Below are 52,628 nucleotides of genomic sequence, written 5' to 3'. Positions count from 1 at the left end.
ACCATGCGGATGGCTTCTTCCTTGAACTCCGGCGAGAACTGCCTGCGACGCCTTGCCACGTACCTACCTCTTCCAGACTTCTGTCAGCTTATGTAGCCGACTGTCCGGAATCTGCTGGGCACCTCAGGTAGAAGTCCTGATCGAGGAGGTCTTCGATGTCGGCGTCGCTGGTGCCGGTGAATTCGCTGATCTCGATCAGGGCCTTGTCGCGGAGCTGCCCGTTCACCCGGAGGCGTTTGATGGCGCCTACTCCGGTGGTGCTGGAGTCGATCACGACGGCGACGTTGAGCCTGTTGGCCCCCGAGCAGGGTGGCGAAGGTGGAGGGCTTACCGGCGCCGCCGATGGGAATCCTTGACCCAGGCGAGGTCGAGGCCAGGCTTGCCCTTAGCCTCGACGGCGTCGGTGAAGATGTCCAGATAGATCAGGTCGCTGGGGCCCTCGAGCAGAAGGTTGTGCTCGCCGACGAATAGGGTCTGGGTCAGCTCGATGCCCATGGCCGCCAGGAGGGGGAAGACGGTGTCGTCGTCGGCCTTGAAGCTTTCGGCAAACACTTTGGTGCCGTGCCTGTCGTGATCGATCACGGTGCGGACCCTGTCCAGGTGCGCGGGGTCGACCATGAAGGGTGAGCGGGTGGTGAAGATGACCTGGTGCTCGGGGGCGAGCCGCTCGTCGATGAGCCGCAGAAGGTCTTCCTGGGCGCGGCCGTGCAGGGAGAGGCCGGGCTCGTCGAGCAGCAGGATCAGGTTCCCGTCATTGGTGTTCTCCAGGTCGGTGAAGTAGGCCAGGAAGGAGAAGAACCAGACGAACCCGCGTGACCGCTCGTCGAAGGGGACCGTCACACGGTGGCGGCTGTTGCGGACCCGGACTTGGAGGATCGGGCCCTGGTCGAGCGGCGCCGTTCCCAGGCCACCACGACATCCCCCACAGCGCCCCCCAACGCCAATGCCTCTGCCACCACCGCGACGCCGGTCGACGACGCGCCCCAGGCCGCCGCACCCGAACTGCCGCGCCGGCGCTCGGTGCTGCTCAGCCGTTGCTATTCCTCGCGGCTTTTCTCGGTGCAGGCCTGGCGGCGAGCGTGATCGACGACCCCGCCGAAGATGTCGACCTGTCGGCCGTCGCCGGCTGGAGCGTCGCGGTGTGCGTCACCCTGGCCTGGATCTACTTCGCGATCAAGGCTGGCAGAAGCGATCGCTCACGCCACTATGTGCTGGGGTTCTCTGTCAGCGCCCCCAGCGGCCAGACCGCAGCGTCGTAGCGGCCGTTGAGGTGAGCGTGCTCGCCGGTCACCAGGTGCGGCAAGACGATCGGGGTGTCCGGAGTAGGCAGCGGCAGCCGGTAAGGGTCGGAATCAGCGTGGAGGGTGAGGGTCACGTGTCGAGTTCTCCGGTTAGCAGGTCGGCGATGAGAGTGCGGTCGGCGTCGGTGACGCGAGCCAGGGCCTGACGCCAGATGCCCTCGCCGAGCTTGGCCTTGAGGTCCTCCAGACGCGCGTGGGCCTCCCCCCGGTCCCGCGACCACGTTGCGCGCACCAGGACTGAGCACAGGTTGGCCAAGGACTGGTGCAGGTGAGCGAGCCGACTGTGGTGGCCGGGGTGAACGCGGGCGTTCTCGCAGCCCAGGCACCCTGCACCACCGTCGAGGTCACGCTCTCCGATCGACCGGTCGGCGGCCGGACGCTGCCGCAGGCGCCGGGGAGACGCCCGACCGCACGATCTCCCGATACCGCCCGGGCGTGGTGCCGAACTCCCGCTCGAAGGCGTGCGAGAGTGCGTACGGGCTGCTGTAGCCGACGCGCTCGGCGATGGCCGCCAGCGTGTCCTTGGTCTCGCGCAGCAGCGAGGCGGCCCGAATCACCCGCCACCAGGTGAGGTACGCCATCGGCGGCCGCCCGACCAGGGCGGCGAACCGGCGCGCCAGCGTGGGACGGGAGACGCCCGCCTCGGCGGCCAGCCGGTCGATGGTCCACGGCGCGGCCGGCTGCGAGTGCATCGCCCGCAGCGCGGCGGCCGTCACCGGGTCGCCCAGGGCGCTGGGCCAGGCGCCGCTGGTGGTCTGCGTCATCCACGCGCGGATCATGTAGACGAGGAGCAGGTCGAGCAGGTTCGGCAGCGCGATGTAGAAGCCGGGCCGCACCTCGTCCAGTTCGCCGGCCAGCAGGTCGATCGCGGCGCGCAGCTCCAGGTGGGTGCCCACGCGGCTGGGCAGGTGGACGACCTCGGGCAACTCGGTCATCAGCGGGTGCATGCGGCTGCAGTCGAGCCGGTATTTGCCGCAGAGCAGCTCCGTCGTGCCGTGGTGGCGAGGCTCCGCCGTGGCGAGCCACCGCTCGAACGACACCGCCTTCTCCGGGTCGCTGGGGGAGTCGGCGATCACGTGGCCGGTGCCGTGGGGCAGCAGCACCGCGTCGCCCACATTGAGGCATACGTCGGTGCCGCCGTCGGTGCGGAGCCAGCAGCTGCCTTTGAGGACGACGTGGAAGCCCGCGCCGTCGTACGGGTCCAGCCGCGCGCACCAGCTCCCGTCCATGCCCACCCGGTTGAACCGCGGGTGCCCGAGATGAACGGCGGAGATCGCGTCACTGACCACGTCCATCCGTCCACCATATCCCTCGTGATACGGATTCGTATTTGGTTGAGTCGAACGGGCATTGAGCGGATCACCAGCCGCTTCCTAAGGTCGTTGACCATGACGAACGAGAACACACAGCGCATCGTCCTGGGCGACGTCGAGGTCATCCGGGTCCTTGAGTGGCACGTGCCCTTCCTGCACACCTCCGAGTTCTTCGCGGGCACCGACGACGAGGTGTGGAAGGAGCACGCGGACTGGCTGGCGCCCGACCACTGGGAGCCCGGCACCGGCCGGATGGTGAGCGCCCTGCAGAGCTGGGTGCTGCGCAGCGGCGGGCGTACCGTGCTGGTCGACACCGGCGTCGGCCACGGCCGCGAGCGGCCCGGCATGGGACCGTTCCACAGGGCTCGGAGCGAGTTCCTCGCCCTCCTGGAGCGGGCCGGCGTCCGGCCGCAGGACGTGGACGTCGTGGTCAACACCCACCTGCACGTCGATCACGTCGGCTGGAACACCGTGGACGCGGACGGGGACTGGGCGCCGGCCTTTCCCAACGCCCAGTACCTCATCCCGGCCGCCGACGACTTCCACTACGGGCCGGCCAACGGGTACGGCGGGGGCGTGCAGGAAGTGGACCGCCTGCTCTACGAGGACAGCATCGCGCCCATCCACCGGGCAGGACAGGCCGTGCTGTGGGACGGGCACCACCGCATCGATGACCACCTCACCCTGGAGTCCGCGCCCGGCCACACCCCCGGCTCGTCGGTGCTGCGGCTGGCCTCCGGCGGTGACCGTGCGGTGTTCGCCGGCGACCTGCTGCACAGCCCGGTCCAGATCCTCGACCCCTGCCTCAACAGCAACGCCTGCCTGAAGCCGGCCCAGGCGGAGGCCAGCCGCCGCCGGATCCTCGCGCGGGCCGCCGACGAACGCGAACTACTCATCCCCGCCCACTTCGGCGGCGCGGGCGCCCTGGAGGTCCGCCGAACCGGCGACGCCTTCGCTCTCGGCCCCTGGGCGACCGCCTGACGGCCTGCCCTGAGGCATCGGCCTGAGGTGTCGGCCGGGGGCGGCGGCCCGTCCGCCGCCTGCCCCTGGCCCGTCGGCCCGTGAACCGGCACGGGCCGACGCCTCCCGCACACAGCACCTCTCGTTCTGGAGAACGTCCTTCATGACTCGCGCCTCGAGCGCCCTCGTCCCGGTGCTCGCCTTCGTGGGCATCGTGGTCTCGGTGATGCAGACCCTGCTCATCCCGGTGCTCCAAGACCTGCCGCGACTGCTCGGCACCGGCCCGGACGACGCCACCTGGGTCATCACCTCTACCCTGCTCGCCGGCGCCGTCGCCACCCCGATCATGGGCCGCCTCGGCGACCTGCACGGCAAGCGCCGCATGCTGATCGTCAGCCTCGCGGCGATGGTCGCCGGCTCCCTGATCAGCGCCCTCACGAGTGACCTGTACGTGATGATCGCCGGCCGCACCCTCCAGGGCGTCGTGATGAGCGCGGTGCCCCTCGCCCTCGGCCTGCTGCGCGACCTGCTGCCCCGCGAGCGGCGCGACCCGGCGATGGCGCTGCTGAGCTCGTCCATGGGCATCGGCAGCAGCCTCGCGCTGCCCGCCGCCGCCCTGGTCGCGCAGGTCGCCGACTGGCACGTGCTGTTCTACGGCTCCGCCGGGCCCGGCGCCCTCTGCATCGTCCTCGCCCTCCTCGCCATCCCCGAGTCACGGGTGCGCGCGCAGGGCACCTTCGACGTACGCGGTGCCGTGGGGCTGTCCGCCGGCCTCGTGCTCCTCCTGCTGCCGATCAGCAAGGGCCGCGACTGGGGCTGGACCTCCGGCGTCACGCTCGGGCTGTTCGCCGCGGCGGCGGCCGTCCTCGTCCTGTGGGCCGTGATGGAGCTGCGGCTCCCCGCGCCGCTGGTGAACCTGCGCACCTCGGCCCGCCCGGCGGCGCTCTTCACCAACCTGGCCTCGATCATGGTCGGCATGGCCTTCCTGGTCGTCTCGCTGGTCCTGCCCCAGCTCCTGCAGTTGCCGGCGAGCACCGGCCACGGGCTCGGGCAGTCCATGGTGGTGACCGGACTGTGCATGGCCCCGCTCGGTCTGGCCATGATGCTCACGGCCCCCGTCTACGCCCGGCTGTCCCGGACGCCCAAGACCGCACTGATTCTCGGCATGCTGATCATCGCGTCCGGCTACGTCGTAGGGCTCGGGTTGATGAGCGCCGCCTGGCAGAGCCTCGTCGTCACCGCGATCCTGGGCGTGGGCACCGGCCTCGCCTACTCCTCGCTCCCCGCGCTGATCGCCTCGGCCACCCCCGCCACGGAGACGGGTGCGGCGAACGCGCTCAACACGCTGATGCGGATGATCGGCTCGTCGATCGGCAGCGCGGTCATCGGGACGGTGCTCGCCGGCAGCGCGTACCAGCTGGGCGGCGTCACCGTCTCCAGCCTGGCCGGTTTCCGCGCCTCCTTCCTGATCGCGGCGGGCGCGATGGCGATCGGCGTGCTCACCGCGCTCTTCCTGCCGCGCCCACGTCTGAGGAGGCCGCCATGACCGCCACCGAGTTCCGCACCGCCCCCGCCACGCCTCCTTGCGCCGGTCTCGACCAGGTGAGGGCGGCGGCCAGGCAGGCGACGGGGATGACGGGCAGCACGTACCGGTGGTCGAAGTCCAGAACCGCGACCGGGCCGATCAGCAGCCCGACGGACACGGCCCACGGCAGCAGGATCGCGGCCAGGAACGGGCCGCGCAGGTCGGCAACGTACTGGTAGGCGATGAGGACGTCCGCGTACGGCGAGACCGCCGTCAGGCCCCGGATGTCCGGGTCGTACTCCCGTTTGACCTTGTCGACCAGCGGCTGGGCGGGCAGCTCACATCGGCCCTTGCCGAAGCCGAAGGCGGGCGTCGTCCGGTCCGGGCGGGGGATCGGCGTCCAGGAGAAGGCGATGGCGGTGTCGCGGGCGACGTTCCCCAGGTAGTCCAGCGGCTGGGCCAGGATCGCCCGCACGGCGAACGCGCGGGCCAGGTCGTTGTACGCGAACCGGTCGCCGGGCAGCGGGTTGAGCGAGGCCCCTGGCGCCCAGACGTACTCGGAGGCCGCGTCCACCTTCGTGCCGTTCGGGCACAGGCGGGCGAGGCTGGGCGGCGGCTGGATACGGGCGCAGTCGGCGAACGTCATGGTGCGGGCCCACAGGGCGACACCGTCCGCGCCGCTGATCGCGAATCGGCCGTGGTGCTGGGCGTACCAGCCGGCGTAGACGGCCAGGGGCAGCACACCCGCCAGCGCCAGCGCGCCCACCGGCCGCCACCCCACCCGCCGCACCGCCAGCACCAGCACGACGAGCAGCAGCAGCGGCAGCGCGATCGTCCTGGTCAGCGCCGCCGCGGCGAACAGCAGGCCCGCGCCGGTCACCGCCCGTACCGACAGCTGCGGCGACCACATGAGCACGGCCAGACCGGCTGCGACCAGCAGGATGAACTGCGTGTCGGACAGGATGCCCGTCTCCAGCCGCAGGAACGAGGCGTCGAACAGCAGCGGCACCGTCGCGATCGCCGCCACCCTGCCGGGCACCGACCTGCGCCGCAAGGACATGCACCTGCTGCCGGGCTCCCGGGTGCTGGGCTGCCGGCACGAGGGGCCGCACGTCCACGTCCATCGGCGGCTGAACGCCAACGGCGCGTTCGCCAAGGCGCGGCAGCGATCTGGATCCACCGCGAGAAGTCGCGGGCCTCGTTCCGGGTGGCCTGATTCCAGGGCACGTCGATCGCCCACAGAAACCGGAACCAGCGCAGCAGGTCCATCCCGTACGAGCGCTGCGTCGTCGCCGGCCGACCGATCGCCTGCAGGATCGCTCAGATACACCGCGACTGCCCGACGACCTCCCCGGCCGGATCAACCAGTCGATAGGGCTCCCACACATCGCCCGTCTCGACGAACGCACCTGCGCGCGGTACGAGCAGCGCTGCGAGATCCCGTTCGGAATCGTCCCTTTCGATCATGAGCCGGGACCATAGACGTCCCCCGCAGCGCCTGTCTTCTGAACTGGACAAACATCCTCGTTAGTTCAGTCAACAGGTAAACACCCTGATGCTGCAGAACGTGCTCGCCGACCCAGAATGGGCTCAGCTGCTCAAACCCGCCGACCGGCGCGGGCTGACCCCGCTGTTCTGGCAGCACGTCCAGCCCTACGGCGAGGTGCGCCTGGACGTGGCCAAGCGCCTTTCACTCGGCGGCGCCGTGCCAGCTCCGGAGGCGGGCAGCCCGAACTAGCTTCGTGATCGTCGTTAGGGCCGGTGCGCGCCCGCCTGGCAGGACGGCGCGCATCAGGTCCGGGCCAAGGCCCTTCGTCGGGTGCCACACTGGCAGATTCGGGCCGCCGACGCTTTGACCTGCGGCTTTGCAAGGCCAGTCGTTCGTTGTCCAGAAACGTGGACAGCAAGCCCACCTGCACCAACGCCGTCCGAGAACCTCCCTCTGTCCGAGAAGTTCCTGTCGCTCGGCAGCCCATGCCAGCCGGATTCAGATGGCATCCCCAGAAGGACGGCGCGGCTTGCCCACACCCCCTCAGGAACCGCCCTGCCCGCGCAGTCGCCGGCTCGCGAACACCAGCAGCGTCACCGCGCCGATGGTGAGCAGGGCGTTGCTGAGCAGGTCCTCTGCCAGGCCGATCGGTGGGGTGGGCGGCACCTGGGTGACGATGGATCGCCACGGGAACGAGTGCCAGGCGTAGGTCAGCATGGCCCCGCCGGCGAGCGCCAGCCGGTGCGCCTGTGACCAGCCGTCCCGGCGTGACCAGCGCAGCAACACGACGGAGACTGTGACGAACAGGGCCAGGTAGAGGACCACGCTGAGCCACGCCGGGACGGGGATCGCCAGCCAGGGCGACAGTCCGGTGGGGTCCACTGCGTACAGCAGCACGAAGACCGACCCCGCCGCCAGGGCGAACGCGCCGGCCGCCCACGGACTCGGGGCGCGGCCGGGCAGGAGGAGGGCATCCGGGGTGTTCCGGGGCAGGCGCAGGCCGATGACGATGATCGCGGCGATGACGATCGCGGCGCCGATGCGCTGGGCCGCGGAGACGTAGTCCGTGTTGAGGCTCTGGGCGACGACGGAGCCGAGGATGACGAGGGCGTACAGCACGCTCACGACCGTGAGCCCGACCCTGCCCAGCCAGGGCGTGGCGCGCCGCGAGCCGGCCAGGGTCTCCATGACGGCGATCGGCACGCTGATGCTAAACACTGTGTGCACGCCGGCCATGAACATCGTCCATGGCCCGGCCAGGCCGAGCGCGGGGATGAAGCCGTAGTCGAGGATGCGCGCGCCGGCGGCCCAGCCTGGGTTCCACAGCGTCTGGGTGACGAAGGCCTCCTCGATCATGCCGTACGCCAGCGCGAAGGTCATGATGGCCGGCCAGCCGCGCCCGGTGCGGCGGGCAAACTCGCGGATAACCAGCGCCCCGCAGCCGTAGAGGAGGGCCAGGGCCGGCAGGTTCTGCAGGTGGGTGATAGGCGCGTTGCCCATCAGGTATTCGGCCGTCAGGGGCGCCAGGAGGATCAGGCTGAAGGCGGGCGCCAGGCGAGCGAGGAAGTTCATGGCCCCGGTTTACCGCATCGGATGCAAAAGTACAACAGTGTAAAAATGCTCTGGTGTAAGATTGCTGCTCATGGAGGAGACGCGGCGGGAGCGCAAGAAACGGCAGACCAGGCACCTGCTCATCCAGGCGGCGGTCCGGTTGTTCACCGAGCAGGGATACGAGCAGACGACCGGCGCGCAGATCGCCGCCGCGGCGGACGTGTCCACCAAGACGTTCTTCAACTACTTCCCGAGCAAGGAGGACGTGCTGTTCGCCGGCACCGAGCGCTACTACGGCCTGGCGCTGGAGGTGATCGCCGATCGCGCGCCGGACGACACGGCGCCCCAGGTGCTGCGCCGGTGTTTCGACCGGGCCATCGGCCGCTATCTCGCCCAGGGGATGTGGGCAGAGGAGCCGGAGATGGCGGAGATCCACCAGCGGCTGCTCGCGACCGTTCCGTCTGTACGGGCCAAGGCGCTGCACGTGATGTTCGACGCGCAGCGCCGGATCGCGGACGCGTTGCTGAAGGCGTTCCCCGACCGGCTCGACCCCATCAGCGCCGCGGCGGCCACCGGCGCGTTCATGGGCGCGGTGCAGGCGGCCGGACTGGCCGGCGTGGAGATGTACGGCGAGTCGGAGCAGGACTACCTCGCGGCGATGGGCCGGGCCGCGGACATCGCCATCCGCGGCTTGGACTCACTGACCGGCTGACGGCCGCCGCCGTCACGAGCGCGTCGGGGCCGTTCGTGACGATCTCTTGGTGCCAGGGGTCAGTACGATAGAGCGGGATCCGGCGTTAACGACCTCCGGCAGCCCGCAACGTCACGGAAGGGCTGTTTCCTGAAGAGAAGTGGGGCGGCCCGCCACCACAACAAATGGCCGGCGCCTCGCGTCGGGCCATCGTCAGCTCTGGAGTTTCTTCCGTACGTGGTCCGCCCCCTTCGGAGCCCCGCGGTTACGTATCGCTCCCGACGACCGGTCGGAGTCATGCCGCTGCGTCGTCGTCGATGCCGAGGGCGACCGCCAGGTCGCGCAAGCACTCTTCGAAGACGGGCTCCAGGTCGGCGTAGGCGAAGTCCAGCTGGTGCAGGACTTCCATGCACAGCAGGCCGTACAGCCTGATCCAGCATGACAGGAAGACGTGGGCGGCCTGGGGTGGCAGCTGTCCGTCGATGGCCGCGAAGTAGGTGGTGAGCTGCTCGCGCAGGGACGCGGGCAGCTCGGCCAGGTCGGGCACCGGGAACGGGTGGGTCTGCCACAGCTCGGCGGTCAGGTCGAGCAGGACCTGCTCGAAGCGGAGGGCGGCCTGGTGCCGCGCCGCATCAGGCTGCCGGTTCGGCGCCGCGATGGGGCTGGCGAAGATCCAGCCGAACTCGGCGGGGTGGGCGATGGCCCAGGCGCGCATGGCGCGGCAGACGGCCAGGATGCGTTCGCCGACCGGCGCACCGGCGCGGGCGTCGCGGGCCTGTTCCATGGCGGCGGCCAGTTCGCGGAAGAAGTCGGCCGTCACCGCGCCGACCAGCTCGTCGTGGTCCGCGTAGTAGTGGTAGAGGGCCGGGCCGCTCATGCCGACCTGGCGGGCGACCGCGTTGATGGTCACCGCTGCCGACCCCTGCTCGACCAGCAGCTTGCGTGCGGCCGCGTGGATCTCCTCCAGCGTGGCCTGGCGCAGCCTCTGCCGTCTGCTGGTTGACGCGGACATCATCACCTCCCTTGGCGTTCCTTGACATCCTAGGGCATCTATGCTTCCTTATTGCCTCTAAATAATCTAGAGGCAATAAGGAGCGGACGTGGGGCCCGTGTGGTGGATCGTTCTCGCGGTGATGGCGCTGGTGACGGCCGTGTGGTGGCGGGCGTCCAGATCCGCCCGCCTGCGGCGGCGCACGGAGTCCTGACATGGCCCGTACGATGCGTGACCGCTTGTTCGGCAAGTACGCCATGGAGGGGACCGTCACCGTGGCCGAGCAGGTCACTTCCGCGATGCGCCGGATCCGGCTGGAAACCAGCCAGCCCGTCGCCTTCCCCTACACCCCCGGCCAGCCCGTCAGGATCCAGCTGAAGGATCCGCTGTCGGTGTTGGGCCTCCTGCGCCCGGCCGACACGCTGCGCACCTACACGATCTGGGACCTCGACCCCGCCAGGACGGCGATCGAACTGCGCATCCACCTGTACGACGGGGACGGCATCGGCCTGACGTGGGCGCGCGCGGCACGGCCCAGGAACCGGGTGACCTTCTGGTGACCGCAAGGCGACTTCTTCACCCGCGAGGCGGACTATCACGTGTTCATCGGAGAGGAGACGGCCAGCGTGGCCTTCGGCCCGATGATCAGAGCGCTGGACGCCTCGGCCGAGGTGTACGGCGTCCTGGAGAGCGAGACTCCCGAGCACGACCTGCCCGCCCTTGCCCGGGACGCCACCGCTGCGCCGCGTCCACCGCCACGGCGCCCCCGCGATCGCCTCCCCGGTGCTGCTCGCGGCCGTGGCCGAACTCGACCTGCCGGGCAACGCCGGCGCCGCCTACGTGGCAGGCGAGGCCAGGACTTGCCGGCTGGTGCGCGACTTCCTCATGCGCGAACGCAACTGGCCAAGGACCTCGATCAAGACCAAGCCGTATCTGGGCCCCGGGCAAGCGGGGCCTGCACTGACCGTCAAGGAGACCTGAACATGAAAGTGATCATTGTGGGAGGCGGCATCGGCGGGCTCGCCACGGCCGTCGCCTTCCATCAGCGAGGCTGGCAGGTGGAAGTCCTCGAACGCGCCGCCGCGTTCACCGAGGTGGGCGCCGGGCTGACCATCCAGCCCAACGGCCTGCGCGCGCTGGACGCCATCGGCTTGGGCGAGCGCCTGCGCGCCGGTGGGCTGGCCGGTCCGCTCGCGGGCATTCGCAGCAGCCGCGGGGACTGGCTGGTCCGCAACGACGTCGAGGAACTGAAGCGCCGTTTCGGCCCGTGGGTGACCGTGCACCGGGCCGATCTGGTCGACCTGCTGCGAGCGGCCGTGCCGCCCGAGGCGCTACGGCCCGGCATCGACGTGGAGCACGTCCAGCCCGACGGCACGATCAGCCACAGCGGCGGCACCTGCACCGCCGATCTCGTGGTGGGCGCCGACGGCGTGCACAGCGTGACCCGGCGCTCCCTCTGGCCTGGCCTCCCCGGGCCGCGCTACATCGGCTACACCACCTGGCGTCTCATCGCCCCACCTCAGCCCGTCGAGGCAAGTGTGGAAACGTGGGGCAGGGGCGAACGGTTCGGGCATGTGCCGATGCCCGACGGCCGCGTCTACTGCTACGTGATGGCCAACGCTCCGGCCGGCTCCCACGCCGGCCTGGAGGAGCTGTGCGAACGCTTCGCCCGATGGCACCAGCCCATTCCCGCGCTGCTCGGCTCCGCGCATGAGCAGGCGGTGCTGCAACACGACACCCACGAGCTGCCGCTGCTGCCCACCTACGTCGCCGGGAACGTGGCCGTGCTCGGCGACGCGGCCCACGCCATGACCCCCAACCTGGGACAGGGCGCCTGCCAGGCGCTCGAGGACGCGGTGACGCTCGCGCACGCGGTGGACACCCTCGGCGTACGCGAAGGGCTGCAGGCCTACGACCGCACCCGCAGGCCGCGCACCCAGCTGATCGTCCGCCGTTCCCGCCAGGCCGGCGCTGCGGCGCACTGGACCTCCACGCCCCTGACCACGCTGCGGGACGCGGTTCTTCCCCTCCTGCCCAACAGGCTCTTCGCCCGCTCCCTCACCCCCGCCTACACCTGGACGATCTGATGCCCCTCCCCCGAATTCTGATCATTGCTGTCACAGCGATCACGACGGTCAGCGCCGTGCTCGCCGACCTGGTCATCCCCGATCTGGCGGCACAGCACGCCTTCAACCCGGCCTGGCCACCCCACGCCAAATTCCACGACGCCCAATACATGGTGATGACAGTGCTCCTCGGCCTCACCGGCCTGACCCTCGCGCTACGGCCAGGCCGCACCACGCTGCTACACGCCGCCGCCATCCTGGCCACCCCGTGGCTCGGCATGATCGGCGCGCTCCTGTTCCCCGCCACCGCCACCTACGACCCGGAGTTCGCCGACCGCACCGTCTTCGTCCTCGGCCTGCACGGGCAGGTCTTCATGGCGATCATCCTGCTCCTGGCCCTGCTCGTCGCGACAGCGGCGACACTGCGCATGCCCGCAGTCTCCGCCACCCGGTCATGACCGCCGCTCAAGCCGGTGCTCATCGAGGGCGAGGCCGGCCAGGACACCCGCACACGGGCCACCTCGGCGTCGAATGAGAGGGCTTGGGACTGCCATCAAATGCAGGCCCAGGTGATTGTTGCTCTCGCAGCAACGCCCGTTTGGGGCTCATGACACGTTTCTTACCGGCACCCCTAGACGTGTTCGGCCTGGTCATTGCGGTGGTGGTGCTGGCTGCCTCCGCGCACGAGAACGCCGCCGGGACCGCTCTGCTGGACCGGGTCGCAGCCCAGAGCTCCGGCACGGTGACCAAAGCCTTGGTCGATCAGGGGTTCAAGAACACGGTCGTCGACCATGGGGCCGGGCTCGGGATCGATGTGGAGATCGTCGAACGCAACCCCGCCGACACCGGGTTCGTCCCCCAGCCGAAACGATAGATCGTCGAGCAGACGTATGGCACCTTGATGCTGCACCGGCGCCTGGTCCGCGACTATGAACACCTGCCGGCCAGCTCTGAAGCACGGGTGCACTGGGCGATGACCGACGTGATGTCCCGCTGGCTGACTCGCACCCCCCCGCACCGTCGTGGCGGTCGACATGACCAGGCCAGATGAATAGGAAGCGGACCTCGGCACGTGGCTGTTGAACAAGGTCGACGCCCGCGAGCGGGCCCTGACCGGCCAGATCGAGCAGACCCAGGCGGAGATCGACGCCATGGTCGCGCACCTCGGCGAACTGCACGAAGTGATCGAGCACTTGCGGATCACCCGCAAGACCCTGCTGTCCCTCGCCGACGAACCAGGACCCGAGCCGGTCCCACCGCCTCCCGTGGTCCCCGACCACCCCGCCTACCGGCAGATCCTGAACGTCTTCGCCGACCTCGGCCGCCCACTACGAGCTCGTGACCTCTGCCAGGCGCTGGACCTGCCCATCGCGAAGAAGAACACCGAGAACATCCGCGCCAAGCTCAAGCGCCTGGTCAACCAGGCATTCTCGTCGAGACCGAGCCAGGAATGTTCGCTCAGCCACATCCCCAGCCCAACCGCTAACGCCCTGACCAGCCCGCCTTCCCCAAGGCAAAGGACGAGAGGGACATCAACTCGCGTAACGCCCTCTCATGAGGCGAGCTCTTGGAGAAGACGGGTCAGGGCGCGTTCCCTGTCAAGGTCGCGCTGCGTCTGGACCGGATCGGGGGTGCGGGGCGGTGTCCGGATACAGGCCACCCGGATGCGGTTGCCGGTGTCGGGCTTGAGCTTCCAGTTGGCGACGTAAGGACTGTCCAAGATCACCTCCCATCCGTCGAACGGATGGAAAAGGGAGGCGGTGATGGACTTTTCCACGATGTCGGAGGTCATCGCATCGGTCAGTTCGTCGAAGTGTTCAACGAGGGCCTGGACGACCCGGCGAGCGTAGGCGGCATGGGCGGTGGTGGGCCCGGGACCGTCGGTCATGGCCTCTCCTTGGGGGTGTCGTGTTCGGTCTCATTGTGGCGGTTGCGCCGCCGCGGTGGGTGGTCGATCGGCGGCGACGGCGATCAGCGCGGCGGCCAGCTGCGTGCGCGTGTGCTGCAGGTCCTCGCGCATGAGCTGCAGCCGGGCCTGCTCGGCCGCCACTGCGGCGGCCGCCGCGGTCTCGGCCGCGGCCTGGGCACGCAGGGCCTGGTCGGCCTGCTCCCGGAGCCGGTCGCGGTCGCCGGCGAAGCGTTGCTGCTCGGTGGTGAGCTCCTGGCGGGCCGTGGTGAGCTCGGTGCGGAGCCCTTCGGCGGCGATCTTGGCCTCCTGGAGCTGCTACTGCGTGCTGGTCAGGCGCTGGCCGATCTGCTCCACCCGGTCGGTGAGGCGGCGGTTCTCGCTCTGGGCGTAGGCGAGGTCCTGCGTGCGGGTTCCCAGGAGGGTGGTGAGCTCGTCGATTCGGTCCGCGGTCTGCTCCCGTTCCTGACGTAGGACGCGGATCTGGTCGGCCTGGCTGGTGCGTACCCGTTCGGACTCCTCGAGCTGGCTTTGCGCGCCCTGGCCTGGCCTCGCTCGGCGGCCACGATGCGCTGTTCGCTTTCGCGCGCCACGCGCTCGAGGTCGGCGCGGGCGCGGTCCTCGCGCTCTTCGGCCTGGCGCTGCGCCGCGCGGGCCTCGCGTTCGCCGCGTTCGGCGGTGCGCCGGGCCCGGTCGGCGGCATCGGCCCGCTCGCGGGCGTCCAGTTCGGCGGCCTCGGCGTCGGCCGCCTTCTGCTCGGCGGTGGCGATGCGCTGGTGGGCGCTCCGTTCGATCTGCTGCGTGGCCTGCTCATACCGCTCGACCAGTGCGGCGAAGGCGTCGGCGAGCGGTCTGGCGTCGGTGAGCACGCCCGCGGTGGTGGCCACCGCGGCGGTCAGCGCCTCGCGCTGGGCGCGCTCCCGGTCCCGGTAGTAGGCGTTCTTGTAGATGTGGTCGCAGAACTTGCACGGCTTGTTGCCGCGCGAGGGCGGGAGCGGCTTGCGGTCCTTCAGGCAGAGGCCGTGCGGGGCGGGGTCGGTGGCGGGCCGGGGCAGCGCGTGCGGCCCGGCGCCGCCCGGGGTTCCCGGCAGGTCCGGCTCGGCCGACGGATCCGCTGGGGCGGCTTCGGGCGGAAGGGCGCTGCTCGCTGTCGCCGCTGCGGGTGAGACGCGTCACGACCCGGATCGCCGCCGCCGGACAGGCCCGCGCCCAGGCCGAGACCGCCTGCGACCGTGCCGAGGAAGGCGAGCAAGACGCCTGGCGACAGGTCGGTGAGCACCAGAACGCACGCTCCCAAGCCGACGCCGTGGCCCAGGCGCTGCTGCGCGAGAAGGACAGCACTGCCCGGCCCGATACGTCCCTGCCAGATGCTCCATCGTTTGAACAGTCACACCAGGCCAGCTGAACGTGCATCCCGGAAGGTTGCTCCAGGGCTGCACCGGGGCGGCGCCAGCACCATGAAGATCAACCCGTGGTGAAGAACCTGGAGCCTGTATACGAGGAAGAGCCCTGGCGTGGCCTCAGGGATCACGATGCTATGGCGATCGTCGGGGAAGGACTTGGCACGACCACTCACGACTTGGACGGCATGCGCGAAATCACATAGATAGGCTCCTGGCCGTCGAGCGCGCAATTCCACAGATCCCGCGCCAGCTCCTTATGGGGAGCAATAGTCAATACCTGTGGATCGGTTTGGGGGTTGCTGAGTCAGTGAAGTTGTCCGGTCCGGTGTAGGTGATCGAAGATGATCTGGTCGACTGGGGACACGCGGTCACGGTCGGCGTAGCTCAGCCAGGTGATTTCTTCGATCTCGCTGCTGGGCGTCGGAATTCCGTGATGGTCGGCGGTGTAGCAGGTCATCTGCACGGTGACGCCCTCGGCGTGGCCGTGTGCTTGGGCCTGGTAGGTCCCCACGTGGGTGGCGGTGGCGGGGATGATGGTAATGGAGAGTTCCTCGTCGATCTCGCGGACGAGGGTGTCGATGTCGGTTTCGCCGGGTTCGCGTTTGCCGCCGGGGATGTAGTAGGCGTTCTTGCCTCGTGACCGGGTGCTGAGAATCTTGCAGTTGGCCAGGTGGATCCAGGCGATCTTGTCGATCGTGCTGTTCACCGTGTGCTCCTGTTGTCGGGAAAAGGGTGGGTCAGGCGGCCAGGTCGTCGGGGCGTTCGAGGCGTTTCCCATTGGTGAAGACCGCTCCGGCGCGGACAAGGGCGACCAGGTGGGGTGCGTTGACCGCGCGCCAGCGGGCTTGGGCGGATCGGATCAGCTTGAAGGCCATGGCCAGCCCGGCAGCGCGAGAACCCGGTCCTTTGGTGACCTTGGTCCGATGACGGACCGTGGCGAAGGTCGATTCGATGGGGTTGGTCGTGCGCAGGTGCACCCAGTGCTCGGCCGGGAAGTCGTAGAAGGCGAGCAGTTCGTCGAGGTCGTCGACCACCTTGGCAACGGCCTTGGGATACTTGGCGCCATAGGCGGCATGGAAGTCCTTGGCCGCAGCCTGGGCGTGGGTCTTGTCTTCGGCGTTCATGGTTGGTTGCTCGGTGGTTGCTCTTGTGCACGGACCATGTACGCCGGTAGATCATTTAGACCGCCATCGTCAGTTCAGACCTCGGCGACGACCGACAGAAGACCAAGCCAGAAGACCCGAACGGCGCCGCGAGTCAACGATGACCCCGTGCCAGGTCAAGTCTCGCCCAAGCCGTCCCGTCGAGCTCACTGGGCGTGTCCAACCAGCAGATAAAAGATCCGCTGCTTCTTCCGGCGATCCTCTCGGCCCTGTTCGCAGGACGGGCCAGGGATCGATCGGCTGCACCACCTGCACGACAGCGCTGAGGACAAGACGCAGGCCCGCCGAAGAAGCGACGGGCCTGCTGGGTTTGGTGGTTCAGGTCGTGGCGTCGCCGGCGTGGTTCGGCAGAGTGATCAGCCGGGCGGTCTGGGCGCCTGCGGCTGCGGTGTTTTCGGCGGTGGCCAGGTCGTCGGAGTCGCAGGCGGGGTGCGATCCACGCCCACCAGCGGTTCGACGCCATCCACGCCTCACCCACCGTCGAACACCTTCACGCACCGGCTGAGTGAGGCGTCCCCCCCGACGTCCACGCGTCAGCACACCCATCAGGTAGTCAAGCGGCCGGCACGGGGTTGCGGCAGGCGGTCAACGGAGTAAGCTCCATGTGCCGCACTTGCGGCAATGGTTTTCATTTCGCTTTTTGTGATGGCAGCCCTCAAGGCGGAGGCCATCGCACGGCCTGCTGCCCGAGGCCGAGACCTGTGGAGGATGTCCGATGAAGCCGGATGAGATCGGGGCGATCTTCGACGCGACCGCGGAGGAGTTCGTCTCCCTGGCTCCGCACCTGTGGGATCCGATCGGCGCCGCCACCGTCCGCACAGCGGACGTGCGGCCGGGCGAACGAGTGCTCGACGTGTGCTGCGGCGCGGGGGCCTCGGCCCTGCCCGCCGCGGTGGCGGCCGGGCCAGAGGGCGCCGTCGACGCCATCGACCTGGCCGAGTCGCTGCTCGCTCACGGCCGGCGCCGGGCCGACGCCCAGGGGCTGGCCAATCTGCGATTCATCCGCGCCGACGCCACCACCTGGCAGCCGGGCGTCCGTTACGACGCGGCCATCTGCGTTCACGGCGTCTTCTTCCTCCCCGACATGGACGCGACGGTCAAGCGGCTCATCGGCCTGGTACGCCCGGGAGGCCGCTTCGCCGTCACCACCTGGGCCAAGGGCGCGCTGGAACAGTACGGCCGCGCGTTGCACGCCGTGATCGAGAAAGTGCGCGGCGCCGCCGTGGAGTCGCCGTCCAGCCGGGACTCTGTCACCAGAATCGACACCGACGAGGGCCTGGCCGGCTGGCTGACCGGCCTCGGGCTGGCGGATGCGCGGATCACCAGGGCACCCCTGGCCGTGCCGCTGACCTCCGAGCTCGCCTGGCTGCTCGTCACGGGCAGCGGGTTCCGCGGCATGCTCACCGGCCTGGACGCCGACGCGGTGTCGAGGGTCCGCGACGACCTTTTCGCGAGCCTTGAGCGCGAAGGGCTCGACCAGGTGGACGCTTCCGTGCTGATAGGCATCGGCCATCAACGCTGACAAGCGCCCAGCGGCCGATCCACTGGACCGCACCTGACCGGCTTGCCGTGGCCGACCTGGCCTGCCTGACGCCTGGTAGTCACCGCCTACAACGGGGTGTGCTGCCACGAACGCCACCAGCCCGGCCCTGTCACCATCTACCCCTACGGCGGCTCGCGCCCGCGACGCCGCGGAACTGACCATGCCCGTCTACCGGGAGAAGGCCTCCCGCCTGGCTTCGACGCCACCGGCCGCCGGCGGCGCCCCCGAGGTCACCATCCGGGGCTTCTCCTGCAAAAGCCCTGAGGACAGCACCCCCAGCTCCTTCCCCACGGCATCGCCACCACGAACCCCATTCCTCGCCGTACTGGGCGGCGCGTGTCGTCCTGAGTGCTGCGGCGAGGTCGGCGATCGCCGGCCGGAAGGCCGGCACGGGCGAGGGGCCGCAGCAGCGGATCCATGTCCACGGCGACGACCTCGGTCGTGGGCCAAGTGCCGGGCCGACGGCGCCCTTCCCGGACCGCCCGCGCGCGTCCCGCGGTCTGTCAGCGCCTGGCCGGGAGGCGCAGCGGGATCTCGTAGTGGACGGTCGGGATACGGCCGGGGTCGCCGTCCCGGTCGTCGTGGACGACGTCGGCGACGGATTTCCAGAACGGCTCCGCGCCGTCACTCCGGGGCGAGTGCACGAACCGGGCGCGGGAGCCGTGCTGGCGCGCGGTGGCCGACGTCAGGTCGTGGGCGTACTCCACCTGCCCGCCCAGCAGCATTGATCCGGGCGGACTCCTCGTTGGCGATCAGGAACTCCAGCTCCTCAATCTGCGGGGCTCCTTCCCAGTAGCCGGGGTTGCGGGTGAGCACCACCGACCGGCCGGGTGTCCACGACTTGAACCGGAACGGCCCCGGAGCCGACCGGCTGGGAGAAGTCGCGCAGCTCCTCCGGAAGCGCGTATCACCCCCGATTTCCTGGCACTGCGGACGGATACACGGTCCCCACCAGCTCGAGGTGTCCCAGCGCGGCACTCAACCAGAAGAGCCCCGCCACCGCGACCATACCGAGCGTCATCACGAGGGCGTCGAGCCAGGTGAAGCGGGTGGGGACGCGATCTTCGCGGGTCGGATGGGCGCCGAATCCGCGGGCGTCCATGGCGAGCGAGATCCTCTCGGCGTGCCGAATGGTTCCGGCCATCAAGGGGATGAGCATGTGGGACGCGCGGGTCAAGGCGCCGAACGGTCCCCGCCGCTCACGAACGCCACGGATCCGGTGTGCCGCGTTGATGATCGCGATGTCCCGGCGCAGCCGGGGCACGAAGCGCAGCGCCACCAGCGCGGGATACACGTACCGGTAGGGGATCTTGAGCTGGTTGACCAGCGCACCGGCGAGCTCCGGCCCCGGGGTTCCCGCGCCACCCAGTACGGTCAACGAGATCAGCCCGGTGACGCGCAACACCGTCGCCGCGCCTGACTCGAGCGCGCCGGCGTGCACGGTCAGCGGCCCCACTTCCAGAACCACCTGAGTTCCAACAGAGATCTGCGGGGCAGTGGTCAGCGCGAACACGAGGACGGTCCACGTGAAGACCACGGCTGCGACAGCGGCGCCGATCAGGAACCTCAGCGGCCGGGGCCGCGTCACGGCGACGGCGGCCGTCAGGGCGAGCACGGTGAAGACCAGAGGCGTGAAGACGTCCCGGACGAACAGCAGCACCACCATCGGCGGCAGCACGATCGCGATCTTGGTCAGCGGGTTGATCCGGGGCCGGGGCCGTTGGCCCGGATGTCCCGCCGTTCCCCGGTCGGGAGTGGTCTGGGAGGCGTGGCCGGTGGCGACGGACTGTCCCGTCATCGCAGCCGCGGACTGAGGTCGGTGAGCCGGAACACTGTCTCCCACCGGGGCCGGCCGGGGGCCACCGCGGTGGCGAGCCGGCGCACCGGCGGGGGAAGCAGCCCTGCCCTTTCCAGCAGCGCGTCATCGCGGAGTACGCCTTCGACCGGGGCATGGGCGAGCAGCTCGCCGTCGGCCAGCACCGCGACGTGGGTGGCGTGTTCCGCGACCAGTTGCAGGTCGTGGCTGACGATTATCACGGTGGTGCCCGCGGCGTGCAACGCGTCGAGCAGGGAGAGCAGCTCCCCCGCCCGCGCCCGGTCCTGGCCGAACGTGGGCTCGTCCAGCACCAGCAGCTCGGGCCCGTAGATCAGCGCCGTGGCCACCGACAGGCGGCGCTTCTCTCCGTGCGAGAGCATGAACGGGTTCACATCCTTGTATCGGGCCAGGTCGAAGCGCTCGAGCATCAGGGCGACCCGCTCGGTCACCTCGTCGCCGGGAAGGCCACGCACGAACAGCCCGTGGGCGAGTTCCTCGGCGACGGAACCGGTGACGAACTGGTGCTCGGGGTTCTGGAAGACGTATCCCACGCGATCACTCAGCTCCCGCGCCGAGAGCCTGGAAATGTCTGCCCCGTCGATGCGGACTCGCCCCGGGGGCGGCCGTAGCACGCCCGTCAGGCATCCTGCGAGCGTGCTCTTGCCTGCGCCGTTCAGCCCGATCACCGCGAGATAGGCACCGCGCGCAACCGAGAGCGAGACGCGGCGAAGCACGTCCGCGCCGCCCAGCCGGACGGTCAGGTCGTCCACTTCCACCAGGGTGGTAGCCATGATCTCGGTGGGGGACGACTGCGCGTCCCGCTCATCGACCTGTCCCCGTGAGAGATCGGTCACGGGTTCCTCACGCAGGACCGAGGCAAGGCCCTCCAGGGTCAGCGGGGCATCCCGCGGCGCGTCGCCGTACAGCCCGAGCCGCCGGGCGGCCTGCACGGCCGTGGGCCCGTACACCCCGAGTGCGTCGAGTTCGTCGGCATGCCCGGCGAGAACCTCGGCCGGGGTGCCCCTCAGCCGCACCTTTCCCTCCGCGTCGAGGACGACGACCCGGTCCGCGATGGCGACGGCGTCGTCCAGGTCATGCTCGATCAGGATCACGCTCGTCCCGTGCTCCGCCACTCTGCCCAGAAGGTGGTAGAAGTCGCGGGTACTCCTGGGGTCGAGGTTGGCTGTCGGCTCGTCCAGCACCAGGACGCTCGGCCGGGTCGCCAGCGCACAGGCGAGCGCCAGCTTCTGCCGCTCGCCGCCGGACAACCGCGTCGGATCCCGCAGCGCCGGCTCCGAGGTATCAGCCAGCCCGACCTCGGCGAGGACGGCCATGGCACGCGGCTCGATCTCCGCTCGGGGGGTCAGCAGGTTCTCCAGGCCGAAGCACACCTCGTCCAGCAGAGTCGCGCAGACGATCTGGGCATCGGGATCCTGGAACACCATTCCCACCACGTCACACAGCCGTCCGGGCGGATGATGGGCGGTGTCCCGTCCAGCCACGCGAACCCTGCCGCGCAACTCCGCCGGGACGCTGTGCGGGACGAGCCCGTTCAGTGTGAGGGCGAAGGTGGACTTCCCGCACCCGGAGGGCCCCAGCAACAGCACGACCTCTCCGACGGAGACGTCCAGGTCCAACCCGCCTCCCACCCATCCGTCCGACGTGTCGTAACGGACCGCGACGCCTTCGGCCTCGATCAGGGTCATGGCGTCCGGCTCCGGCGGGGGCCGACCCCGATTCCCGCGGCAGCGAGGCGACCAACGGACAGGTACGACAGCCAGGCGCACAGGACGCAACTCGCCACCGCGCCGCCGACCACAAGGGCGACGATCACGGGCTGCATCTGCCCGAGCCCCAGCGGCCCCCACCCCATCGCGGCGTTGGCGAGGCCGATGAACGCACCGGTTCCCAGGAAGATGGCGACGGGGAACCGCCGGTATCGGGTGATCAGAAAGGGGAGTTCGATGACGAGTCCCCAGAAGAGCATTGTCGCCGCCAGCGCCCAGCCGTACCCGGTAAGCGGTCCGGAGACCAGCCCTGCGACGACGTTCGCCAGAATCCCCACGCCGAATCGGCGCAGCAATCCAACGGCCACGTATGCGGCCATCCCCCAGAGCCCCCACGTCACCGCCCCGAGTAACGGGTAGGTCATGGTCATCGCGAGGGTGTAGATATTGGCCGGGATGAGCAGCAGGCCGAACACCACTCCCACCGCAGCCGCGATCATGATGGTGCGTGTCGAGTAGCCGGTCATGAGTCTCTTTCGTTCGGTTGGATGTGATGACCTTCAGAGCGCGCCTTCGTCCATGAGGTCGGCCCCCATGTCCAGGTCGTCGATCACTTCGAAGGCGGCCAGAGCGCCGGAATGCCGTACCCCGTCGATGACCGTCTCGGGATCGAGTACATCGGCCGCGTAGTGCACGCCGGGCGGGATCCGGCCTTCGGCCACCGCGTGGGTCGTCAGGCCGGCGACCACGGCGATCAGCCGGTAGGCCTCCTCCGTCCGCAGCGCCACGGTGCGGACGGAGTGCCGGCCGGCGACGTCGCCCGCCATCCTGAACAGCAGGGTGTAGTACGGCAGGCGCCCGAACATGTCGAGATCGGCCGCGCGGGTGAGCTCGGCGACAGCCGCCTCCATCTCCTCGTCTGTCCACGGCGGCCGGCCACGCATGCCGGTGAAGGCGCTGAGCAGCCGGTCGCCAGCGAAGACGTTCCAGAAGTCCATCGACGCGGCTCCGATCGCGGAGGCCAGCCGTTCCGACTCACCGCCGAAGAACGGCTGCAGGGTGACTCGGTCGGGGAAGAAGGGCAGTTCCACGTCCGTGACGGGACGCAGCACCCCCACCTCGATCTTGCCGTTCCGCCAGCCGGCGAGGGCCTGACCGTAATGGTCCCCTGAGTCCCCCCGCATGCTGAGGATCATGTCGGTCGCGCTGCCTGGGCTGCACCGTTCGAGGCCCCCGATGTAGGTGGTCAGCGCGTCCACGCGATCGAAGCCGGCGGCCATCCAGCGGGGGATCAGCCCGGACAGCCCAGGCAGGACGCCCGCGGAGAGCACCGCACGGCGAGACGCAAGTCCGAGCACGGAGAGCCGTTCGTGCACCGGCTCGTCACCCGAGACGTCGACGTAGCCCGCTCCCCCGCGCAGGGCCGCCCGCGCGAGGGCATCGAGGATCAGATACGAAGGGCCGGCACAGTTGAGCACGGTGTGGCAGCCCGAGCAGAACCGGTCCATGCTCTCCGGGTCGTCGAGATCGAGCCGGTGCACGCTCGCATCCGGGAGTGTGGCCGCGATCCGCTCCAGCTCGGCGGGGCGACGACCGCCCAGCCGGAGCGGTCCGGCACCAAGCCCGGCCAGCACCGAGACCGCGCGCCTTCCGACGGTCCCGGTCACGCCGGCCACACCGATCATCCGCCCGCCCGCAGGAGACCCGCCTGGAGCGTGAGCCGCTCGGCGGTCAGTCCGGTCTCGCGGGCGAGGTCGTCGAGGCCGAAGGTGTGCCACTGACTGGTTCCATGGACGGTGCGGACCTCACCTTCCTCACCGGTGATCCGCCAGGTGGTGTTCAGCACCATGAGGTCGTCCTCACCGGGCTCCCCGCGCAGCGTGGCCTCGTAGAGATGCTCCCCGATACGTTCTTTCGCGTACGGCATCGGCGGCAGCGTCTGTGGTTTCTCGATGGGAAGCAGCTCGACGACGACCGGGGCGCCGGGAGCGAGCCGGGGCAGCAGCCTGTCCCACAGGCGCGCCCGCTCGTCGCGGTCGAGCATGCCCAGGACGCCGTAGAGCACGACGGCCGACAGCGTCTCCGGGATCGCCATCCCCTGTGCGTCATCGGCGAGGATGGTGACGCGGGACCGCAGATCGTCGTCGGCGACGACGCGGTGCGTGAGGACGGTTCGCATCACGAGGTCGGGTTCGACGGCGACGATCCGGGCGCCGGGCACCGCCTCGGCGATGATCTGGACTGTCCTGCCTGTTCCCGCGCCGACGTCGAGGATCGCACCGGCCGACGGGTCGACCTCGGCCAGGACCGAGCGCAGCGCGTCGCCTCCCTCCGAATGCGTGCGGGTGACGACGTCGTAGAACTCGACGGCCGGGGAAATGAGCGTGTCTTTCATGGAAGTCCGCCAATCATGGGGCCGGGGGCAGGGGGTCGGCGATCGGGCTGAGCGTCTCGGCGATGAGACCGGTCACGGCCCTGCGGTGTTCGTTCAGGAAGAAGTGGTCACCGGGAAATGTGCGCAGGCGCATCTCCCGATCGGTGTAGCGGGACCAGTCGCGCGCCTCGGCCAGGCTGAGTTCCCCGTCGTCGATGCCGGCCAGCACGGTGATCCGAACGGGCAGCACGACGTCCGCGCCCGGTCGGTAGGACTCGATGAGCCGGTAGTCGCTCCGGATGATCGGCAGCACGAGCGCCGCCAGTTCCGGCTCGGCCAGCAGCTCCTTGTTGGACGGGCTCAGCCGGATCAGCTCGGCGGCGATCCCCTCGTCGTCCAGGCTGTGGACGGTGCCGTCGCGGTGATGGACGGGGGGCTCCCGTCCCGAGACGAACAGGTGCACCGGTGGCGGCAGGCCACGCTGGAGCAGCATGACCGCGACCTCGTAGGCGATGGCCCCGCCCATGCTGTGGCCGAACAGGGCGTACCGGCCCCGGGTGAGGGGGGCGACCTCGTCGGCGATCCTGGCCGCTGCCGTGGGGAGGTCGTGGACATGGGGCTCGGCGTATCGGTCCTCCCTGCCGGGGTACTGCGCGATGTGCACCTCGATCCGCTCGCCGACCAACGCGGGCCAGGCCCGGTAGGCGCTCGCCGAGCCGCCGGCGTGCGGCAGGCAGATCAGCCGGCAGCCCACTGCCTGGCGCGGCTGGTAACAGCGCAGCCACCGGCCCGCAGGCTCCGTCATCCTCCTCACCGTCCCTCCTGCTGCAGTTCGGCGAGCAGTTCCGGCAGCGGCAGCGGTTGGGGCTCCGGCGGGTGGATCGGCTCTGGCGGCCCGAGCCGGGCCGACAGGTCCTGCCACTGTGCGGTGAGGCTGAGCGCCCACTGCGACCACTTCGCCGGCTGGGGGGCACCCGCCGAGCCGGCGATGTCCTGCTGGAACTCTCGCAGGGCGTGCACCACGGCGTCCGGCCAGACCCGATCGAAGATCTCGAGAAAGGTCGGGTCCTGTGCCCCGGGCGCCTTGGCACCGTCGAGGCGCTGCGTACTGGACACACCGAGGCGACCGGTCTCCGGGCCGCTGAGGACCAGGCGTCCGGTGGCGTCGCGTTCGCCGTGCAGGCGCGGGCTCCACAGCACGGGCCCGTGGGTGTCGGCCAGAGAGAGCACACCGCCTTCGAAGCCCACACTGACCCGGTGCAGCAGCAGCGCATGGTTGTCGAGGTCGGAGGGGTTTATCTGGTTCTGCACGCGGAGCGTCACGGGCACTTCGCCGATCACCCCGTGGACGGTGGAGTAAGGAGCGGGCGTTCCCGCGAGCGCCGCCAGCTCCGGTGGGACGGTGTCGGGGTCGGCGAAGCGCCATGGCCGCAACCCGCCCACCGCGCGCCCGACGATGTCCAGCAGCGAGGGGAGCACCTGGATCGCGCAGGCCGTGTCGACGAAGAGCGGTCGTTGACGCCGCCGGGCCACCTCTGCGGCGTCCAGGAAACGGCGGACGGGCGCGAGGTGCGGGTGGAAGGCGTTCACCCGGTAGTGCACCCCGTGCTCACGGGCCGCCCGCAGGCACGACTCCAGTTCGTCGCGGTGCAAGGGAAGTTCCTGCATGACGTGGATCCCGCGGGCCAGCAGCCGCAGGGCCAACACGGTGCCGTCGCCGCCGCCGGTCCCGCCCGTAACGACCACGCAGGCGATGTCCACGTCTCCGGGGAGATCGTCGACGTCGGTGAAACAGGTGACGCCGTGCTCAGAGGCGATACGCCGGGACTGGTCGCTGCCCCGCGCCAGCACCCCCGCGAGCTCCACGTCCGGCGAGCTCCGCACGGCCCGCAGGTGAATGCGGCCGAACCCCGTGCCGCACACGATGACTCTCGGGCGCCGGGTCATCGCCCGGCCCTCGCGAGCAGGTGGGCGATCTCAGGCGCGTTCGACGCGGACATGCAGCCGAAGTGATCGCCGGGGAGGTCGTGCACGGAGATGCCGCCCATACCGATTCGCTCCCAGAAGCGGCCTACATCGACCCTCGAACCGGGCAGCAGGGTCGACGAGCCGCTGTTGCGCAGCAGCGTCATCGGTCCGGCGTAGGGGTCGGCGCGATGGCGGCTGACGGCGAGCATGCTCTGCCGGAAGACCTCGAAGAAGCGGGTGAACTCCGCGAGGGTATAGCTCCCGGAGTTGTAGGCGCCCTCGGGGGTGGCGACCCGGTGGATCGCGGCGAGCCGCCGCGGCCGGTCGTCTCGGGCGAAAGCCCTGAACGACGAGCCCACCGCGGCGTGCTCACCGTTCAGGGAGGTGAGGCAGCCGTCCGGGAGTCGCTCCGGCGTCGTCGCCAGGATCTCGCGCACCGCCCGGCCGATCACCTCGGCGTCATGCGGCAGCCCGAGGGCTTCGAGGTCGGCGCCCATCGATTGGGCGAACAGGTACTCCACCATCAACTCGTCGTCCACCGCCGGTGGCTGGTATGAGCTGATCACCATCAGCCCCTCGACGGTGGCACCCGCCTCGATGAGCGTGCGGGCCACCTCGGTCGCGAGCAGCCCACCGAGGCAGTATCCGACCACGGTGAAGGTGGAGCCGTGACCCAGCAGTTCGCGCGTGTAGTCGGCGGCCAGCCGGTCGATCACCGCCTCGGGAGGCAGCGCGAGGTAGCGATCGAGATCGGTGATCTCCAATCCGAGCAGCCCACCGCGGCCGACGGCTCGCAGCCTCGCCAGCAGCGGCTGGTACGGCTGGAGCGTGCCGGTTCCCGCGTGCACGAAGACGCACAGAGGCTCGTCGGATCCGGCGCTCTCGCTCAGCACGACGACGGGGCAGTCCCGCTTCTCGGCCACCGCACCGGCGCCACCGGACGAGCGCAGGTAGCCGGCGAGACCCCGGACCGTGGGGTCATGCAGCATCCGGCGGGTCAGCAGTGCCCACTCCACTCCTGCGGCCTCGGGCACCTGTTCGCGGAGGCGTCCGACCATGCGTGACAGCAGGAGTGAATCGCCGCCGAGGGAGTAGAAGTCCTGTTCGCGGCCGACATGCTGGACGCCGAGCAGCTCACCCCACAGCTCGGCGATACCCCGCTCCAGGTCGTCGGCGAGCGTCTGGCCGGTGTCGATCACCTGGTCCCCTTGGCTCGCGGGGAGCAGGCTCGTGAGCGCGGATCTGTCGAGCTTTCCGTTCGCCGAGCGCGGCAGGGCGTTCACCAACTGCACCGTCGCCGGCACCATGTACTCCGGCACCTGGGCCGTGAGGTGCGCCGTGACCTGCTCCGCCGTCGTATAAGCACGGCCTGCGTCGAACCGGGCGAGAAGGGCGCCCTGCCCCGCCAGGCCCAGCGCGCTGTCCTCCGGAGGGAGGCAGATCAGATCCTCTGCCCCCGTCTCAGCCAGAAGGTCCAGCCACTGGTCCCGCGTGAAGAACGCCCGCCCCGTGCGGACGCGGTCATCGGTGAAGCCCTCGCCCGTGAACTCGAACTCCATCGACACGAGCTGCGGATAGTTGTGCGGCCGGGTCGGCTCGATGAACACCAGCCAGCCGCCGGGGGCGAGCATCTCCCGCAGCCGTGCCAGCACCTCCGCCGCGTTCAGGGCGTTGTGCAGCACGTTGGCGCAGAGAATGACGTCCGCGCTGTTGGACGAATAGCCCTGGGCCCGGAAGTCGGCGTTGACGTCGAAAAGTCCGTACCGCATCCACGGATGCTCGCCGAACGTCCCGCGCGCCTCGCTCAGGAAGAACTCCGAGATGTCAGTGAACAGGTAGTCGGGTGCGAGATCGGCCACCGCCGGCACCACGTCCGCCGTCGTCCCGGCTATGCCGGCGCCCACCTCCAGGATCCGCAGAGGCCCCGCACCGGCGGATCGCCGACCGTGCCGTTCGGCGATCCGCCGGAGGGCCGCCGCGACGATGCCGTTGATCCCCCGCGCGACCAGGTTCTCGCGGTAGACCGCCCTGGCGGCGCCGAACTCGCCGTCAGGGAAAAGGGCGTCGCGCACGTCGAAGTCCCCGCGGAGCAGGTCGCCGAGGCGGTCTCCACAGGTGCGGATCAACCGCATGAGGCCATCCCCGTAACCGACGCGCTCCTCCAGCTCGCTCACCCGATCCCAGGCCATCGCCACCGATCCCTGGTCGGCGGGGACGAGGTCGTGGAACGTGCCCGCCTCCTCGTCGAATCTCACGGCCTCCGCGGCGACCAGGGCGTCGAGCCAGCGCCGCAGGAGTCTCCGGTGCCGGTCCGCGACTCCGGTGGCGTCGGCGATCTCGGCTGCCGTGTGCCCGGCTCCGGGCGTGGCGAAGAGCCCGCTCGCGCGCAGCTGCGCTGCCATGGCCTGAACCGCGGCCGTGTCGGTCTCTTGCATGAGGACGGTGAACGCCTCGGCGTCCAGCGCCTCCGCGGCCGTTCGCCATGCCGTGGCTGCCGCGTCGATGACGGCTGTGAACTCCTCAGTGCTTCCGGCCGCCTGATCGAGCACGTCGGCGGGCCCGAGCTCGGCGAAGGCGGCGAGTCTTCTGGCGTCGCCGTCGCCCACGGCGAGCACGGCCGCGTCGGCGAGGGCCGGATGGGACCGCAGCGCCGCCTCGATCTCCCCGAGTTCCACCCGATGTCCCCGCACCTTGACCTGGGTGTCCTCCCGCCCCAGGAATTCGATCACGCCATCCGGCAGGTAACGTCCGAGATCACCGGTGCGATAGAGCCGGTCGCCGGTGACCGGATGGGTGATGAAGCGCGACGCGGTCTTCTCCGGATCTCCGAGATACCCCTGCGCCAGGCCGGCGCCGCCGATGTAGAGCTCACCGGCCACCCAGTCCGGGCGGTCACGCAGGGCGTCGTCGAGGACGTGGAACGTCTGATTGGCCAGCGGCCTGCCGTACGGGATGCTTCGCCAGCCGGGCCTGACCTCGTCGATCGGGTAGACGATCGACCAGATGGACGCCTCCGTGGCGCCGCCGAGCGCCACGATGCGCAGGCCGGGCAGATGTTCCCAGACCCGGCTGGGCACACTCACCGGAATCCAGTCTCCCGACAGCATCGCCAGCCGCAACGTGGCGGCGCGCTCCCCTGCGTCGGCCAGATACTCCTGGAACATGCGCAGCTGGGACGGCACCGAGTTCCACAGCGTGACGCCGTGCATATCGATGAGATCCGCCCAGTGCGAGGGGTCGGCGCGCCGGTCGCCGTCCGGAATGACGACCGTGCCACCCGCGGCGAGGACGCCGAAGATGTCGTAGACGGACAGGTCGAAGCCGAGGTTCACGATGCTGAGCACGCGGTCCTGCGGCGCGACGGCGAATCGGGCGTTGATGTCCGCGATGGTGTTGGCCGCGGCCCGATGGCTGATCACGACGCCCTTGGGCGCGCCGGTCGACCCGGACGTGTAGATCACATAGGCCGGGTCGTCCGGCGAGGCCAGGCGGGCGGGCAGCTCGGGTGATGCGTCGTCCAGGCCGATCGTGTCGACGGCGATGGTGCTCATCTCGGCTGGCAGCTGATCGCCCGCCTCGCTCCACGACTGGGTCAGCGCGAACCGGACCCCTCCGTCGGCGAGGATCCGGTCGCGGCGCGCTCGCGGCTGCCCGTGGTCGAGCGGCAGGTAAACGCCGCCGACGAGCAGCGCGCCCAACACCCCGACCACCTGCTCCACGCCCTTGCTCATGACCACTGCGACCCTGTCGCCGGGTTCGCATCCGGCGGCCCGCAGCCGGGAGGCGATGGCGGCCGCCCTCGCGTACAGCTCCCCGTAACTGAGCGTCGTCCGCGCGTCGGCGACAGCCGTACGGTCCGGCGTGTCGCGGGCATGGTTCAGGATCGGCTCATGCAGAAGGTGGTCGGGCAAGGGCGCGGAGGTGTCGTTCGCCTCGGTCCTGCGCACGCGCTGGCCGGGCGGCAACCGCACGGGGTCACCGTCCTCCCATGCCTGTTCCGTGGTGGCGAGTTCGGCGACCAGGGTGGTGAACGCCCCGAACGCGTCTTCGGCGAGCCCTTCCGGCAGCACGTCCCACCGGACATCCCAGATGAGCAGCGGCGGGCCGGCCTGCTGCACGACCTGGCAGTCGATCCACACCTGCGGCGTCTGCGTCAGGCCGTTCAGGAACCGGCCCATCGGCTCCCGTTCCGGAGAGGCGCCCGAACCCAGGGTGCTGGTGAACACGACGGGCATCAATGCCGGTCGGCCCCGCCGCCTGGTCAGCTCGGCCAGCACGTCCAGCCCGGTGAAGAGGCGATGGTCGAGGTCGTCGAAGAGCCGGGAGGTGAGGGCCTTGGCACGTTCGGCGAAGGACGGCCCCGCGTCCAGGTCGACGGCGAGCAGGCTCACGGTGGTGAAGTCGCCGACCACGGACTCGATCCGTTCGTGCAGCGGAAGACGGTTGAAGATCGGCAGGTTCAGGGTGAACCGGCGATTGCGGGCCCACCGGCCGATGGTCTCCGCGTAGGCGGCGAGCAGGGTCCCCGACTCGGTGACGCCGTGCCGCCGCGCACGCTCGCGCAGGCCTGTCCATTCGTCCTGGGACAGTTGCCGGCTCAGGCGGCGGAACCGGGCCGGGCCTACCTCCTGCCATGGTTCTGAACGCGGAAGCAGGTCGCCCAGCATCGGCAACTCGGGCGCCGGAGGCAGGTCGTCGATCCGGTCGAGCCAGTAAGCCCGGTCCCGGTGGAAAGAGGGGCCGTCGCGCAGCGACCGCTCCGCCATGACGTAGTCGCGGAACGTGGCCGCCGGTGGTGGTGGCGGCTTCTCGCCGAGCAGGAGCTGATCCAGCTCCGCGAGGAGAAGCTGCAGGCTCGCGGAGTCGACGACCAGGAGCTCGATCAGCAGGTGCAGCACGGTGACGCGATCGGTCACCGTGGTGTGCAGGGCGAACAGCGGCCAGGCGCCAGTGTCGCCGACGCTGTCGTGCAGCTCTCGTCGGATGGCGGCGACATGGTCCTCGGCCCGGGCATCGGGCGCCCCGCTCAGGTCGGTGACCGGAATCGCGTAGCCGTCGACGGACGGGAGGATCCTCTGGTGTCCTTCGCCGTCCACGACCGCGCGCAGCATGTCGTGGCGCCGGACGAGCTCGTTCCAGGCACGTTCGAGGTGCTCAGGCGCGACCCCCTCGTAGGCGATCTCGAGATATCCGGTACAGGCGACGCCGCCGTACTCGAACGTCTGGTGCCGTCCGAGCAGGTAGGCCGACTGCATCTGGGTCAGAGGAAACGGCTCGTACCGGGCCGCGGGGTCGGTGACCAGCGTGGCCGTGTCCGCCTGGAGGTAGGCCAGTAACTCGGCCCTACACGCGATGAGCCGGGCCTTGCGCTCTTCGGTGAGGACCCCGCGCGGTGCCCGATAACGGAGCCGGCCGTCCTCGGCCCACAGCCGGACACCGAGGTGGCCCAGCTCGGTGACCAGGTCACTGACTGTCATAGCGTTCCGTCCTCCAGAGCGTCCGATGCGATGAGCTGCTCGTCGATGTCGCGGGCGAGGACGGCGAGCACGGGAGCGGCGAAGAACGCACGCAGCGAGAGATCGACCCCGAACTTCTGGGCGGCTCGCTGGAGCATCCGGGTGCCGCCCAGCGAATCGCCACCCAGCACGAAGAAGTTGTCGGTCCGGCTCTCGGGGACGCGGCCGAGCAGCTCGCCCCACAGCACGGCCAGACTTTGCTCCACCTCACCTTGCGGCGGGCCGTCGGGCCCCACGTCGTGCGCGGTCCTTACGTCCGCGTCGACCGGAGCGGGCTCAGCCATGGGTTCGAGCGCGCCGGGCATCGATGGATCGATCGGCCGCGTCCAGTCCGCCCTGGTCAGCCGTTCCACCAGCTCCAGGTAGGCGGTGAACGCGGTGTCCACCAGGCCGCTGGGGAACAGTTCGTCGACGCTGTCCCAGCTCAGCAACACGCCGTCCGGTAGCTCGACGGCTTGGTGGTCGAGCCAGACCTGAGGGGTCTGGGATCGGGTGTGGTCGGGCCACCGGACCGTGCGGGCCAGGGCGTCGTCGACGCCGAGCATGCTGGTGAAGACCACCGGAACCGCCTGCGTGAGCCCGGCGTTCTGGCGGGCCAGCTCGCGCAGCACGCGCACGCCCGAGATCTCCTGGTGGTCGAGGTCGCGCCAGACCTGCTCCTGGAGGCGGCGCACCCGTTCCAGCCAGCTCTCCTCCGGCCGCCGGCGGTAGGCCACCAGCAGCAGCGAGGTGAAGTCGCCGACGACGTGGCCGATGTCGGGGTGGACGTCGCGCCGGTCGAACAGGGTGAGGTTGACGGTCAGGTCCGGCTGCCCGCTCCAGGCCGAGAGCACCTCGGCGAAACAAGCGAGCAGCAGCACCGACGGTGTGAGCCCGTTGAGCCTCGCCTGCTCGGTGAGGGCGTGCCAGGCCGCCCCGTCGATCTTGCTCTCTCGGCGGTGGAAGCGGGGGATCTCGACCTGGCCGGGGTCCTTCAGGACCGGCAGCCGCGGACCGGGCGGCAACTCGGCGGCCCGCCTCAGCCAATACGCCTCGGCCGCGGCGAGCCGGCTCTCGTCGGGTTGTGCCTGGAGCGCGTAATCGCGGAAGGTGATGCCGATCGCAGGAAGCTCGACGTCCGGATCGGCGGTCAGGCGCTCCCACTCAGCGAAAAGGATCAACATGGACAGCCCGTCCACCACCAGGTTGTCCAACGTCACACACAGCCGAACCGACCCGCCACACCGCACCGCACGGATGTCGAACAACGGCCACGACCCCGGATCCAGCAGCCGCCGCGACATCTCCTCCCGGACCCGCTCCACCACCCGCGCGTCGCCGTCCACGACCGCGAACCGATAGCGCGGCACCCGCGGCAGCACCCGCTGCGTACCGTCCTCCTCAACGACCGCCCGCAGCATGTCATGCCGGACCACCAGCCGATTCCAGGCCTCCTCCAACCGGCCCAGATCCCCCTCGGCATGCTCGTACTCCACATAGAACTGCGCGCCGATCCCACCCAGCACGAAATCGGACCGCCGCCCCAGCCAGTACGCCTGCTGCACCTCCGTCAACCCGAACGACTCGAACCGGCCCTCACGATCAGCCACGATCGACTTCGCCGGCGACGCCTCACCCCACTCCAACGTCGCGGCGAAATCCGCCAGCCCCGGCGACACGAACAACGCGGCCAGCTCCGCACCGCCCAACCCCGCCCGCCGCAACCGATCCACCAGCCGCGTCGCCAGCAAACTGTCCCCACCCAAGGCGAAGAACCCATCATGACGACCCACCCGCGACACTCCCAGCAGATCACCCCAGATCCCCGCGACCGTCTCCTCCACCACCCCGACCGGCGCCTCGAAACCGCGTTCCGGGGCACGGTCGGCACTGCTGGTCAGCGCCGCCCGGTCCACCTTGCCGTTGGCCGTCAGGGGGAAAGAGGCGACCGAGATGATCTGCGCGGGTATGGCATGCGTGGGCAGGCGCTCGGCAAGGAACTCCGCCAAACCGTCGAGGCCACCGCTCCCTTGCACGAACGCGACCAGACGCCTGCGGTTCCGTTCTCCCGGGGCCACGCACACGGCCTGCGCCACTGCCGGGTGCGCCGCCAGGGCGGCCTCGATCTCCCCGAGTTCGATCCGGTGCCCGCGCACCTTGACCTGTGTGTCCCTGCGGCCAAGGAACTCCAGCGTGCCGTCAGGCCAGTACCGGCCCAGATCACCGGTCCGGTACCAGCGCCCCGCGTCGTCCTCGACGAACTTGTCCGCCGTCCGCTCCTGGTCGCCCCGGTATCCGGCGGCGACGCCGATTCCGCCGATCCACAGCTCACCGGGCACCCAGTCCGGGCAGTCGCGATCCTCCTGGTCCATCACGCGGAACCGCTGGTTGCGCAGCGGATATCCGTACGGAATCGACGACCATTCCGGGTTCACGTACGTCACCTCGAAGGCGTTCGACCAGATCGACGCCTCGGTCGCTCCTCCCAGCGCGATGAAGTCGCAGCCCGGCACCAGCGAACGGAGCCGGCCGGGCAGGTCCAGGCCGACCCAATCTCCCGACACCATGGCCAGCCGGAGTGAGCCGGGCAGCGAGCGGTCCATCTCCGCCACGGTCACCAGCATCTCCAGCAACGCGGGCACGGTGTTCCACACCGTCACCCTGTGCCGGCGCACCAGTTCCACCCAGCGTTGCGCGTCGCGGCGATCGTCCTCACCGATCAGCACCAGCGCGCCTCCGGCGCCGAGCAGCCCGAAGACATCGAACACGGACAGGTCGAAGTCCAGTGCCGAGACGGCCAGGACCCGGTCAGCGGGGCCGACCCCATAACGCTGCACAATGTCGTCGACCGTGTTGACCGCACTGCGGTGGGAGATCTCCACCCCCTTCGGCTCACCCGTGGAGCCGGAGGTGAAGATCACGTACGCGAGTGCCTCAGGGGCGACCACCACCGGGCTGGACAGCGGCTCGCACTGGTCCGCCCCGGCGAGGTCGTCGAGCACGGTGACGACCCCGGCTCTCTCCATCAGACTCCGGCGGCGCAACTCGGGCTGGTCCACCCCCACCGGCACATAGACTCCGCCGGCGGCGAGCGTTCCCAGGACCGCTGCGATCTGGTCCGGCCCCTTCGGCAGGCTGACCGCCACCGGATCCCCGGGCCTCACTCCTCGACCGGCCAGCAGCGCCGCCACCCGCAGGGCCCGATCGGCGAGGACACCGTAGGACACCTGCTCCCCGTCGCGGCACAGCAGCGCCGTATGCCCGGGATCGGCCTCGGCGCGTTCGAAGAACGCCTGGTGGAGCAACCGCCCCGATTCCTGGCCGGTCGTCGCGTTCACCCGCTCCCGGGCCAGGCGCTGTTCCACGGGGAGAGCCATGACCGGACGCCGCGACCAATCCTCTTCGTCGCCCAGCCACACCAGCAGGTCCCGGTACGCGGCGAACATGGCGTCGAGCACGCCTGGCGGAAACAGCTCGTCGACGGCGTCCCACACCAGCTGGAGTTCACCTTCGTGCTCGAAGAGCTGGTGGTCCAGCCATACCTGCGGGGTCTGCGAGGCGCCCCCCACCCAGCGCGGAAACGCCTCGGGCAGCCCGGAGAACGGCTCCCCTCCCAGGCCGAGCGTGCTGGTGAAGACGACGGGGAACGCCGCGGAGGGGGCATCCGTGCCACGGGCCAGCTCGCGCTGCACCCAGATCGACGACACCGCCCGATGCTCCAGGTCCCGGCCGAGCCGCGCCTGGAGGCGACGCGCCGCCACCAGCCATCCCTCCCCCTTCACGGGCCGGTACTCCAGAGGCAGCAAGGTGGTGAAGTCGCCGAGCACCCGGCCGATGTCGGGGTGGACGTCGTGCCGGTCGAACAGAGTGAGGTTGACGGTCAGGTCCTGCCGGTCGCTCCACCTGGACAGCACCCGCCCGTAGCATTCCAGCAGCACCACCGACGGTGTCAGGCCGTGCTCCCGCGCCCGCTCCTTGATCTTTTTCCACCGGCCGACCGGCACGCCGGCCGCGCGTCGCGTGAACCGCGGGCGGACCGCGGCGGGATTGGCGTCGAGAGGCAGCTGAGGGCCGGGCGGCAATTCGGCCAGACGCTCCCGCCAGTAGGCCTCGGCCGCCGTCCGGTCCGAGGGGGGTGTGTTCATCACGTGATCGCGGAAGGTCACCCCTATCGGGGGAAGCTCCGCGGCGGGCTCGGCGTAGAGCTGCGCGAGTTCGGCGATCATGGTGTTGACGCTGAGCGCGTCGAACGCGACCGCGTCCACGCTCACGGCCAGCCTGGTACGGCCGTCACCGTAACGGACCGCGCGCACGTCGAACAGCGGCCACCGTCCGGGCTCACCGGCCCATCCGTACAGGAACTCCGGATCGGGGACGGCCGCGTCAAGGACCTGGATGGTGACCGGGGGCGTCTCGGGCAGGATCCTCTGGGTGCCGTCGTCCCCGATGACGGCCCGCAGCATGTCATGCCGGGCGACCAGCCGCTCCAGGGCCTGGCGCAGCCGGTCCAGGTCCACGCCCGCCCCGTCGAAGGTGAGCCGGAAGACCGCGGGAACGCCGCCGAGCGCGAGCCCCTCCGAGCGGCCCAGCCAGTACGCCTGCTGCACCTCGGTCAGCGGGAACGGATCGAAGCGGCGGCCGGCATCGGGGACGAGCACCGGCGTCGCCTCGCCCGCACCTGGGGTCAGGGCCTCGGCGAACTCGGCGAGTGCAGGCGTCTCGAACAGGTGGGCGATTTCAGCGCCCCTCATCCCTGCCTCGCGGAGCCTGTTCACGAGCCGGGTGGCGAGCAGGCTGTCCCCGCCCAGCGCGAAGAAGCCGTCACGGCGGCCGACCCGTTCCGCACCGAGCAGCTCGCGCCAGAGCGCCGCCACCGTCTCCTCGACCACCCCCACGGGCGGCTCGAACCCGTCGTCCCGTCCGGCGAGGGCGAACGCCGCGTGGATGGCCTTGCGGTCGATCTTCCCGTTCCCGGTCAGGGGGAGGCCTTCCAGGACGCGAATCACTTCGGGAACCATGTATCGGGGAACCCGCTCACCGAGCCAGTGGCGCAGGGAATCCGCTTCCAGCCGACCCGGCGTTTCGGGGTCGGATGCCACGACGGCCGCGGCGAGCCGGGGGCCCGCCGCCACTTCCACGACAGTGGCGATCGCCCTGCCCACGCCCGGGTGGGCGGCCAGATGCGCCTCGATCTCCCCCAGTTCGATCCGATGCCCGCGGATCTTCACTTGGTGATCGGAGCGGCCCAGGAACTCCAGCGTGCCATCGGGCAGGTAGCGGGCCAGGTCACCGGTGCGATACCAGCGTCGGCCGTCCACCTCGACGAATTTCTCCGCCGTCCGTTCCGGATCGCCCCGGTATCCCCTCGCGACGCCGGGGCCCGAGACCCACAGCTCCCCCGGCACCCAGTCGGGACGGTCCTCCCCTCGCGCATCAGCGACCCGGCACCGCATGTTGCGCAGCGGACGCCCGTACGGCACGGCCCGCCACGCCGGGTCCACCTGATCGACTTCGCGGACCGTGGTGTGAATCGCCGCCTCGGTCATCCCGCCGAGCCCGGCGAACCGGCAGCCAGGGACAAGTTCGCGCAGGCGCCCGGGCAGGTCGACGGTGACCCAGTCGCCCCCCAGCATGACCAGCCTCAGCCGCGATCCCGGAAGGTCCCGTGAGCCGGCCACGAGCAGCATGTCCAGCAGCGCCGGCACACAACTCACCACCGTCACGTCCCATCGGCGCAGCATTCGCGCCCACGCGCGTGCGTCCCGGCGCTGCTCCTCATGGAGTACGGCCACACTGCCTCCGCGGGAAAGGAAGGCGAACATGTCGTAGGCGGACAGATCGAAGTCGAGCGACGAAAGCGTCATGGTCCGGTCCGAACCGTCCACGCCGAACACGTCATTGACCGCGTCGATCGTGTTGGCGACGGCTCGGTGCGGCACCTCCACGCCCTTGGGCACGCCGGTCGAGCCGGAGGTGAACAGCACGTACATGACCGCCTCGGGGTCGACGTGCGCGATGTCCGGCAGCGGCGCGAACCTGACCGCGTCCTCCATGGGGATCGACGTGACACCCGGCGGCCAGTCATGTTCCTGGTCGGTCAGAACGTGCGTGACACCCGCCGCGCCGTACACGTGAGCGCGTCGCGCCGGAGGAACGTCGAGCCCGGAGGGCACGTACGCCGCCCCGGCGGCGAGCGCCCCCAGCACGGCCACCACCTGGTCCGGGCCCTTCGGGAGGGTGATCCCGACCGTGTCCCCTGGCCGGATCCCACGGGCGTGGAGCAGGCCGGCGACCCGGCGGGCCCGCAGCGACAGCTCGCCGTAGGTCATCGATCCGTCCGTGCCGCCGTCCCCCGGCGTGGTCCAGACCAGGGCGATCCGGTCGGGCCCATCCTCGGCGAGCCGGAAGAACCGCTCGTGGAGGGGGCCTCCGGCAGCGGGACCGTCGTTGTCGTTGACCCGCTCGCGCACCGGCCGCTGGGCGGCGGGCAGACCGCGCGGAGCCGGCGCGTCCCAGGAGGTGCGATCCGCGATCAGCGCCCCGACCAGATCGACGAACGCCTTGAACATCGCGTCGAGGAGGCCGGGCGGGAACACCGATTCGCGGGCGTCCCAGTTGACCAGCAACCCGTCGTCGAGTTCGGTCGCCTGCGCGTCCAGCCAGACCTGCGGCCCCTGCGAGATGATCCATGACGGCTCCCCGAAGCACCGCCGTACATCAGGTGCGAACAACTCGCCGAGCTCCAGCGCGCTGGTGAACACCACGGGCGCGAGCACGACCTCGCCGCCGTTCGCCCTGGTCAGATCGCGCAGCACCTCCACCCCGGTGTAGGCGGCGTGGCCCATCGCCTCCCGGAGGTCCTTCTGCACGCGGGCGGCCCGGGCGGAGAACGGCATCGCCTCGGCCAGGTCCACATCGAGCAGCACCGAGCTGGAGAAGTCCCCGACGAGCCGGCCCACGTCGTCGTGAAGAGGCTCGCGGTCGAAGGTCGGCAGGTTGAGCAGGAACCGGTCGGTGGCGCTCCACCGGGCGATCACCTCGGCGAACGCCGTCGCGAGGACCACCGCGGGGGTGAGCCCGCGCTGGTGTGCCCACTCGCGTAGCCGCTGCCGACCGGCCGGTGCGATCCAGTGATGCCTGCGTACCACAGTCGGCGTCGCACCCGCGCTGTCGTCGGGGACGACGGGGAGGGCCGGCGGCCCGGGAAGGTCGGCGAGCCGCTTCCGCCACCATGCGGCGGCCTGCTCGCGCTCCTCGCGGCTGGTCGCGGCACGTTCCGCGCGATACCGGGGATAGCTGTAGCCGAGCGGGGGCAGGTCGGCGTCCGCCCCATTGGTGTACAGCTCGGACAGGTCCGCCAGCAGAACCCTCAGGCTGAGCGCGTCGGCCGCCACCATGTCGAGGTTCACGTGCAACCGGCTGCCGCCGTCGAAGAGGCTGAGCTGGATGTCGAAGACCTCGCCGGACGCGATGTCCATGATCCGGTGGGAGAGCGACTCCCTGGTGGCGGCGAGCCGCCGCTCGGCCTCGGCCGTCTCCATGCCTCGCAGGTCGTGAACGCGCAGGCCGGGCCAGTTCGGCTGCTCGCCGATCCGCTGACGCCCGTCGTCGCCGATCCTGACCCTGAGCATGCCGTGGCGGGCGAACAGAGCCCGCACCGCCGGTTCCAGCCGCCCCGGGTCCACGCCGGGGCCTTCGCTCGTGTCGGACCCCGCGTCGAACCTCACGTCGAACCCCATGTCGAACTCGGTGTAGAAGTGCGCGGCGACTCCCCCGAGCCGCTGGTTCTCGGCCCGCCCGACCCAGAAGGCGTGCTGCATCACCGCAAGATCGAACACCCCGGCCTCGTCGACGTCCGGGCGCGGCGCGGTGACGTCCCGGCGTGGGCCGCTCTCTCGGATGACCGACCACCACTCCCCGACGGTCGTGTGTTCGGCGAGGTCGGCGAAGCTCACGGCGACACCTTGCCGTCGTAGCCAGCCGACGAGCCGCATCAGCCGGATCGAGTCGAATCCGAGGGTGAAGAGGTCGGTGTCCTCTGACACCTGCTCCGCCGAAGCCTCGGCCAGTTCACCGACCGCGACGCGGAGATCGTCCGGGCTGACGGACAGTGGCTCGTTCATGTTCGATCCCAATCAGGTTCGGAGCAAGCGGCAGCGGCTCAACGCGAGATCTCTAGAAATTTCGGGCATGTCTGATTGATAATGATTACCATATCTATATTCATTGCCCCATCCGTTGCAAGAGCCTTGAGAGGCGGACAACCCATGCTCGAAGGCTGCGTCCCCTGGCCGCCTGAGCTCGCCGAGCACTACCGGAAGGCCGGTTACTGGCATGGCGAGACCTTCGACGAGCTGTTAAGACGGCGCGCCCGGGACCGATCCGACCACCCGGCCGTGGTGGACGCCGCGAACCGGATCACCTACGCTGACCTGGACGCCGCCGCGGGCAGGCTCGCCGCCGGCCTGTCCGGGCTCGATCTGTCGCCCGGCGACCGGGTCGTCGTGCAGCTTCCGAACGTCGCGACGTTCCTGACCGTGTTCTTCGCGCTCCAGCGCATCGGGGCGGTCGCCGTACTCGCCCTCCCCCTGCACCGGCGCAACGAGATCGTCCACCTGTGCCGGCAGTCCGGGGCCGTCGCCTATGTGATCCCGGACGAGCATGCCAGGTTCGACTACCGGGAGCTCGCGGCGCAGGTCCGTGACGACGTGCCCGGCCTGCGGCACGTCGTCGTCGACGGCGCACCCGGGCCCTTCATCGACCTGACCGATCTGTACGCCGCCCCCGGGCGCGACCACGGCGGAGCCGCCCCCTCAGACGTGGCGGTCATGCTGGTCTCGGGCGGGACCACAGGGCTCCCCAAGCTCATCCCCCGGACCCACGACGACTACCTCTACAACATCCGGGCGAGTGCCGAGCTGTGCGGGCTGGGTCCGGACGACGTGTACCTGGCGGCCCTACCGGTCTCCCACAACTTCGCGCTGGCCTGCCCGGGTGTGCTTGGGGCACTGCACGCCGGGGCCACTGCCCTGCTCACCAACGCCGTCGCGCCGGACGAGGTCTTCGACGTCATCGCACGGGAACGCGTGACGGTCACCGCGCTGGTCCCGCCCACCGCCCGGATGTGGGCCGAGGCGACCGAGTGGTCCGGCTCGGACCTCTCTTCCCTGCGGCTCCTGCAGGTGGGGGGCGCCCGCCTGCTCCCCGAACACGCCAGGCTGGTACGGGACGCGTTCGGCCCCGTGCTCCAGCAGGTCTTCGGCATGGCCGAGGGTCTGCTCAACTTCACCGAGCCGGACGCGCCCGAGGACGTGGTGCTGCACACCCAGGGGCGCCCGCTGTCGCCCGGCGACGAGATCCGCATCGTCGACGAGGACGATGCCGACGTCTCTCCCGGCGAACTCGGCCACCTGCTCACGCGGGGGCCGTACACGCTGCGCGGCTACTACCGGGCTCCCGAGCACAACGCCGTCTCCTTCACCGAGGACGGCTTCTACCGCACGGGCGACCTGGTCCGGATGACCCCGACCGGCCATCTGGTCGTGGAGGGACGGGTGAAGGAACAGATCAACCGGGGCGGAGACAAGATCGCCGCCGTCGAGCTCGAAGAACACCTCCTCACCCATCCGGCGGTGGCCGACGCGGCGGTGGTCGCCGTGCCGGACGACCTGCTCGGTGAGCGCACGTGCGCCTTCGTCATCGCCGCGTCCGGCAGCCCGCCCATAGGGCGGAGCGAGGTCGCGGTGTTCCTTCGTGACTGTGGCGTCGCGCCGTACAAGATCCCCGACCGGGTCGAGGTCGTCGACGCCTTTCCGGTGACCAGGGTCGGCAAGACCGACAAGCGCGCGCTGGCCGCCATGGTGGCGTCCCCTGTCGCGAAGGCCCGGTCATGACCGCCGGCTGGGCGGCCGCCGTCCCGCGGCCGGCTCACGAGGCGCACGTGGAGTTGCCGGGAGACCCCGCCTCGGCCGCGGTACGGCTGGCCCGGTCGGGGATCGGCGACCAGTACGCCGTGTACGAACGCCGGGGCACGTGGCACTTCGCGACCGGTCTGGCCGGCTCGGTGACGGTCGACGCCGAACGGGTCCGGGCGCGGAGCGGCGGACACGGATACGAGACCCCCACCGCGGGCAAACCCCTGGAGCGGGTCACCGAACTGCTCGCGGCCCTGCCGGACGCGGGCTGGCGCGGCTACGGATGGGCCTCCTTCGAGCTCGCGCATCTCCTTCGGGGGAAGGCCCCGGGCCCCGGGCCGTTGTTCCACCTCTTCCTCCCGCGGGTCGAGGTGGAGCTCACTCGGGGCGGAGCCCGGATCCGCGCCGCCTCCGAGGAGGACCTGCGCCGCGCGGCGCAGCTTCTCGCACGGACGGAGGCGGCACCGGCCGTCCATCCGCTGCCTGTCTCGCTGGACGCCGGGGCGGAGCCGTACCGCAGGGCGGTCGCCCGAACCGTCGAGGACATCAAGGCGGGCCGGCTGAACAAGGCGGTGCTGTCCCGGGTTCTCCCCCTCCCGGACGGCCTGGACCTGTTCGCCACCTATCTCGCAGGCCGCACGGCGGCGACTCCGGCCCGGTCGTTCCTGTTCGACATGGGCGGATGGCGGGCCGCCGGATTCAGCCCGGAGACCGTCGTCGAGATCGGCTCCGACCGGCGGATCAGCACCCAGCCCCTGGCCGGAACCAGGGCACTCGGCCAGGACCCCGGCGAGAACACCCGGCTCCGCGAGCAGTTGCTGAACGATCCGAAGGAGGTGATCGAGCATGCCGTCTCCGTCCGGCTCGCCTTCGAGGAGCTCGCCGAGGTCTGCGACGGCGGGACCGTGTCCATCGGCGAGTTCATGGCGATCCGGAAACGCGGCGCCGTCCAGCACATCGCCTCGCGCGTTTCCGGGAAACTGCGGGACGGGGTACCCCCGTGGTCGGCCTTCGCCGCGCTCTTCCCGGCTGTGACGGCCACGGGTGTGCCCAAGGCCGCGGCCCTGGACGTGATCCGCGACCGCGAGAGCGCGCCGCGGGGACTGTACGGCGGTGCGGTCTTCATGACCGACGCCGACGGGACCCTGGACGCCGCCCTGACCTTGCGCACGGTCTTCCAGCGTGACGGCCGCAACTGGCTGCGGGCCGGCGCCGGAATCATGGGCCAGTCCACGCCCGAGCGGGAGTGGGAGGAGACCTGCGAGAAGCTCCGCAGCGTCGCTCCACACCTGCGGGCCCGTACGGAAGGAGCAACGAAGGCATGAGCACGGAAACCGTCGAACAGGCTTCGCCCCAGGCCGACGCTCCACCGCGGGCGGCATCGGAGAGCACCGTCGCGTCTCGGGTCGCGCTGCTGCTGCCGTTCGCCCGGGACGACGCCGGCCGGTACGCCCTGGCGGCGCTTCTCTCCACGCTGGGCACGCTGTGCCAGCTCGGGCCCTTCTACGTCATCTACCTCGCCATCAGCGCTCTCCTCGACGGGAGCGCGGGAGGGGATTACCTGTTCGGGCTTGCCTGGGCCGCCCTGGCGCTCGTGGCGGGCCAGTACGTCCTCATGGGCCTCGCCATGCTGATCTCCCATCGGGCGGCGTTCGGAACGCTGTACCGCCTGCGGCTGCGGATCGGGGAACGGCTCGGCCGGGTCCCGCTGGGCAAGGTCGTGTCCAAGCGGTCGGGGGAGATCCAGCGCACCCTGTCGGACGATGTCGAAAGGCTGGAGCTGTTCCTCGCCCACGCGATCCCCGACGTGGTCGCCGCGGTGGTCGTGGTGGTCGCCTCCACGATCTGGATGCTCGTCGTCGACTGGCGGATGGCACTGGCCGCCGTCGCCGGCCTCGTCGTCGCCTTCGCGCTGATGAACCACGGAATGCGGGCTTCCCAGGGCAAGATGGGCGGCTACATGGCCGCCATGGGGCGGATGAACGGCTCCATCGTCGAGATGGTGCGCGGGCTGCCGATAGTGCGGATGTTCAACCGGACGGACGCCACGTTCGCCGAGACCCAGGACGCGATCCACGGCGCCGCGAAATACCAGGCCGACTGGGGGAAGGCGTTCCTTCCCCTCTATACGGCGTTCTTCACGCTGACGTCGGCCACGGCGATCACGATCGTGCCCGTGGGCCTCCTGCTGTGGGCGAACGACGCCATCGGCGCAACCGAGCTGCTGTTCTTCTTCGTCATCGGACTCGGGTACGGCGGATCGGTGGTCAAGCTGCAGGACTTCGCGGCGCAGCTCACCGTTCTGTCGTACGGCGCGCAGCTCATCAACGAGCTGAAGGACGCTGGAGAGCTGCCCGAGGCCGACCACGACGCGGAACTTCGCGACGCCTCGGTGGAGTTCCGCGACGTGGCCTTCGGCTACGACGGGGCTGACCGCGACGCCCTGACCGGCGTGACATTCCACGCGGCACCACGCACCATCACGGCGCTGGTCGGCCCGTCCGGCGCCGGGAAGAGCACGGTGGCCCGCCTGATCTGCCGGTTCTTCGACGCGCGGGAGGGTGCGGTCCTGGTCGGCGGGACCGACGTCAAGGAGATCCCGTTCTCACAGCTCATGCGGCACGTGTCGTTCGTCTTCCAGGAGACGTTCCTGTTCGACGACACCGTCGAGGCCAATCTCAGGCTCGCCAGACCCGATGCCACGGACGCCGAGCTGGAGGCGGCCTGCCGCGCCGCCCGTGCACATGAGTTCGTCACCGCCCTGCCGGACGGCTACCGGAGCAGGATCGGCCAGCACGGAAGCCGTCTGTCCGGGGGCGAGCTCCAGCGCCTCGCCATCGCCCGCACCCTGCTCAAGGGCACCGAGATCGTGGTTCTCGACGAGGCCACCGCGTTCGTCGACCCGGAGAACGAGGTGGCCCTGCAGGCGGCGATCGACACGCTGGTCACCGACCGGACAGTGGTCATCATCGCGCACCGGCTGTCGACGATCGCGGGCGCCGATCAGATCCTTGTCGTCGACGACGGCCGCATCACCGAGCGCGGCCGCCACGAGGATCTCATCTCCGCGGACGGCCTCTACGCCGACATGTGGCGCGCCTTCCAATCCACCGAACGGATCGCCCTCGGCGAAGCGGTCCACAAGGCTGGTCCGACCAGCGCTATGGAGCCGACATGACGACGTACTACACGGGCACGGTGCGGACCCTCTGGCGGTTGTTCGGCCCGCACCGCCAGGCCTTCGTCTTCTCACTGATCGCTCAGATCCTGATGTCCCTCGCGGCTGCCGTCCCGGTGGTGACGCTGGTCTGGGTGATCGATCGCATCCGTACGGAAACGCTGACCGGGGAGCGGGTCGGCCTGGCGATCGGCCTCGTGCTCGCCGGGGCCGCCGGGCAGTACGGCTTCGGCTATCTCAGCAACCGTCTGGCATGGACCGCGACGTTCTACGGAATCGGCGCGGCCCGGACCGGCACACTCCAACATATCCAGCGGCTCCCCCTGGGCACAGTGCGCGAACGCGGCGCAGGTGACGTGTCGACCATGCTCACCAGTGACATGGAGGCGGTCTCCACCTATGCGCACCATGGGCTCCCGCTCTGGTTCAGCGCTACCTCACTGCCGGTGTTCATCTTCGCCGGCCTGCTCACCGTGGACGTGCCGATGGCCTTCGCCGTGGCGGTCAGCGTCGTCGCCGCGCTGCCGCTGTACCGGTGGACCTCGCGCTACTTCGCACGCAGAGCGGTCGAAAGAGGCGAGCTGCTCGCCGCGGCGAACGGCCGGATGATCGAGTACGTCCGGGGAATCGCGGTCGTCCGCTCCTTCGACCGGGCCGGGGCCAGGCTGGAGTGGTTCCACGGCGCCCTGCGGGACATTCGCGACATCAACGACAGGCTGGCCGTCAGGCTCGTCCCCGCCGGACTGGCCACCATGGGGATCGTCCAGCTCGGCATACCGCTGACGATCGCCGCACTCGGCTACTGGTATGCCGGCGGGCGGCTGGACGCCGGAGCGGTTTTGATCTTCCTCGTCCTGGTCCTGCGCATCTACACCCCGCTGCTCCAGGTGGCGGCGAGCGGCGAGGAGTCACGGCTTGCCGAGGCCGCCCTGCGCCGGATCGGTGCGATCCACGACCTTCCCACCCAACCGGCACCCACCGTTGGGAAGACCACCATCGACGCGCCGTCGGTGCGACTGGACGACGTCACGTTCGGCTACGACCCTGGCCAGCCCGTCATCAAGGGCCTGTCCTTGGACGTCCCGCCGAAGACCATGACCGCGCTCGTCGGCCCCTCGGGAGCGGGCAAGAGCACGATCCTTTCGCTGATCGCGCGGTTCTGGGACGTCAACACCGGCTCGGTCCGCCTTGGCGACGCCGACGTCCGCGATCTCACGCCCGAGCAGCTCTTCGACGCGCTCACCGTGGTGTTCCAGGACGTCTACCTGTTCCAGGGCACGATCCGGGAGAACATCGCCTTCGGCCGCGAGGGGGCCACCGAGGAGAGCATCGAGGCCGCCGCCAGGCAGGCCCAGGCGCACAGCTTCATCACCGCACTGCCGCAGGGCTACGACACGCCGGTGGGCGAGGGCGGCGCGACCCTGTCCGGTGGCGAGCGCCAACGCGTCTCCATCGCCCGGGCCATCCTCAAGGACGCTCCCATCGTGCTGCTCGACGAGGCCACCTCCGCGCTGGACCCGATCAACGAACGGGCTGTCCAGCAGGCGTTCGCGGAGCTCGTCCGCAACCGCACGGTCATCGTCGTCGCCCACCGGCTGAGCACGATCCGCTCGGCTGACCAGATCGCTGTGGTGGACGGCGGCCGGGTGGTCGAACGCGGCCGGCATGAGGAGCTTCTCGCCTTGAACGAGCGTTACGCCAGGCTGTGGGCCGAACGCGAGAAGGCCAGCAGTTGGCGGCTTGCCCGTACATCGCCTGTGAAGTCCAGCGTGAGCAACAGTTCAGGTTCACCCGAATGACCGCGTGCCGGTCACCGCGCTCATCGGTTCGGCGAGCCGCTGTCGGCCAAGGACACCAGCACCGACGCCGGTGCGGACTTTCGGTGGCGAGCGGACGCGTCATGCGGAAGGGCCGAGCGGGGCCTTCGTCGTGGTGCAGCCGTGCCATGACGACCGCCGGCCCTCCGGCGCCGCGATCCCCATCGGCCCGGTCCGCACCGAACAGCAGGTCGACGCGCTCTGTGGGTGGCTGAGAGGGGGGGACATCTCGCGCGCGATCCCGCCCTGTCGCCGTCGGAGGTGCTGGAGTTCGTCCGCCCCACACTCGACGAGGTGCGGGCCAGGCATGACGCCGCCCTGGCCGTACGCGCCCGGGACCTGGCCCTGTCGGGCGGTAACGGCGCGGTGGGCCTCGACGACATCCTCTCCCTGCTGCGGCAGGGCCGGGTCGAGCACCTGCTGCTCGACGAGGCGGGCCGGTGGCCCGTACGCCGGGTCGATCCGCGTTCCGAGGTCGATGAGCAGGTCGCGGGGCTCGAACCCGGAACCAGCGGATCAAGCCCGGCGCCGAGCACACAGCATGAGCTCGGCGCCGGGGGCGTGTGGGCCGCACCGCGGATCCGCGGTCACGTCCAGACGACCATCAGACGGACGTGCGGGACCATTGCTGGTTGGTGCCGGTGTTGCACGGATACTGCTTGAGGACCACGCCGTCGGCGGTGGAGGCGGCCGGCACGTCCACGCACTTGCCACTGTGCCGGGCGCGGAGTTGGAAGTGGCTGCCGTTGGTGACCATCTGGAATTGCTGGTTGGTGCCGGTGCCGCAGGTGTATTGGATGAGTTCGGCGCCGTCGGTGGTGGAGGCGCTGACCACGTCGAGGCATTTGCCGCTGTGGCGGCTGATGAGGCGCCAGTAGCCGCTGCCGGCGTCTTGGAACTGCCAGTGCTGCCAGGGGTCGCCGTTGTAGGTGTACTGGCCGATGCGGGCGCCGTTGTCGGTGTTGGGTTGCTGGATGTCCATGGCTTTGCCGCTGTGGCGGGCGGTGAGCCGGTAGGTGGTGGTGTCACCGTCGATGGTGTCGCCCCAGGCGTAGCGGATGCGGTCGGCGCCGGAGGGGTTGCGGATGGTCAGGTTGAGCGTGGTGCCGGTGCCGTCCAGGGCGTACATGGAGTACCAGTCGTAGCCGATGGTGCCGGGTTTGCCGCCGAGGGCGGGCCAGTAGGTGCCGCCCATCTGGTTGTCGCGCATGACTTGGGCCATGGCGCGGATGTGGCGGACGAAGTTGTCGGTGCTGGTGGGGTCGGCGTAGTTGAGGCCGGTGGACATGGGTGCGCCGAATTCGGTGGCGATGGCGCGGGAGGCGCAGGTGCCCAGCCGGGTCTGGATGTGGGTGCGGAAGGCGTCGTACGTCATCGGGTTGTAGAAGAAGGCGTAGTGGTGGAAGGACAGCAGGGTGGCGTTGAAGCGGCTGTCGTTGCAGATGTCGCGCAGGTCCTGGCTGTAGCCGGTGCCGCCGATGAGGACTCGGTTTGCGGGGGCGGAGTAGTGGTGGTCGAGCCAGGTGGCGGCGAGGTCGCGCCATTCGGCTGAGGTGTAGCCGTGGGGCTCGTTCATGGGTTCGAAGTAGACGTTGTTGTTGGAGCCATAGGTGTTGGTGACGGTGGACCACATGGTGTTCCATGCGGTGTGGTTGGTGATGCGGCCGCCGGAGGCGGCGCCGTCTTCCCAGTAGGCGAGGATGACTTTCCAGCCGCGGGTGGTGGCGGCGTCGATGGCGCCGCGGTAGGCGTTCCACCAGGTGGTGTTGGCCACGGTGTGGGTGTTGATGGGCAGTCGGACGGTGTTGATGCCCATGGTGGACGCCATGTCGTCGTAGAGGGCGTTGGCTTTGGCGCGTACGGTGGCGTTGCTGTCGGTTTGGTTGAGGCCGTGCAGGATGAGGGAGCCGGTGCTGAAGTTGTCGCCGAGCACGGCCCAGTTCATGCCGCGGAATTGGCGGGTGGCTGCGTGGGCCGGCGACGTGGAGACCACGAGGGTGGCTGCTGCGGCGAGCGTGGTCGCGATGAGGGTGATCAGCAGGCGGCGTAACGGCGGGGTGTTCGGGGATGGTCCTGATGTCGGTGTCATGACATGTCCAATCACTAGAACAGGCTCAGAGGGTCGGGACGATCGGGCGGATCGTTCCGTCCGCGGCGAACTCCATCCGGTCGACGGCCACCTCCCGGTTGGTCCCGTTCCCCGCCGGGACGGCGAACCGGTGGTAGGCGATGTACCACGTGTCGGTGCCGGGCATGCGGACGACCGAATGGTGCCCGGTGCCCTTGATTCCGGCCTCCAGCCACTTCTGCAGCACCACGCCGCGCTTGGTCCACGGTCCCAGCGGGCTCGACCCGGTCGCGTACGCCACCCGGTAGTCCTCGCTGCGGGTGTCGTTCTCCGACCACATGAAGTAGTAGATCCCGCCGCGTTTGAACACGAACGGCGCTTCGTTGTAGCCCGACGGGGTGATGGTCCGTACTTGCGCCGGGTTGAAGGAGGTCATGTCGCCGTTCAGCGGCACGACGCGGGCGGCGCCCTGCCCCCAGTAGAGGTATGAGCGGCCGTCGTCGTCGGTGAAGACCATCGGATCGATCGCCTGGCCGGAGTACTGGCCGGCGGCGATGAGCGGCCGTCCGAGCGCGTCCCGGAACGGGCCCGTCGGCGAGTCGGAGACCGCGACGCCCAGCTGCTTCGCGGTGTTCCCGGTGGCCGCGCCGCCGCTGAAGTACAGGTAGTAGCGGCCGTTGGCCGCCGCGACCGCCGGGGCCCAGGCCGAGTCGTCTGCCCAGGACACGTCGGGGCCGTGATCCAGGACGACGCCGTGGTCGGTCCAGGTCACCAGGTCGGCGGAGGAAAACGCCTTGTAGTACGTCCCGCGCCAGTTCGCGTAGCCGTCGGTCGTGGGGTACAGGTAGTAGCGGCCGTTGATCACGGTGATGTGCGGGTCGGCGAACAGGCCGGGGATCACCGGGTTCCGGTTCGTCTTGGGCGCCCACGGCACGGCGATCCGGAACGAGCTGTCCCCGCGGAAGGTCGCGGTGTCCTGGTACGGGTCCAGCCAGAGCTCGAAGTCGCGGTGCCTGATCCGCCGGTTCGGATAGTTGTAGGAGGTCAGCGACGTCGATCCGGCGACGGAACCGTCGACGGCGCAGAACGTGGCGTCAGCCCCGAACGTCGCGTCGCCGGTGTTGGCGTCCACACGCAGCCGCCAGTCGCGGTGCCGCAGAAACCGGCCGTCCTTGGTCTGGAAGGAGTAGCAGGAGGGCGCGGCCAGGCCGTTGACGATGGTGAAGGTCGCGTCGAGCTTGGTTTGGGTCGCGGCGGACGAGGGAACCGGGTCGATGCGGCCGAGCGCGGCGGCGTGCCGGACGTACCGGCCGGGGTAGTTGACCGACTCCAAGGAGCGGGCTCCGGTCGGCAGCGTCGCGGCGAACGCCGGAGCGGCCGTGGTCACCAGGTCGAAGCAGGCCAGAACGAGCGCGGCCGTGCCGGCCGCCCATCTGCTCACCGTCATGCGTGCCTCTTTCCGAGCACCGTCGATGTTAACGCTACCAGTTTTGGGTGGAGAGTCGATTGGTCATCACACTGGCGCTCAGCCCCCGGGCGCTCAGCCCCAGCGTTGCAGTAGCCGGTCGTACTCGGCCTGGGTGATCGGCAGGACGGTGCCGTGGCGCGGCCGGCCGGGCAGGGTGTAGCCGGAGACGGGTGACCACTGCCGGGAGTTCAGGTCGGTGGTCGTGAACGGCACGTAGCCCCGGCCCCCGTACTCGTCGATGAACATGTACCAGCGCTCCTCGGTGTTCGATTTGAAGACCAGCGGACCCTCGCCCTGACTGATCGCGTTGTTCCCGAGGCACTCCGCGACGAACGAGTAGGTGCGGTTGAGCACGGTCGCCGACTTCTCCGCGAGGATGAACTTGCCACACGGGGTCTGCGACGCGCTCCGCTCGTCCTTCGTGAAGCGGTAGTAGGTGCCGTTGTGCTTGATGAGCGTCGAGTCGATCGTCGAGTAGCCCTTGTCGACCCAGACCTGCGCGGCGCTGAAGGTCCGGAAGTCGGAGGTCGTGGCGTACATCATCCGGTTGTAGGTGGTGCCGGTGTGGTTCGGGTCGCCGGCGGAGTACAGCTTCGACGCCCAGAACACCACGTACTGGCCGAGCCCCTCGTCGTAGTACGCCTCCGGGGCCCACGTGTTGCCGGCCGTGTCCGGTGAGACACGGGCCAGGCGCGGCGCGCTCCAGTTCACCAGGTCGGTCGACTCCCACACCACGATGGACTTGCTGCCCGTCCGCTGGACCTGGTCCCAGTTGCCGTTGCCGTACATCCGCAGGTCGGTGGCGATCTTGTAGAACCTGTCGCCCTGTGGCGAACGGATGAGGAACGGGTCGCGCACGCCGCGGGTGCCCACGGTCGAGGTCAGCACGGGCCGCCCACCGTTGAGCTGGCGCCACCGGGTCGGGTCGTTGCCCTGGCTGAGCGCGAAGTAGACCTGCTCGCCGGTGGAGGTGTTCTCGCCGGTGAAGTACGTGAACAGATAGCCGGCGTACTTCGGGGCCGGTGGCGCGTCGGCCCGGACGAGCTGCCACTGCTGGTTGGCGCCGCCGTTGTCGGTCCACTGGACGACGTTCGCACCGTTGGCCGTGGACGCCGAGGCGACGTCCAGCAGCTTGCCGCTGTGCCGGGCTCGGAGCTTGTAGTGGCCGCTGCCGGCGTCGACGAACTGGAACTGCTGGCTGGCCCGATCGGCGCGGGTCCGTTGCTGGACGACGGCGCCGTCGGCGGTCGACTGGTCGGCGATGTCGACCGCTTTGCCGCTGTGCCGCGAGATGATCTGGTAGTACGCCGCCGGGTTGATCACGGCTGCGTTCGCCGGCGGTCCCGTGATCAGCGCGGCGACGCAGCTCGCGATCAGTGCGCCGACGAGGACGAAAGTGGTGCGACGCCGGTGCGGACGTCGCGGTGCGGCCCGATCGTGGGAGGGCTGTGTCATCTGAACCCGTCCAGTGTGGTGGTGAAGGGTTGCCGGCGCCATGTCGTGTCAGGCGCGGCGCCAGGTGAAGCGCTGGTTGGGGTTGCCGTTGTAGGTGTATTGGGAGATGCGGGCGCCGTCGGCGGTGGAGTATTCCCCGACGTCCATGGCCAGGCCGGACTCCCGGTTGACGAGGCTGATCACGTCACCGCCGTGGTCGACCACGCGCCACCGCTGGCCGGTGGCGCCGGTGTCGGCCTGTTGGACGACGTCCGCACCGGTCGCGGTGCCCGTGGGCTGGAGGAACAGGCCGCTGTGCCGGGCCTTGACGCGGACGTGGCCGTCGCCTGCGTCCACGAACTCGAATTGCTGGTTGGGGCGGCTGTTGGGGGTCCACTGGATGAGCCGTGCGCCGACGGCGGTGGAGGCCGCGTTGACGTCGGCGGCCTTGCCGCTGTGCTGGGCCACCAGGGTGTAGATGGCCGGGCCGCCGGGCGAGTCACCCAACTGGGCTTCCCACCTGGTGTTGGGCCCGGCCGCGTCGGCCGGGAGGCGGTCCCGTGCGGCGGTGTCGCCGTACATGGTCCAGCGGGCCCAGTCGACGACGGTGGTGGGGAAGCGGTTGTCGCTCCAGAAGCTGGTGTGGCTGCCGCCGACGAAGGTGAGGAACGCCTTGGGCCAGGTCATCTCCGTGTACGCCTGCCGGGCCGAGGAGTACTGCGTGGTCGAGTCCCGGTCGCCGTGGACGAACAGCACCTTGGCGGAGACCGAGGCGGCGGGGTCGCCCATGTCCTCGCAGGACTGCGGGTTGGCGGAGACGATCCGGCTGTCGGGCCAGGCGGTCAGCAGACCATGGGTGATCATGCCGCCCAGGGAGTGACCCGAGACTCCGACGCCGATGCCGGTGTCGATGTGCCCGGCCAGCGGTCCGCTCGTGTTGAGGGCGAGGGTCTGGGAGAGGATCTGCGAGACGTCCTTGGAGGTGTTGCCGTTTCTGACGTCGGTGAAGTTGTGGTTGAAGTGCGGGGCGGGGACGACGAAGCCGGCCGCGGCCAGGGCCCGGATGATGAACAGGGAGCTCTGCGGGCTGCTCTGGAAGCCGTGGGTGAAGTTGTAGACGGGGAAGACGCCGCCCGCGACCGGGGCGTTGGTCACCGGGTTGCCTCCGGGGGTGCCGGTGGCGGGGTAGTAGACGTAGGTGGTGCACGGGCGGCTGCCGCGGGTCCAGTCGTACCGGCGCACGCCGACCGCGAACGGCGTGGTCGGCGCCGTGTCCAGCGGCCCGTCGGCGGCGAGCGCCTGCCCCGCGCCGAGCAGGGACAGGCCGAGGCCCGCCGCTCCGGCCGCGCTCACGCTGAGGAAGGTCCGCCGTTGCATGGTCATGGATGACTCCCTGGGTGCGGGGATGGTTGTGGCGAGGGGCGTTGGGTCGGGTGCGTCCAGCGGGCGGCAGGTGGAGCGGGAGGG

At 70.0% G+C, this 52,628-nt stretch carries 43 protein-coding genes and 2 pseudogenes; 17 read left to right on the top strand and 28 right to left on the bottom strand.

Annotated features, from left to right (window positions below; translation table 11 throughout):
* Window positions 1-88: 88 nt before the first annotated feature.
* Entirely contained in the window at window positions 89-274 is a 186-nt protein-coding gene (locus E1267_RS45615) for a hypothetical protein (RefSeq protein WP_220449436.1), read from the bottom strand.
* Between the two features lie 53 nt (window positions 275-327).
* Window positions 328-840, bottom strand: coding sequence for an ATP-dependent nuclease (locus E1267_RS45610; protein ID WP_220449435.1), 513 nt, complete (start codon window positions 838-840; stop codon window positions 328-330).
* 239 nt (window positions 841-1,079) lie between these two features.
* Here E1267_RS45610 and E1267_RS12010 point away from each other — a divergent pair, with 239 nt between their 5' ends.
* Window positions 1,080-1,259 carry a hypothetical protein gene (locus E1267_RS12010; protein WP_132332512.1) on the top strand — a complete coding sequence of 60 codons (180 nt, stop codon included), beginning with the start codon at window positions 1,080-1,082 and terminating at the stop codon, window positions 1,257-1,259.
* Window positions 1,260-1,371: 112 nt separating this feature from the next.
* Here E1267_RS12010 and E1267_RS44250 read toward each other — a convergent pair whose 3' ends face one another.
* Window positions 1,372-1,533 carry a hypothetical protein gene (locus tag E1267_RS44250; RefSeq protein WP_165959568.1) on the bottom strand — a complete coding sequence of 54 codons (162 nt, stop codon included), beginning with the start codon at window positions 1,531-1,533 and terminating at the stop codon, window positions 1,372-1,374.
* Between the two features lie 112 nt (window positions 1,534-1,645).
* Entirely contained in the window at window positions 1,646-2,596 is a 951-nt protein-coding gene (locus tag E1267_RS12005; protein ID WP_132332511.1) for an AraC family transcriptional regulator, read from the bottom strand.
* A 93-nt stretch (window positions 2,597-2,689) separates the two neighbouring features.
* On the opposite strand from E1267_RS12005, the gene E1267_RS12000 reads away from it, so the two are divergent.
* Window positions 2,690-3,595 carry an MBL fold metallo-hydrolase gene (locus E1267_RS12000; protein ID WP_181957790.1) on the top strand — a complete coding sequence of 302 codons (906 nt, stop codon included), beginning with the start codon at window positions 2,690-2,692 and terminating at the stop codon, window positions 3,593-3,595.
* Between the two features lie 142 nt (window positions 3,596-3,737).
* Window positions 3,738-5,120, top strand: a complete 1,383-nt coding sequence (locus E1267_RS11995; protein ID WP_132332509.1) for an MFS transporter — start codon at window positions 3,738-3,740, stop codon at window positions 5,118-5,120.
* Here the strand turns inward: E1267_RS11995 and E1267_RS11990 are convergent.
* Both E1267_RS11990 and E1267_RS45310 read right to left on the bottom strand, forming a co-directional pair.
* On the bottom strand, window positions 5,074-6,153 hold the full coding sequence (locus E1267_RS11990) for a hypothetical protein (RefSeq protein ID WP_246063774.1): 1,080 nt from the start codon (window positions 6,151-6,153) through the stop codon (window positions 5,074-5,076). The genes E1267_RS11995 and E1267_RS11990 overlap by 47 nt on opposite strands.
* Window positions 6,154-6,419: 266 nt before the next feature.
* A complete protein-coding gene (locus E1267_RS45310; RefSeq protein ID WP_181957789.1) occupies window positions 6,420-6,566 on the bottom strand; it encodes a hypothetical protein in 147 nt (48 codons plus the stop codon).
* A gap of 76 nt (window positions 6,567-6,642) precedes the next feature.
* Here E1267_RS45310 and E1267_RS11975 point away from each other — a divergent pair.
* Window positions 6,643-6,837, top strand: a pseudogene (locus E1267_RS11975) (Tn3 family transposase); the annotation flags it as partial.
* Between the two features lie 294 nt (window positions 6,838-7,131).
* Here the strand turns inward: E1267_RS11975 and E1267_RS11970 are convergent.
* Window positions 7,132-8,160: a hypothetical protein gene (locus tag E1267_RS11970; RefSeq protein ID WP_132332508.1), complete on the bottom strand. Its 1,029-nt coding sequence runs from the start codon at window positions 8,158-8,160 to the stop codon at window positions 7,132-7,134.
* A 70-nt stretch (window positions 8,161-8,230) separates the two neighbouring features.
* Here E1267_RS11970 and E1267_RS46285 point away from each other — a divergent pair, with 70 nt between their 5' ends.
* Window positions 8,231-8,851, top strand: coding sequence for a TetR/AcrR family transcriptional regulator (locus E1267_RS46285; RefSeq protein WP_132332507.1), 621 nt, complete (start codon window positions 8,231-8,233; stop codon window positions 8,849-8,851).
* A gap of 274 nt (window positions 8,852-9,125) precedes the next feature.
* Here the strand turns inward: E1267_RS46285 and E1267_RS11960 are convergent, their stop codons facing one another.
* Window positions 9,126-9,845 carry a TetR/AcrR family transcriptional regulator gene (locus E1267_RS11960; RefSeq protein WP_132332506.1) on the bottom strand — a complete coding sequence of 240 codons (720 nt, stop codon included), beginning with the start codon at window positions 9,843-9,845 and terminating at the stop codon, window positions 9,126-9,128.
* A gap of 191 nt (window positions 9,846-10,036) precedes the next feature.
* Between E1267_RS11960 and E1267_RS46280 the strand changes: the two genes are divergently transcribed.
* Window positions 10,037-10,381 carry an SIP domain-containing protein gene (locus E1267_RS46280; RefSeq protein WP_246063772.1) on the top strand — a complete coding sequence of 115 codons (345 nt, stop codon included), beginning with the start codon at window positions 10,037-10,039 and terminating at the stop codon, window positions 10,379-10,381.
* 35 nt (window positions 10,382-10,416) lie between these two features.
* On the opposite strand, the gene E1267_RS46275 is transcribed toward E1267_RS46280, so the two are convergent.
* Window positions 10,417-10,557, bottom strand: coding sequence for a hypothetical protein (locus tag E1267_RS46275; RefSeq protein ID WP_246063770.1), 141 nt, complete (start codon window positions 10,555-10,557; stop codon window positions 10,417-10,419).
* On the opposite strand from E1267_RS46275, the gene E1267_RS46270 reads away from it, so the two are divergent.
* From E1267_RS46270 to E1267_RS45600, 4 genes are all read left to right on the top strand, one after another.
* Window positions 10,542-10,802: an SIP domain-containing protein gene (locus tag E1267_RS46270; RefSeq protein WP_246063768.1), complete on the top strand. Its 261-nt coding sequence runs from the start codon at window positions 10,542-10,544 to the stop codon at window positions 10,800-10,802. The two genes, E1267_RS46275 and E1267_RS46270, sit on opposite strands and share 16 nt — an antisense overlap.
* 2 nt (window positions 10,803-10,804) lie before the next feature.
* Window positions 10,805-11,908 (top strand): FAD-dependent monooxygenase, encoded by a 1,104-nt coding sequence (locus E1267_RS11950; RefSeq protein ID WP_132332505.1) that lies wholly within the window; start codon window positions 10,805-10,807, stop codon window positions 11,906-11,908.
* Window positions 11,908-12,345 (top strand): DUF6640 family protein, encoded by a 438-nt coding sequence (locus tag E1267_RS11945; RefSeq protein WP_132332504.1) that lies wholly within the window; start codon window positions 11,908-11,910, stop codon window positions 12,343-12,345. Before E1267_RS11950 ends, E1267_RS11945 begins: the two co-directional genes overlap by 1 nt.
* Before the next feature lie 179 nt (window positions 12,346-12,524).
* Complete coding sequence (locus E1267_RS45600; RefSeq protein WP_220449433.1) at window positions 12,525-12,761, top strand: hypothetical protein; 237 nt, start codon at window positions 12,525-12,527, stop codon at window positions 12,759-12,761.
* Between the two features lie 678 nt (window positions 12,762-13,439).
* Here E1267_RS45600 and E1267_RS11930 read toward each other — a convergent pair.
* Window positions 13,440-13,775 carry a hypothetical protein gene (locus E1267_RS11930; protein WP_132332503.1) on the bottom strand — a complete coding sequence of 112 codons (336 nt, stop codon included), beginning with the start codon at window positions 13,773-13,775 and terminating at the stop codon, window positions 13,440-13,442.
* Window positions 13,776-14,125: 350 nt separating this feature from the next.
* Complete coding sequence (locus E1267_RS11925) at window positions 14,126-14,680, bottom strand: hypothetical protein (protein ID WP_132332502.1); 555 nt, start codon at window positions 14,678-14,680, stop codon at window positions 14,126-14,128.
* 275 nt (window positions 14,681-14,955) lie between these two features.
* Between E1267_RS11925 and E1267_RS11920 the strand changes: the two genes are divergently transcribed.
* Window positions 14,956-15,198, top strand: a complete 243-nt coding sequence (locus E1267_RS11920; protein WP_132332501.1) for a hypothetical protein — start codon at window positions 14,956-14,958, stop codon at window positions 15,196-15,198.
* Between the two features lie 302 nt (window positions 15,199-15,500).
* Here the strand turns inward: E1267_RS11920 and E1267_RS11915 are convergent, their stop codons facing one another.
* Entirely contained in the window at window positions 15,501-15,902 is a 402-nt protein-coding gene (locus E1267_RS11915; RefSeq protein ID WP_220449432.1) for an NUDIX hydrolase, read from the bottom strand.
* A 31-nt stretch (window positions 15,903-15,933) separates the two neighbouring features.
* Window positions 15,934-16,317 (bottom strand): annotated as a pseudogene (locus E1267_RS11910) (transposase); the annotation flags it as partial.
* A gap of 757 nt (window positions 16,318-17,074) precedes the next feature.
* On the opposite strand from E1267_RS11910, the gene E1267_RS11900 reads away from it, so the two are divergent.
* Window positions 17,075-17,881: a class I SAM-dependent methyltransferase gene (locus tag E1267_RS11900; protein ID WP_132332498.1), complete on the top strand. Its 807-nt coding sequence runs from the start codon at window positions 17,075-17,077 to the stop codon at window positions 17,879-17,881.
* A 524-nt stretch (window positions 17,882-18,405) separates the two neighbouring features.
* Here E1267_RS11900 and E1267_RS46265 read toward each other — a convergent pair.
* The 11 genes from E1267_RS46265 to E1267_RS11850 are packed head-to-tail and all read right to left on the bottom strand — an operon-like array spanning window position 18,406 to window position 39,405.
* Window positions 18,406-18,627, bottom strand: coding sequence for a hypothetical protein (locus E1267_RS46265; protein WP_246063777.1), 222 nt, complete (start codon window positions 18,625-18,627; stop codon window positions 18,406-18,408).
* Window positions 18,527-18,880 (bottom strand): ABC transporter substrate-binding protein, encoded by a 354-nt coding sequence (locus E1267_RS47645; protein WP_342774803.1) that lies wholly within the window; start codon window positions 18,878-18,880, stop codon window positions 18,527-18,529. Before E1267_RS47645 ends, E1267_RS46265 begins: the two co-directional genes overlap by 101 nt.
* Window positions 18,810-19,700, bottom strand: coding sequence for an energy-coupling factor transporter transmembrane component T (locus E1267_RS11890; RefSeq protein ID WP_132332497.1), 891 nt, complete (start codon window positions 19,698-19,700; stop codon window positions 18,810-18,812). Before E1267_RS11890 ends, E1267_RS47645 begins: the two co-directional genes overlap by 71 nt.
* Window positions 19,697-21,424, bottom strand: coding sequence for an ABC transporter ATP-binding protein (locus E1267_RS11885; protein ID WP_132332496.1), 1,728 nt, complete (start codon window positions 21,422-21,424; stop codon window positions 19,697-19,699). Before E1267_RS11885 ends, E1267_RS11890 begins: the two co-directional genes overlap by 4 nt.
* Window positions 21,421-21,972 carry an ECF transporter S component gene (locus E1267_RS11880; RefSeq protein WP_132332495.1) on the bottom strand — a complete coding sequence of 184 codons (552 nt, stop codon included), beginning with the start codon at window positions 21,970-21,972 and terminating at the stop codon, window positions 21,421-21,423. The genes E1267_RS11885 and E1267_RS11880 overlap by 4 nt, the downstream gene beginning before the upstream one ends.
* A gap of 33 nt (window positions 21,973-22,005) precedes the next feature.
* Window positions 22,006-23,112: a saccharopine dehydrogenase family protein gene (locus E1267_RS11875; protein WP_165959567.1), complete on the bottom strand. Its 1,107-nt coding sequence runs from the start codon at window positions 23,110-23,112 to the stop codon at window positions 22,006-22,008.
* Window positions 23,113-23,126: 14 nt separating this feature from the next.
* Entirely contained in the window at window positions 23,127-23,840 is a 714-nt protein-coding gene (locus E1267_RS11870; RefSeq protein WP_132332493.1) for a class I SAM-dependent methyltransferase, read from the bottom strand.
* 13 nt (window positions 23,841-23,853) lie between these two features.
* Window positions 23,854-24,624, bottom strand: a complete 771-nt coding sequence (locus E1267_RS11865) for a thioesterase II family protein (protein WP_132332492.1) — start codon at window positions 24,622-24,624, stop codon at window positions 23,854-23,856.
* Window positions 24,625-24,629: 5 nt separating this feature from the next.
* Window positions 24,630-25,766 carry a Gfo/Idh/MocA family oxidoreductase gene (locus E1267_RS11860; RefSeq protein ID WP_132332491.1) on the bottom strand — a complete coding sequence of 379 codons (1,137 nt, stop codon included), beginning with the start codon at window positions 25,764-25,766 and terminating at the stop codon, window positions 24,630-24,632.
* Entirely contained in the window at window positions 25,763-31,264 is a 5,502-nt protein-coding gene (locus tag E1267_RS11855; protein ID WP_132332490.1) for a non-ribosomal peptide synthetase, read from the bottom strand. The genes E1267_RS11860 and E1267_RS11855 overlap by 4 nt, the downstream gene beginning before the upstream one ends.
* A complete protein-coding gene (locus E1267_RS11850; protein WP_132332489.1) occupies window positions 31,261-39,405 on the bottom strand; it encodes a non-ribosomal peptide synthetase in 8,145 nt (2,714 codons plus the stop codon). Before E1267_RS11850 ends, E1267_RS11855 begins: the two co-directional genes overlap by 4 nt.
* Before the next feature lie 144 nt (window positions 39,406-39,549).
* Between E1267_RS11850 and E1267_RS11845 the strand changes: the two genes are divergently transcribed.
* From E1267_RS11845 to E1267_RS11825, 5 genes are all read left to right on the top strand, one after another.
* Window positions 39,550-41,175, top strand: coding sequence for a (2,3-dihydroxybenzoyl)adenylate synthase (locus tag E1267_RS11845; protein ID WP_132332488.1), 1,626 nt, complete (start codon window positions 39,550-39,552; stop codon window positions 41,173-41,175).
* Complete coding sequence (locus E1267_RS11840) at window positions 41,172-42,521, top strand: salicylate synthase (protein WP_132332487.1); 1,350 nt, start codon at window positions 41,172-41,174, stop codon at window positions 42,519-42,521. The genes E1267_RS11845 and E1267_RS11840 overlap by 4 nt, the downstream gene beginning before the upstream one ends.
* Entirely contained in the window at window positions 42,518-44,374 is a 1,857-nt protein-coding gene (locus E1267_RS11835) for an ABC transporter ATP-binding protein (RefSeq protein ID WP_132332486.1), read from the top strand. Before E1267_RS11840 ends, E1267_RS11835 begins: the two co-directional genes overlap by 4 nt.
* On the top strand, window positions 44,371-46,173 hold the full coding sequence (locus E1267_RS11830) for an ABC transporter ATP-binding protein (protein ID WP_132332485.1): 1,803 nt from the start codon (window positions 44,371-44,373) through the stop codon (window positions 46,171-46,173). The genes E1267_RS11835 and E1267_RS11830 overlap by 4 nt, the downstream gene beginning before the upstream one ends.
* 225 nt (window positions 46,174-46,398) lie before the next feature.
* Entirely contained in the window at window positions 46,399-46,854 is a 456-nt protein-coding gene (locus tag E1267_RS11825) for a hypothetical protein (RefSeq protein ID WP_132332484.1), read from the top strand.
* On the opposite strand, the gene E1267_RS11820 is transcribed toward E1267_RS11825, so the two are convergent.
* From E1267_RS11820 to E1267_RS11805, 4 genes are all read right to left on the bottom strand, one after another.
* Window positions 46,796-48,280 carry an RICIN domain-containing protein gene (locus E1267_RS11820; RefSeq protein ID WP_132332483.1) on the bottom strand — a complete coding sequence of 495 codons (1,485 nt, stop codon included), beginning with the start codon at window positions 48,278-48,280 and terminating at the stop codon, window positions 46,796-46,798. The genes E1267_RS11825 and E1267_RS11820 overlap by 59 nt on opposite strands.
* Before the next feature lie 25 nt (window positions 48,281-48,305).
* Window positions 48,306-49,706, bottom strand: a complete 1,401-nt coding sequence (locus E1267_RS11815) for a family 43 glycosylhydrolase (RefSeq protein WP_132332482.1) — start codon at window positions 49,704-49,706, stop codon at window positions 48,306-48,308.
* Between the two features lie 93 nt (window positions 49,707-49,799).
* Window positions 49,800-51,182, bottom strand: coding sequence for an RICIN domain-containing protein (locus E1267_RS11810; protein WP_220449429.1), 1,383 nt, complete (start codon window positions 51,180-51,182; stop codon window positions 49,800-49,802).
* Window positions 51,183-51,230: 48 nt separating this feature from the next.
* Window positions 51,231-52,544: an RICIN domain-containing protein gene (locus E1267_RS11805; protein ID WP_132332480.1), complete on the bottom strand. Its 1,314-nt coding sequence runs from the start codon at window positions 52,542-52,544 to the stop codon at window positions 51,231-51,233.
* Window positions 52,545-52,628: the final 84 nt, after the last annotated feature.

The organism is Nonomuraea longispora (assembly GCF_004348345.1).
GTDB lineage: Bacteria > Actinomycetota > Actinomycetes > Streptosporangiales > Streptosporangiaceae > Nonomuraea > Nonomuraea longispora.
This window is presented reverse-complemented; position numbering and strand designations above follow the sequence as displayed.

What these genes read in the sequence shown, in the direction of transcription:
- E1267_RS12005 (WP_132332511.1), bottom strand. Translation starts at nt 2,596, where the DNA reads ATGGACGTGGTCAGTGACGCGATCTCCGCCGTTCATCTCGGGCACCCG.
- E1267_RS46280 (WP_246063772.1), top strand. Translation starts at nt 10,037, where the DNA reads ATGGCCCGTACGATGCGTGACCGCTTGTTCGGCAAGTACGCCATGGAG.
- E1267_RS11845 (WP_132332488.1), top strand. Translation starts at nt 39,550, where the DNA reads ATGCTCGAAGGCTGCGTCCCCTGGCCGCCTGAGCTCGCCGAGCACTAC.
- E1267_RS11880 (WP_132332495.1), bottom strand. Translation starts at nt 21,972, where the DNA reads ATGACCGGCTACTCGACACGCACCATCATGATCGCGGCTGCGGTGGGA.
- E1267_RS11820 (WP_132332483.1), bottom strand. Translation starts at nt 48,280, where the DNA reads ATGACACCGACATCAGGACCATCCCCGAACACCCCGCCGTTACGCCGC.
- E1267_RS11835 (WP_132332486.1), top strand. Translation starts at nt 42,518, where the DNA reads ATGAGCACGGAAACCGTCGAACAGGCTTCGCCCCAGGCCGACGCTCCA.
- E1267_RS11810 (WP_220449429.1), bottom strand. Translation starts at nt 51,182, where the DNA reads ATGACACAGCCCTCCCACGATCGGGCCGCACCGCGACGTCCGCACCGG.
- E1267_RS11855 (WP_132332490.1), bottom strand. Translation starts at nt 31,264, where the DNA reads ATGACAGTCAGTGACCTGGTCACCGAGCTGGGCCACCTCGGTGTCCGG.
- E1267_RS11865 (WP_132332492.1), bottom strand. Translation starts at nt 24,624, where the DNA reads ATGACGGAGCCTGCGGGCCGGTGGCTGCGCTGTTACCAGCCGCGCCAG.
- E1267_RS11805 (WP_132332480.1), bottom strand. Translation starts at nt 52,544, where the DNA reads ATGACCATGCAACGGCGGACCTTCCTCAGCGTGAGCGCGGCCGGAGCG.
- E1267_RS11840 (WP_132332487.1), top strand. Translation starts at nt 41,172, where the DNA reads ATGACCGCCGGCTGGGCGGCCGCCGTCCCGCGGCCGGCTCACGAGGCG.
- E1267_RS46285 (WP_132332507.1), top strand. Translation starts at nt 8,231, where the DNA reads ATGGAGGAGACGCGGCGGGAGCGCAAGAAACGGCAGACCAGGCACCTG.
- E1267_RS11945 (WP_132332504.1), top strand. Translation starts at nt 11,908, where the DNA reads ATGCCCCTCCCCCGAATTCTGATCATTGCTGTCACAGCGATCACGACG.
- E1267_RS11960 (WP_132332506.1), bottom strand. Translation starts at nt 9,845, where the DNA reads ATGATGTCCGCGTCAACCAGCAGACGGCAGAGGCTGCGCCAGGCCACG.
- E1267_RS11860 (WP_132332491.1), bottom strand. Translation starts at nt 25,766, where the DNA reads ATGACCCGGCGCCCGAGAGTCATCGTGTGCGGCACGGGGTTCGGCCGC.
- E1267_RS11900 (WP_132332498.1), top strand. Translation starts at nt 17,075, where the DNA reads ATGAAGCCGGATGAGATCGGGGCGATCTTCGACGCGACCGCGGAGGAG.
- E1267_RS45310 (WP_181957789.1), bottom strand. Translation starts at nt 6,566, where the DNA reads ATGATCGAAAGGGACGATTCCGAACGGGATCTCGCAGCGCTGCTCGTA.
- E1267_RS11850 (WP_132332489.1), bottom strand. Translation starts at nt 39,405, where the DNA reads ATGAACGAGCCACTGTCCGTCAGCCCGGACGATCTCCGCGTCGCGGTC.
- E1267_RS11870 (WP_132332493.1), bottom strand. Translation starts at nt 23,840, where the DNA reads ATGAAAGACACGCTCATTTCCCCGGCCGTCGAGTTCTACGACGTCGTC.
- E1267_RS11970 (WP_132332508.1), bottom strand. Translation starts at nt 8,160, where the DNA reads ATGAACTTCCTCGCTCGCCTGGCGCCCGCCTTCAGCCTGATCCTCCTG.
- E1267_RS11950 (WP_132332505.1), top strand. Translation starts at nt 10,805, where the DNA reads ATGAAAGTGATCATTGTGGGAGGCGGCATCGGCGGGCTCGCCACGGCC.
- E1267_RS11890 (WP_132332497.1), bottom strand. Translation starts at nt 19,700, where the DNA reads ATGACGGGACAGTCCGTCGCCACCGGCCACGCCTCCCAGACCACTCCC.
- E1267_RS11995 (WP_132332509.1), top strand. Translation starts at nt 3,738, where the DNA reads ATGACTCGCGCCTCGAGCGCCCTCGTCCCGGTGCTCGCCTTCGTGGGC.
- E1267_RS12000 (WP_181957790.1), top strand. Translation starts at nt 2,690, where the DNA reads ATGACGAACGAGAACACACAGCGCATCGTCCTGGGCGACGTCGAGGTC.
- E1267_RS11830 (WP_132332485.1), top strand. Translation starts at nt 44,371, where the DNA reads ATGACGACGTACTACACGGGCACGGTGCGGACCCTCTGGCGGTTGTTC.
- E1267_RS46265 (WP_246063777.1), bottom strand. Translation starts at nt 18,627, where the DNA reads ATGCTGCTGGGCGGGCAGGTGGAGTACGCCCACGACCTGACGTCGGCC.
- E1267_RS11885 (WP_132332496.1), bottom strand. Translation starts at nt 21,424, where the DNA reads ATGACCCTGATCGAGGCCGAAGGCGTCGCGGTCCGTTACGACACGTCG.
- E1267_RS11815 (WP_132332482.1), bottom strand. Translation starts at nt 49,706, where the DNA reads ATGACGGTGAGCAGATGGGCGGCCGGCACGGCCGCGCTCGTTCTGGCC.
- E1267_RS11930 (WP_132332503.1), bottom strand. Translation starts at nt 13,775, where the DNA reads ATGACCGACGGTCCCGGGCCCACCACCGCCCATGCCGCCTACGCTCGC.